Genomic DNA, 57671 nt, shown 5'->3' with positions numbered 1-57671 from the left:
AGGAGGACGTGGCCGGGGCTTGTGCCTGGATTCACGAATGCAAGTCGCAGAAGCTGCTCAAGCACGAAGGTGATCAGAGCTGGACCTACACCCAGTTCAATACGCCATGGCCGGTGACGCCGCGGGACTCGGTGTTGCATGTGACCACGGTCAAGGGGGCTGATGGCAGCCTGGTGCGCAACCTGAAGGAAGAGCCGACCTATATCCCGGAAGAGAAGGGCTTTGTGCGGGTCGCGAAGGTCGAAGGCTTCTGGAAACTGGTGCCCAAGGGTGACAGCACGGAAGTGACCTATCAGGTACACACCGAGCCGGGCGGTAGCGTGCCGGCGATGGTGGCCAACAAGTTCGTGGTGGATGCGCCGTTCAATACCCTGAAAGGGTTGCGGGAGCGGGCTGAGAAAAACTGAGGCATTGTACTGTCTGTACTGGCCTCTTCGCGGGTAAACCCGCTCCCACAGGATCTCCACAGATCTGCGGGCCTGTGGGGGCCCTGTGGGAGCGGGTTTACCCGCGAAGAGGCCGGCACAGGAAAGCAGAAATAAGAAAGGCTGCCCGAGGGCAGCCTTCTTGCGTTCGGCGATCAACGCTTACTTGCGATCCTGCAGTGCAACGATGTCGCGCTTCTGCTCGCCGGTGTACAGCTGGCGCGGGCGGCCGATCTTGTACGGGCTGGAGAGCATTTCTTTCCAGTGCGAGATCCAGCCCACGGTACGTGCCAGGGCGAAGATAACGGTGAACATGCTGGTCGGAATGCCGATCGCCTTGAGGATGATCCCCGAGTAGAAGTCGACGTTCGGGTACAGCGAGCGCTCGATGAAGTACGGATCGGTCAGGGCGATCTCTTCCAGGCGCATGGCCAGTTCCAGCTGCGGGTCGTTCTTGATGCCCAGTTCGCGCAGGACTTCGTCGCAGGTCTGCTTCATCACGGTGGCGCGCGGGTCGCGGTTCTTGTACACGCGATGACCGAAGCCCATGAGCTTGAACGGGTCGTTCTTGTCCTTGGCCTTGGCGATGAACTTGTCGATGTTGGAGACATCGCCGATTTCATCGAGCATGGTCAGTACCGCTTCGTTCGCACCGCCGTGGGCCGGGCCCCACAGTGCGGCGATGCCGGCGGCGATACAGGCGAACGGGTTGGCACCCGACGAACCGGCCAGACGAACGGTAGAAGTGGAGGCGTTCTGCTCGTGGTCGGCGTGGAGGATGAAGATCCGGTCCATCGCCTTGGCCAGCACCGGGCTGATCGGTTTGATCTCGCACGGGGTGTTGAACATCATGTGCAGGAAGTTTTCCGCGTACGACAGGTCGTTGCGCGGGTACATCATCGGCTGGCCCATGGAGTACTTGTAAACCATCGCGGCCAGGGTCGGCATCTTGGCGACCAGGCGCACCGCGGAAATTTCGCGGTGTTGCGGGTTATTGATGTCCAGGGAGTCGTGATAGAACGCCGACAGGGCGCCGACCACGCCGCACATCACCGCCATCGGGTGGGCGTCGCGGCGGAAGCCGTTGAAGAAGGACTTCAGCTGCTCGTGAACCATCGTGTGGTTCTTCACGGTGCTGACGAACTGGGCCTTCTGCTCGGCATTCGGCAGTTCGCCGTTGAGCAGCAGGTAGCAGGTTTCGAGGTAGTCGGACTGTTCGGCGAGTTGCTCGATCGGGTAGCCGCGGTGCAGCAGGATACCTTTGTCGCCGTCAATGTAGGTGATCTTCGACTCGCACGAGGCAGTCGCCATGAAACCAGGGTCGAAGGTGAAGTGACCAGTGGCCCCCAACCCGCGGACGTCGATTACATCAGGACCAACGGTGCCGGTTAAAATGGGCAGCTCGACGGGGGCAGCGCCCTCGATGACCAACTGCGCTTTTTTGTCAGCCATGTGGCCTCCTATTAATGCTTGAAATCATCAGACAGACCCCCCACGCAGGGCCCGCACCACTATAGAGGGATAAATTCAGATGTCAATTTGCCTAAAGGCTTGTTGAAACAGGCATTGAGGCCTGATTTTTCGCGAAATTCTCGCCCATTTACGCCTTTTGCAAGCTAAAGGCAATGCGCTATTTGGGCTACCCCGTCACGTTGTCATAAGCAGCCTAACTGTCTATACTCGCAACCCGACCGCCAGGGGCTTGCAAGCCCGAACTGCTGGGGGTCGCCGTTCCCTGGGTGGTGGGTACCTGACCAGTACACTTACCAACAACTTTGCCCTGATTCGCTAGGGGCTCTTCAGTGTGAAAAAAGCCGTGAAAAGCCAACGACCTGTAAACCTAGACCTAAGGACCATCAAGCTCCCCGTCACTGCGTACACGTCCATCCTGCATCGTATCTCCGGCGTCATCCTGTTCCTCGGCCTTGCCATCATGCTTTATGCACTGGGCAAGTCGCTGGGTTCCGAGGAAGGCTTCGGTGAGGTGAAGGCGTGTCTGACCAGCCCGCTGGCCAAATTCGTGACTTGGGGCCTGCTGTCCGCCCTGCTTTATCACCTCGTGGCAGGTGTACGTCACCTGATCATGGACATGGGCATCGGTGAGACGCTGGAAGGCGGCAAGCTGGGCTCGAAAATCGTGATCGTCATCTCCGTGGTGCTGATCGTTCTGGTGGGAGTTTGGGTATGGTAACCAATGTCACGAACCTGTCGCGTTCGGGCCTCTATGACTGGATGGCGCAGCGCGTTTCTGCGGTCGTTCTCGCGGCTTACTTCCTCTTCCTGATCGGCTACGTGGTCGCCCACCCAGGCATCGACTACACCCAGTGGCATGGTCTGTTCTCCAACAACGCGATGCGGATCTTCAGTCTGCTGGCCCTCGTTGCCCTGGGCGCTCACGCCTGGGTCGGCATGTGGACCATTGCGACCGACTACCTGACGCCAATGTCGTTCGGCAAGTCGGCAACTGCGATTCGTTTCCTGTTCCAGGCGGTATGCGGCGTTGCGATGTTCGCTTACTTCGTCTGGGGTGTGCAGATTCTCTGGGGTATCTGATCCATGGCTAGCATTCCAACCATTTCCTTCGACGCCATCATCATCGGTGGCGGCGGCGCCGGCATGCGCGCTGCGCTGCAGCTGGCTCAAGGCGGCCACAAGACTGCCGTGGTCACCAAGGTCTTCCCGACCCGTTCGCACACTGTATCCGCCCAGGGCGGCATCACCTGCGCCATCGCTTCGGCCGACCCGAACGACGACTGGCGCTGGCACATGTACGATACCGTCAAGGGCTCCGACTACATCGGTGACCAGGACGCTATCGAATACATGTGTCAGGAAGGCCCGGCTGCGGTCTTCGAGCTGGACCACATGGGCCTGCCGTTCTCGCGTACCGAAACCGGTCGTATCTACCAGCGTCCGTTCGGTGGTCAGTCCAAGGACTTCGGCAAGGGTGGCCAGGCTGCCCGTACCTGCGCCGCTTCCGACCGTACCGGTCACGCGCTGCTGCACACCCTGTACCAGGGCAACCTGAAAGCCGGCACCACTTTCCTCAACGAGTACTACGCAGTTGACCTGGTGAAGAACCAGGACGGCGCATTCGTTGGCGTGATCGCGATCTGCATCGAAACCGGCGAGACCCTGTACATCAAGTCCAAGGCCACCGTGCTGGCCACTGGCGGTGCCGGCCGTATCTACGCCTCCACCACCAACGCCCTGATCAACACCGGTGACGGCGTGGGCATGGCCCTGCGTGCCGGCGTGCCAGTGCAGGACATCGAAATGTGGCAGTTCCACCCGACCGGCATCGCCGGCGCCGGTGTACTGGTCACCGAAGGTTGCCGCGGTGAGGGTGGCTACCTGATCAACGCCCACGGCGAGCGCTTCATGGAGCGTTATGCGCCGAACGCGAAAGACCTGGCCGGCCGCGACGTGGTCGCCCGTTCCATGGTCAAGGAAATCATCGCCGGCAACGGCGTGGGCCCGAACAAGGACCACGTACTGCTGAAGCTGGACCACCTGGGCGAGGAAGTGCTGCACAGCCGCCTGCCAGGTATCTGCGAACTGTCCAAGACCTTCGCCCACGTCGACCCTGTGGTCGCGCCGGTGCCGGTCATCCCGACCTGCCACTACATGATGGGCGGCGTTGCCACCAACATTCATGGCCAGGCCATCACCATGGACGCCGAAGGCAACGATCACATCATCCCGGGCCTGTTCGCCGTAGGTGAAGTGGCGTGCGTATCGGTACACGGTGCCAACCGCCTGGGCGGCAACTCGCTGCTCGACCTGGTGGTGTTCGGCCGTGCCGCCGGCCTGCACCTGGAGAAGGCGCTGACCGAAGGCGTGGAATACCGCGACGCCAGCGACACCGACGTCGATGTTGCCCTGAACCGCCTGAACAAGCTGAACGAGCGCACCACCGGTGAAGACGTTGCCAGCCTGAAGCGCGAGCTGCAGAGCTGCATGCAGAACTACTTCGGTGTATTCCGTACTGGCGAATACATGCAGAAGGGTATCGAGCAGCTGGCCGGTCTGCGTGACCGTATCGCCAACGTCAAGATCAACGACAAGTCCCAGGCCTTCAACACCGCGCGTATCGAAGCGCTGGAGCTGCAGAACCTGCTGGAAGTCGCCGAAGCTACCGCCATTGCGGCCGAAGCCCGTAAAGAGTCCCGCGGCGCTCACGCCCGTGAAGACTTCGAAGACCGTGACGACGAAAACTGGCTGTGCCACACCCTGTACTACCCGGGTGAGAAGCGCGTCGCCAAGCGTGGCGTCAACTTTGCGCCGAAGACTGTTCCAGCCTTCGAACCAAAAGTCCGGACTTACTGAGGATGGCCGCTATGTTGCAAGTCGAAGTTTATCGTTACAACCCGGACACCGATTCGGCGCCAAAGATGCAGACCTTCCAGGTCGATACCGGCGGCAAGGACCTGATGGTGCTGGACGTGCTGGCACTGATCAAAGAGCAGGACGAAGGTTTCTCCTACCGTCGCTCGTGCCGTGAAGGCGTTTGCGGTTCCGATGGCATGAACATCAACGGCAAGAACGGCCTGGCCTGCATCACCCCGCTGTCGGCGGTGGTGAAGGGCAACAAGCTGGTTCTGCGCCCGCTGCCGGGCCTGCCGGTCATTCGTGACCTGGTCGTCGACATGAGCATCTTCTACAAGCAGTACGAGAAGGTGAAGCCGTTCCTGCAGAACGATACTCCGGCGCCGGCCATCGAGCGCCTGCAGTCGCCGGAAGATCGCGACAAGCTGGACGGCCTGTACGAGTGCATCCTGTGCGCTTGCTGCTCGACCTCCTGCCCGTCGTTCTGGTGGAACCCGGACAAGTTCCTGGGCCCCGCCGCTCTGCTGCAGGCCTACCGCTTCCTGGCCGACAGCCGTGACACCAAGACCCAGGAGCGCCTGGCGTCGCTGGATGACCCGTTCAGCGTATTCCGCTGCCGCGGGATCATGAACTGCGTCAACGTTTGCCCGAAAGGTCTGAACCCGACCAAGGCAATCGGCCACGTACGTAACATGCTGCTGCAAAGCGGCACCTGATACAAAGAGTTGTACCTGCAGTAAGCCGAGGTGCGGGTGGTGAGCCCGCACTGAGGTAAAACCCGAACAAGGGCCCACAAAGCCTGCGTTCATACCTATGAAGATATGAGACCAGCAGGGGCTTTCCGGGCTGGTACCCGGAAAATCAGCAGGATCCAGGTGGCGTGGTTCAGTCGCTGTTTTCGGACTTTTCCAGGTTTGCTGTGGCTCTCGCCGATCAGTCCCCTAACCGAGGGTGACCAAGCATGCAAGAAAGCGTGATGCAGCGCATGTGGGAAAGCGCCCACCTTTCAGGTGGTAACGCTGCATATGTGGAAGAGCTTTATGAGCTCTACCTGCACGACCCTAACGCTGTGCCAGAAGAGTGGCGCACCTACTTCCAGAAGTTGCCCGCCGACGGCAGCACCGCTACCGATGTATCGCACTCGACAATCCGCGACCATTTCGTACTGCTGGCAAAGAACCAGCGCCGCGCCCAACCGGTATCCGCCGGGAGCGTGAGCAGTGAACACGAGAAGAAGCAGGTTGAAGTTCTGCGACTGATCCAGGCCTATCGTATGCGCGGCCATCAGGCTGCCAAGCTCGACCCGTTGGGGTTGTGGCAGCGTCCTGCGCCCGTAGACCTGTCGATCAATCACTACGGCTTGACCAATGCCGATCTTGATACGACCTTCCGTGCCGGCGACCTGTTCATCGGCAAAGAGGAAGCGAGCCTACGCGAGATCTTCGAGGCGCTCCAGAAGACATATTGTCGCACCATTGGCGCCGAGTTCACCCACATCGTCGATTCCGAGCAGCGCAGCTGGTTCCAGCAGCGCCTGGAAAGCGTGCGCGGCCGTCCGGAGTTTTCCGCTGACGTGCAGGCCCACCTGCTCGAGCGCGTGACCGCCGGTGAAGGCCTTGAGAAGTACCTGGGCACCAAGTACCCGGGCACCAAGCGTTTCGGCCTCGAGGGCGGCGAAAGCCTGATCCCGATGCTGGACGAGATGATCCAGCGTTCCGGTTCCTACGGCACCAAGGAAGTCGTCATCGGCATGGCCCACCGTGGCCGCCTGAACGTGCTGGTCAACACCTTCGGCAAGAACCCGCGCGAGCTGTTCGACGAGTTCGAAGGCAAGAAGATGAACGAGCTGGGCTCCGGTGACGTGAAGTATCACCAGGGCTTCTCCTCGAACGTGATGACCCCGGGTGGCGAAGTGCACCTGGCCATGGCGTTCAACCCGTCCCACCTGGAAATCGTCTCCCCAGTGGTCGAGGGTTCGGTGCGCGCCCGTCAGGACCGCCGCAACGACACCGTTGGCGACAAGGTGCTGCCGATCTCGATCCACGGCGACGCAGCGTTCGCCGGCCAGGGCGTGGTCATGGAAACCTTCCAGATGTCGCAGACCCGCGGTTTCAAGACCGGCGGCACCGTGCACATCGTGATCAACAACCAGGTTGGTTTCACCATCAGCAACCCGCTGGACGCGCGCTCCACCGAGTACGCCACCGACGTTGCCAAGATGATCCAGGCGCCGATCCTGCACGTGAACGGCGACGACCCGGAAGCCGTACTGTTCGTGACCCAGCTGGCCATCGACTACCGCATGCAGTTCAAGCGTGACGTGGTCATCGACCTGGTCTGCTACCGCCGTCGCGGCCACAACGAGGCCGACGAGCCGAACGGCACCCAGCCGTTGATGTACCAGCAGATCAGCAAGCAGCGCACGACTCGTGAACTGTATGCCGAGGCACTGATCCAGGCCGGCCGCATCGATGCCGAGCGCGCCCAGGCCAAGATCGACGAGTACCGCAACGCGCTGGACAACGGCCTGCATGTGGTGAAGAGCCTGGTCAAGGAGCCGAACCGCGAGCTGTTCGTCGACTGGCGTCCGTACCTGGGCCATGCCTGGACCGCGCGTCACGACACCCGCTTCGACCTCAAGACCCTGCAGGAACTGTCGGCCAAGCTGCTGGAGATCCCGGAAGGTTTCGTCGTCCAGCGCCAGGTCGCCAAGATCTACGAAGACCGCCAGAAGATGCAGGCCGGTGGCTTGCCGATCAACTGGGGTTATGCAGAGACCATGGCTTACGCCACCCTGCAGTTCGAAGGTCACCCGATCCGCATGACCGGCCAGGACATCGGCCGTGGCACCTTCTCGCACCGTCACGCGGTGCTGCACAACCAGAAGGACGCCAGCACCTACGTACCGCTGAAGAACCTGTTCCCGGGCCAGCCACAGTTCGAACTGTACGACTCCTTCCTGTCGGAAGAAGCGGTACTGGCCTTCGAATACGGCTACTCGACCACCACGCCGAACGCGCTGGTGATCTGGGAAGCCCAGTTCGGCGACTTCGCCAACGGTGCGCAAGTGGTGATCGACCAGTTCATCACCAGCGGCGAGCACAAGTGGGGCCGTCTGTGTGGCCTGACCATGCTGCTGCCCCACGGTTATGAAGGGCAGGGCCCGGAGCACTCCTCCGCGCGCCTGGAGCGTTACCTGCAGCTGTGCGCCGAGCACAACATCCAGGTCTGCGTACCGACCACCCCGGCCCAGATCTACCACCTGCTGCGTCGCCAGGTCATCCGTCCGCTGCGCAAGCCGCTGATCGTGCTGACGCCGAAGTCGCTGCTGCGCCACAAGCTGGCCATCTCGACCCTGGAAGAGCTGGCAGAAGGCTCGTTCCAGACCGTGATCCCGGAAATCGACAGCCTCGATCCGGCCAAGGTCGAACGCCTGGTCCTGTGCGGCGGCAAGGTTTACTACGACCTGCTGGAAAAACGCCGTGCCGAAGGCCGCGAAGACATCGCCATCGTGCGTATCGAGCAGCTGTATCCGTTCCCTGAGGACGACCTGGTCGAAATCCTGGCGCCTTACACCAACCTCAAGCATGCAGTCTGGTGTCAGGAAGAGCCGATGAACCAGGGCGCCTGGTACAGCAGCCAGCACCACATGCGCCGTATCCTGGGCCGCCACAACAAGGCACTGGTCCTGGAATACGCCGGCCGCGACGCTTCCGCCGCGCCAGCCTGTGGTTACGCATCGAAGCACGCCGAACAGCAGGAAAAACTGCTGCAAGACGCCTTCACTGTTTAATGCCTTCGCGCACCTGAAACCGAATTTAAGGAAACACAGATAATGGCTATCGAGATCAAAGCCCCAACCTTCCCGGAATCGGTTGCCGATGGCACCGTTGCCACCTGGCACAAGCAGCCGGGCGATGCAGTCAAGCGTGACGAGCTGATCGTCGACATCGAGACCGACAAGGTCGTCCTGGAAGTACTGGCCACCGCCGACGGCGTGCTGGGTGCCATCGTCAAGGGCGAGGGCGACACCGTCCTGTCCGACGAAGTGCTGGGTTCGATCGTTGAAGGCGGTGCTGCTGCCGCTGCACCTGCTGCCGCCCCGGCCGCTGCTGCCCCGGCTGCCGCTGCTGCCGACGCTGGCGAAGAAGACCCGGTTGCCGCCCCGGCCGCGCGCAAGCTGGCTGAAGAAAACGGCATCGACCTGGCTTCCGTTGCCGGCACCGGCAAAGGTGGTCGCATCACCAAGGAAGACGTCGTCGCTGCCGTCGCCAACAAGAAGTCGGCGCCTGCTGCAGCTGCCAAGCCTGCCGCCGCTGCCGCTGCTGCCCCGGTTGTGGTTGCCGCTGGCGACCGCACCGAGAAGCGTGTGCCGATGACCCGCCTGCGCGCCAAGATCGCCGAGCGTCTGGTCGAAGCCCAGTCGAACATGGCCATGCTGACCACCTTCAACGAAGTCGACATGACCGAAGTCATGGCCCTGCGTTCGAAGTACAAGGACCTGTTCGAGAAGACCCACAATGGCGTACGCCTGGGCTTCATGTCGTTCTTCGTCAAGGCTGCCACCGAAGCCCTGAAGCGCTTCCCGGCTGTCAACGCCTCGATCGACGGCAACGACATCGTCTACCACGGCTACGCCGACGTCGGCGTTGCCGTGTCCAGCGACCGTGGCCTGGTGGTACCGGTACTGCGTAACGCCGAGTCGATGAGCCTGGCGGAAATCGAGAACGGCATCGCCACCTTCGGCAAGAAGGCCCGTGACGGCAAGCTGGCCATCGAAGAGATGACCGGCGGCACCTTCACCATCACCAACGGTGGTACCTTCGGTTCGATGATGTCGACCCCGATCGTCAACCCGCCGCAGGCCGCCATTCTCGGCATGCACAACATCATCCAGCGCCCGATGGCCATCAATGGCCAGGTGGTGATTCGCCCGATGATGTACCTGGCGCTGTCGTACGATCACCGCCTGATCGACGGCAAGGAAGCGGTAACCTTCCTGGTCACCATCAAGAACCTGCTGGAAGATCCGTCTCGCCTGCTGCTGGACATCTAACCCTCTGGCTGCGTACCGTGCCGGCCCTGGCTTCGCAGGAAGCCATGCCGCGCGGTTCGCGGCTTGTAGCTTGTAGCTGATAAGGAATCTTTTATGACCCAGAAATTCGACGTAGTGGTGATTGGTGCAGGTCCTGGCGGCTATGTGGCTGCCATCAAGGCCGCACAACTTGGTCTGAAGACTGCCTGTATCGAGAAATACACCGACGCCGAGGGCAAGCTGGCCCTGGGCGGCACCTGCCTGAACGTAGGTTGCATTCCTTCCAAGGCGCTGCTGGACAGCTCCTGGAAATACAAGGAAGCCAAAGAGAGCTTCAACGTCCACGGTATCTCCACTGGCGAAGTGAAGATGGACGTCGCTGCGATGGTTGGCCGCAAGGCCGGCATCGTCAAGAACCTGACCGGTGGCGTTGCCACCCTGTTCAAGGCCAACGGCGTTACTTCGATCCAGGGCCACGGCAAGCTGCTGGCCGGCAAGAAAGTCGAAGTCACCAAGGCTGACGGCACTACCGAAGTCATCGAAGCCGAGAACGTGATCCTGGCTTCCGGCTCGCGCCCGATCGACATTCCACCGGCTCCGGTCGACCAGAACGTCATCGTCGATTCCACCGGCGCCCTGGAATTCCAGGCCGTGCCGAAGCGTCTGGGTGTTATCGGTGCTGGCGTTATCGGCCTGGAACTGGGCTCGGTATGGGCTCGCCTGGGTGCTGAAGTCACCGTGCTTGAAGCCCTGGACACCTTCCTGATGGCTGCCGACACCGCCGTGTCGAAAGAAGCCCAGAAGACCCTGACCAAGCAAGGTCTGGATATCAAGCTGGGCGCGCGCGTCACCGGCTCGAAAGTCAACGGCAACGAAGTCGAAGTGACCTACACCAACGCCGAGGGCGAGCAGAAGATCACCTTCGACAAGCTGATCGTCGCGGTCGGCCGTCGCCCTGTGACCACCGATCTGCTGGCTGCCGACAGCGGCGTGACCATCGACGAGCGTGGCTACATCTTCGTCGACGACTACTGCGCTACCAGCGTTCCTGGCGTTTATGCCATCGGTGACGTGGTCCGCGGCATGATGCTGGCCCACAAGGCCTCGGAAGAGGGCATCATGGTGGTCGAGCGCATCAAGGGCCACAAGGCCCAGATGAACTACGACCTGATCCCGTCGGTCATCTACACCCACCCGGAAATCGCGTGGGTCGGCAAGACCGAACAGGCCTTGAAGGCCGAAGGCGTTGAGGTTAACGTGGGCACCTTCCCGTTCGCGGCCAGCGGCCGTGCGATGGCTGCCAACGACACCGGTGGTTTCGTCAAGGTCATCGCCGATGCCAAGACCGACCGCGTCCTGGGTGTACACGTGATTGGCCCATCGGCTGCCGAACTGGTGCAGCAGGGCGCAATCGCAATGGAATTCGGCACCAGTGCCGAGGATCTGGGCATGATGGTCTTCAGCCATCCGACCCTGTCCGAAGCGTTGCATGAAGCAGCGCTGGCGGTGAATGGCGGCGCCATTCACGTGGCCAACCGTAAGAAGCGTTAATTATAAGAAACCACGGCGGGCTGCCCGTCGTGAGTCTTGCGTGCATGACTCACCGCGGAAAGTCCGCCGGACCGGATCACACGGGAAAACCCGGGGTCAACGGTCACAGGTGGTGCGGCGCCAGTGATGGCGCAGCGCCGAAGCGCAGTACCTAACGAAGACGGTAAAAAGCATGAATCTTCACGAGTATCAGGGTAAGCAGCTGTTCGCTGAATACGGCCTGCCAGTTTCCAAGGGTTTCGCTGTCGATACCCCTGAGCAAGCTGCAGAAGCCTGCGACAAGATCGGCGGGAACGAGTGGGTGGTAAAAGCCCAGGTTCACGCGGGTGGTCGCGGCAAGGCGGGCGGCGTCAAGCTGGTTCGCAGCAAAGAAGACGCCAAGGCGTTCGCTGCACAGTGGTTGGGCAAGAATCTGGTTACCTACCAGACCGATGCCAACGGTCAACCCGTCTCCAAGATTCTGGTCGAATCCTGCACTGACATCGCCAAAGAGCTGTACCTGGGCGCTGTAGTCGATCGTTCGAGCCGCCGTATCGTGTTCATGGCTTCCACCGAAGGTGGCGTGGACATCGAGAAAGTCGCTCACGAAACGCCTGAGAAAATCCTCAAGGCCACCATCGACCCGCTGGTCGGCGCTCAGCCGTTCCAGGGTCGCGAGCTGGCATTCCAGCTGGGCCTGGAAGGCAAGCAAGTTCAACAGTTCGCCAAGATCTTCGTGGGTCTGGCCAAGCTGTTCAAGGATCACGACCTGGCCCTGCTGGAAGTGAACCCGCTGGTGATCAAGGCCGACGGCGACCTGCACTGCCTCGATGCCAAGATCAACATCGACGCCAACGCCATGTACCGTCAGCCCAAGCTGAAAACCTTCCACGACCCGTCGCAGGACGACGCTCGTGAAGCCCACGCTGCCAAGTTCGAACTGAACTACGTTGCCCTCGAAGGCAACATCGGCTGCATGGTCAACGGTGCCGGCCTGGCCATGGGTACCATGGACATCGTCAACCTGCACGGCGGCAAGCCGGCCAACTTCCTCGACGTTGGTGGTGGTGCTACCAAAGAGCGCGTTACCGAAGCGTTCAAGATCATTCTGTCCGACAGCAATGTCGCGGCCGTCCTGGTCAACATCTTCGGCGGCATCGTTCGCTGCGACATGATTGCCGAAGGCATCATTGGTGCAGTGAAAGAAGTCGGCGTCAAAGTGCCGGTCGTCGTTCGCCTTGAAGGCAACAACGCCGAACTGGGCGCTAAAGTACTGGCAGAAAGCGGTTTGAACATCATTGCGGCAACCAGCCTGACCGACGCTGCTCAACAAGTTGTCAAAGCTGCGGAGGGCAAGTAATGAGCGTCCTGATCAATAAAGACACCAAAGTCATCTGCCAGGGCTTCACCGGCTCGCAGGGTACTTTCCACTCCGAACAGGCCATCGCCTACGGCACCAAGATGGTCGGCGGCGTAACCCCAGGCAAGGGTGGCACCACCCACCTGGGCCTGCCAGTGTTCAACACCGTGAAAGAAGCTGTGGAAGCTACCGGCGCTGACGCTTCGGTCATCTACGTTCCGGCTCCTTTCTGCAAGGACTCGATCCTGGAAGCTGCCTTCGGCGGCATCAAGCTGATCGTGTGCATCACCGAAGGCATTCCTACCCTGGACATGCTGGATGCCAAGGTCAAGTGCGACGAACTGGGCGTGACCCTGATCGGCCCTAACTGCCCAGGTGTCATCACCCCGGGCGAGTGCAAGATCGGCATCATGCCAGGCCACATCCACTTGCCAGGCAAGGTCGGTATCGTTTCGCGTTCCGGCACCCTGACCTACGAAGCTGTGAAGCAGACCACCGACGCCGGCTTTGGCCAGTCGACCTGCGTCGGCATCGGCGGTGACCCGATCCCGGGCTCCAACTTCATCGACATCCTGAAGCTGTTCCAGGAAGACCCGAAGACCGAAGCGATCGTCATGATCGGTGAGATCGGCGGTTCGGCTGAAGAAGAAGCTGCGGCCTACATCAAGGCCAACGTCACCAAGCCTGTCGTTTCCTACATCGCCGGTGTTACCGCACCTGCGGGCAAGCGCATGGGCCACGCTGGCGCCATCATCTCTGGCGGCAAGGGCACTGCGGACGAGAAGTTCGCCGCTCTGCAGGACGCTGGTGTGAAGACCGTGCGTTCCCTGGCTGACATCGGCAAGGCCCTGGCCGAGCTGACTGGCTGGGAAGTCAAGAAGTAATACTGCTACACCCCCCACGCGCACAGAGGCCACCTTCGGGTGGCCTTTGTCGTTTCTGGGGCTGGGTATTCCTGTGGCGGCCTCTTCGCGGGTAAACCCGCTCCCACAGGAAATCAATAACCTTGAGAATTGCGAAGCACCTGTGGGAGCGGGTTTACCCGCGAAGAGGCCAGTACAGGCAACATGGATTTTTCGATGAGTTTGATAGGAATTTTCACGCAGACGAACTTCCCAATACTGGGATAATTCTCGCTGTCCTCGGTCGCACAGACGACAAACATGTACGCACATCGGACAAGCAGCACTGTGCCAGTGCGTTTGACTGACAAAACAGTTACATTACGCGTTCACTCTGTGCCCGTGCCCCAAAAGGGAACGACACGCTAAACGGGTCTGGCCTATCAAGCCGGGCAGCATTTCCCCTCATCCAAAGGGAAATCCCCTCTCGAATCCCGATTTCAGCAGTGTGGTACTACCTTAAATGAAAGTTCTCAAAGGCCAGGATATCCTGGCGCTTGGCTTTATGACGTTTGCGCTTTTCGTGGGCGCTGGCAACATCATCTTCCCGCCTATCGTTGGTCTGCAGTCTGGTCCGCACGTATGGATGGCGGCTCTCGGCTTCCTGGTTACCGCCGTGGGCCTGCCGGTCATCACCGTGGTCGCCCTGGCCAAGGTCGGTGGCGGCATGGACGCCCTGAGCAGCCCGATCGGCAAGTTCTTCGGTGGCCTGCTGGCGGCCGTGTGCTACCTCTCGGTCGGCCCGCTGTTCGCCACCCCGCGCACCGCGACCGTATCGTTCGAAGTGGGCGTTGCGCCGCTGACCGGTGAAAGCCCGCTGGCGCTGTTCATCTACAGCCTGGTTTACTTCCTCGTGGTACTGGCCGTGTCCATGTACCCGGGCAAGCTGCTCGACACCGTGGGCCGCTTCCTGGCGCCATTGAAGATCATCGCCCTGGCGGTACTGGGCATCGCCGCATTCGCGCTGCCTGCCGGCACCATCGGTGAAGCGCAGCCGGCCTATGCCGCCGCAGCGTTCTCCAAGGGCTTCTCCGATGGTTACCTGACCATGGACACGCTGGGTGCCCTGGTGTTCGGTATCGTCATCGTCAACGCCATCCGCTCGCGCGGTGTCGAGTCGCCGAAGCTGATTACCCGCTATGCCATCATCGCCGGCCTGATCGCCGGTGTCGGCCTGGCCCTGGTGTACATCAGCCTGTTCCGCCTGGGGGCAACCAGCCACGACATCGCGGCTGACGCTACCAACGGCGCGGCGGTACTGCATGCCTATGTGCAGCACACCTTCGGCTCGCTGGGCAGCGGCTTCCTCGCCGTGCTGATCGCGCTGGCCTGCCTGGTGACAGCGGTTGGCCTGACCTGTGCTTGCGCCGAGTACTTCAGCCAGGTTCTGCCGCTGTCGTACCGCGCACTGGTGGTGATCCTGGCGGGCTTCTCGCTGCTGATCTCCAACCTTGGCCTGACCAAGCTGATCATGTTCTCGATCCCGGTGCTCACCGCGATCTACCCGCCGTGCATCGTGGTGGTCGGGCTGAGCTTCGTGAAGGACTTGTGGAACTCGCCAACCCGCATCCTGGCGCCAGTGATGCTGGTGTCGCTGCTGTTCGGCATGGTCGATGCGATCAAGGGCAGCAGCATTGCCCACGTGTTGCCGGACTTCATGGCCCACCTGCCACTGAGCGACCAAGGCCTGGCCTGGCTGGTGCCTTCGGTGGTGACCCTGGTTGGCGCCGTGGCCTGCGATCGCATGCTTGGCAAGCCGCGCGAAGCGCTGGCCTGATAGTCGAAGCCTGAGGGCAGCGCCGGCCACAAGCCGAAGGGTGCTCGCCAAGGGTGGAAACTCAAGAGCCCCGCATCCTAGAGGATGCGGGGCTTTTTGTTTGCATGTTCGGCCACCTGGCACAAACTTCTCGGCTGACGCGATCAGTTGTAGGAGCGGCCTTGTGTCGCGATGGGTGCGAAGCGCCCCCATGATTTCAGCTTCGCAGCATGTATTGCCGGGGCTGCTTCGCGGCCCATCGAGACACAAGGCCGCTCCTACAACCGATCGCGCCTGCTTTCACTGTTCAGGTGTGCCTTTTGCCGCTTGCCAGCGTCGAAATCCGGTCCCTATCCTTCAGGTATCTGGCCCTCCCGGGAATCCTGCATGAATTTCATCCAAAGCAACTTGAACAACCTGTTGGCCATCGCCTGGTTCGCCCTGTGCTGGGGCGGTTATACCCGCTATGCCATCTGGAAGGGCCGCGACACCGCGTGCCTGGCCAGCGTGCTGCACCTGTACCGCGAAGACTGGATGCGCCGCATGCTGTTGCGCGACAACCGCATTGCCGACGCCAGCGTGATCGGCAATCTCGAGCGCAACGCCTCGTTCTTCGCCTCCAGCACGCTGATCATTCTCGCCGGTATCCTCACCGTGCTCGGGGCCTCCGACCGGGCGTTGTCACTGCTGGCCGACCTGCCGCTGGTGCAGCAGACCTCCCAGGGCATGTCCGAGATCAAGCTACTGTGCCTGGCCATGGTATTCGTCTACGCCTTTTTCACCTTCAGCTGGTGCATGCGCCAATACAACTTCGCTGCAGTACTGGTGGGGTCGGCGCCAATGATCGGTGAGCGGCTGGTCAATGAACTGGAGCGCAAGGCATTCGCCTCGCGGGCGGCGCGGGTGTTGTCGCTTGCTGCCAACCAGTTCAACTTGGGTCTGCGTTCCTATTACTTTGGCATGGCCATGTTGAGCTGGTTCATCAGCCCGTGGTTGTTCATGGGCATGAGTGTCGGGGTAGTGCTGATTCTTTATCGCCGCGAGTTCCATTCGGACGTGTTGGATGTGATGGTGTTCACACCTACCGAAAGTGTTTCGATCGAACCCGCAAAGGAAACCGCCGCCTCTGGCACCTGAAACGTTTAACCTCCAAGTTTCAGGCACAAAAAAACCCGACAATGTCGGGTTTTCTTGTTTTCGCCGATTACTGCTTGGCAGGTTCGGCTGGAGCAGCTGGGGTGGCTGGAGCGGCTTCCGGAGCCGGAGTAGCCGGAGCGGCTTCTTCGGCGGCCTTCTGCTCGGCTTCGGCCTGATCTTTGGCGGCTTCGGCGTTTTCCTTGGCGGCCTCGTTCATCTTATCCTGAGCTTCGCCCGCTTTTTCCTGGGCTTGCTCGGCGTGTTGCTGTGCGTCTTGGGCTTTGTCTTCGCTCGCTTTATCGCAAGCGGCCAGGCCCATGGCAGCAGCCAGCATCAGAGCAAAAGCAAAAGGTTTACGCATGGGGGTATTTCTCCTTGGTGGAATAAGTGACTTGTTCCTTCGAGTGCAACTACGCGGAATAAGTTCCGCGAAGATTACACTTATATAACGCACCGTTCTATATAGACTTTTTAACGTTTTTATGCCGCTGCGGCAACGTGCAGGAAACAGCCAATGAGCGATTCAACCTTGATGGCGATGGCCGAGCGTTTTCTCTCGGCCCTGAAACATTGTCAGTTGTTGCAAATGCGCGTGGCGCATGCCAATGCCGATGGCATGACCCTGGTGCTGCCCTGGTCACCGGCCATCGTGGGTAACCCGCAGAGCGGCGCCGTACATGGCGGCGCGCTGACCACGCTGATGGATACCACCTGCGGCATGGCCACGCTGTGCGTGTTGCCGCGCTTCGAAGTGTGCCCGACACTGGACTTGCGCATCGACTACATGCACCCGGCCGAGGCCGGCAAGGAAATCTACGGCCATGCCCAGTGCTACCGGGTCACCCGCGACGTGATCTTCACCCGTGGCACGGCCTACCAGGACGACCCTGCCCAGCCGATCTGCCAGGTGGTGGGCACGTTCATGCGCCTGGGCCAGGAGATCAAGGGTGGCATCCGCTTCGGCAACAACCTGAAGGAGGGCGGGGCATGATTCCGCACGAGGTTCGCCAACAGCTCAACGCCGCCCACGCGGTGGGGGACTATCGGCCATTACTGGCGCTGATCCCCTATGCCGGCCTGATCGGCATCGAATGCGAGCGCGAAGGCGATGACCTGCTGTTCCGCCTGCCGGCCAGCCAGGACAACATCGGCAACCCGCTGCTACCGGCCATCCACGGCGGTGTGATCGCGGGCTTCATGGAGCTGTCGGCAGCGCTGTACCTGCTGATCTTCAGCGAGAGCGCAAGCATCCCGAAAATCATCGATTTTTCCATCGATTACCTGCGCGCCGGTCACTTTCGCGATACCTACGCCCAGTGCCAGCTATGGCGCCAGGGCCGGCGGGTGACCAATGTGGCGATCACCGCCTGGCAGGGTGACAGGCAGTCGCCGATTGCCACAGCCCGCGCGCATTTCAAGATCGAGCCGGAAAAGCCCTTGAAATCATCCGGGCAGCCCCCATCTGAGTGACATCCGCCGCTAACGCAGGCCAAGCCGGCCGCCAGGCGCCTACTGCCATCAGATCGGAGTTTTGAAGACCATGAGTGTGGAGACTCAAAAAGAAACGCTGGGCTTCCAGACCGAGGTGAAGCAGCTGCTGCACCTCATGATCCATTCCCTGTATTCGAACAAGGAGATCTTTCTGCGTGAATTGATCTCCAACGCCTCCGACGCCGCCGACAAGCTGCGCTTCGAGGCCCTGGCCAAGCCAGAGCTGTTCGAGGGCGACGCCGACCTGAAGATCCGCCTGAGCTTCGACAAGGACGCCGGTACCGTGACCCTCGAGGACAACGGCATCGGCATGAGCCGCGAAGACGTCATCGCCCACCTGGGTACCATCGCCAAGTCCGGCACTGCCGACTTCATGAAGAACCTCACCGGTGACCAGAAAAAGGACTCGCACCTGATCGGTCAGTTCGGTGTGGGCTTCTACTCCGCGTTCATCGTCGCCGACAAGGTTGACGTGTACAGCCGCCGTGCCGGCCAGCCGGCCGCCGAAGGCGTGCACTGGTCGTCGAAAGGCGAGGGCGAGTTCGAAGTCGCCACCATCGACAAGCCACAGCGTGGCACCCGCATTGTCCTGCACCTGAAGAAGGACGAGCAGGAGTTCGCCGATGGCTGGCGCCTGCGCAACGTGGTCAAGAAGTACTCCGACCACATCGCCATGCCGATCCAGCTGCCGAAAGAGCAAGCTGCCGCCGAAGGCGAAGAACAGCCGGCCGAAGAGTGGGAAACCGTCAACCGTGCCAGCGCCCTGTGGACCCGTCCGCGTACCGAAATCAAGGACGAGGAGTACCAGGAGTTCTACAAGCACATCGGCCATGACTTCGAGAACCCGCTGGCGTGGAGCCACAACAAGGTCGAAGGCAAGCTCGAATACAACTCGCTGTTGTACGTGCCGGCCCGCGCGCCTTTCGACCTGTACCAGCGCGAAGCACCACGCGGCCTGAAGCTGTACGTGCAGCGCGTGTTCATCATGGACCAGGCCGAGTCGTTCCTGCCGCTGTACCTGCGCTTCATCAAGGGTGTGGTCGATTCCAACGACCTGTCGCTGAACGTGTCGCGTGAAATCCTGCAGAAAGACCCGATCATCGACTCGATGAAGACCGCGCTGACCAAGCGCGTACTGGACATGCTGGAGAAGCTGGCGAAGAACGAGCCCGAGAAGTACAAGGGCTTCTGGAAGAACTTCGGCCAGGTGCTGAAGGAAGGCCCGGCCGAAGACTTCGCCAACAAGGAAAAGATCGCCGGCCTGCTGCGCTTCGCGTCCACCCAGGACGACAGCGGCGAGCAGAGCGTCGCCCTGGCCGACTACCTGGCCCGCGCCAAGGAAGGCCAGGACAAGATCTACTACCTCACCGGCGAGTCGTATGCGCAGGTCAAGAACAGCCCGCACCTGGAAGTCTTCCGCAAGAAAGGCATCGAAGTGCTGCTGCTGACCGACCGTATCGACGAGTGGCTGATGAGCTACCTCAACGAGTTCGACGGCAAGGCCTTCGTCGACGTCGCCCGTGGCGACCTGGACCTGGGCAAGCTGGATTCGGAAGAAGACAAGAAGGCCCAGGAGGAAGTCGCCAAGGACAAGGAAGGCCTGGTCGAGCGCCTGAAGGGCGCGCTGGGTGACAGCGTGGCCGAAGTGCGCGTGTCGCACCGACTGACCGACTCGCCGGCGATCCTGGCCATAGGCGAACAGGACCTGGGCCTGCAGATGCGCCAGATCCTCGAAGCCAGCGGGCAGAAGGTGCCGGAGTCCAAGCCGATCTTCGAGTTCAACCCGACTCACCCGCTGATCGAGAAGCTGGACAACGAGCAGAGCGAAGACCGCTTCGCCGAGCTGTCGCACATCCTGTTCGATCAGGCGGCCCTGGCGGCCGGTGACAGCTTGAAGGACCCGGCGGCCTACGTTCGTCGCCTGAACAAGCTACTGGTCGAGCTGTCTGCTTGAGTTGATGCAGAGGAAAGCCCGCTTCGGCGGGCTTTTTTCATGGCGAGCATATTGATGACGAGTGCCAAAGGAGTGCTTGATGAGCAAAGTAATCGTCGAATCGCTGGTTTATCACCTGTCCGGCAAGACCTACGAAAGCCGCCTGGTCTATGAGCCGGGTGCGCTGGGCCGCCCTGGTTTGGTGATGGCGCCGAACTGGATGGGTATTGGCGAAGGGGCCGAGCGCATCGCCAAGGAAGTGGCCGAGAAGGGCTATGTGGTGCTGATTGCCGACCTGTACGGTCAATCGCTGCGCCCGTCCAATGCCGACGAGGCCGGCGCGGCGATGATGCCGTTGAAGAATGACCGTGGCGAGCTGCGCAGGCGCATGCAGGAAGCCCTGGCGCAGTTGCTGGGGCAGTCGAAGGCGTTGCTGGAGCCGGGCAAGGTAGCCACGTTCGGTTTCTGCTTTGGTGGCTGCTGTGCCCTGGAGTTGGCGCGTAGCGGTGCTGATCTGCGCGCGGCGGTGTCGTTCCATGGCACGCTGGACACGCCGAACCCTGAAGATGCCAAGCGCATCAAGGGCTCGGTGCTGGTGCTGCACGGCGCTGCTGATCCGCTGGTGCCGAAGGAGCAATTGCCGGCGTTCGAAGAAGAGATGAACGCGGCCAAGGTGGATTGGCAGTTGCTGAGCTATGGCGGGGCGGTGCACTCGTTTACCGACCCGAATGCCAATGTGCCGGGCAAGATGCAATATGACCGGCGCACCTCGGAGCGGGCGTTCCGCTCGATGCATAACCTGCTGACTGAAGTGTTCCAGCGCTGAGATTGCAGGGGGCCGCTGTGCGGCCCATCGCCGGCAAGCCAGCTCCCACAGTGAAGACAGCGCCGTACCTGTGGGAGCTGGCTTGCCGGCGATGGCTGCAAAGCAGCCCCAAAATTACCTGGGCAGCTCGATCCTCGAAGTTTCCCCCGGCACCACCGGCCAGTCCCCCGCAGCCCACTTGGCCCTGGCCTGTTCGATCAGCTCCACATCACTGGCGACAAAATTCCAGTTCATCCGCCGTGGCCCGTCCAGTGGTGCGCCGCCAATCAGCACCAGCTGGCACTCACCTTGCGCATACAGCGTCAGCTCTTCACCCTCCGGCAGGACCACCAGGCTGCACGGTTCCACATCCTCGTCATTCATCACCAGCTCACCATCGAGCAGGTACAGTGCCCGCTGCGCATGCTCGTCCGGCACCAGCAGCGTGGTCGCCGGCTGCATCTGTACATGTGCGTAAAGGGTAGGGGACAGCACTGGCACCGGCGATTCCAGGCAGAACCCGCTGCCGGCAATCATGCAGATGCGCACCCCCAGGCTGTCACTGACCGGCAGGCTGGCCGCCGGGTGGTGGCTGTAGCTCGCCGGGCCCTGTTCGTGCTCGCGCGGTGATGCCAGCCATACCTGCAACCCATGCAGGCGTGAGCCGTGGGCCAGGGCATCTTCAGGCGTGCGCTCGACATGGGCCACGCCGCTGCCTGCGGTCATCCAGCTGACGTCGCCCGGCAGCACCCGCTGCGCGGAGCCGAGGCTGTCCTTGTGCAGGATTGCCCCTTCGAACAGGTAGGTAAGGGTCGACAGGCCGATATGTGGGTGCTGGCGGATGTCCATGCCATGCCCCGGGGCATAGTCGGTTTCGAGCATGTGGTCGAAAAACACGAACGGGCCGACGCTGCGGCACTGGGCCGACGGCAGCGGGCGCAGGATCGGCTGGCCCTCGACCGATTCGGCACGTGGGCGGATGACCAGTGGGCTGCTCATGGGAAAGCTCCAGGCAAGGTGGAAATGCCCAAAGCATAGCGGTTTGCCCGCCCCGGCTGAACCGTCTCGTTTGTCGGCCGGTCTATTGGGTTCGTAGCCGAAGAAGGACCTGCCCCATGATCGCCAGAGCGCTTGCCTGCGTGCTGTTATCCGCCTCGCTGTGCCAGGCGGCGCAGGCGCGCGACTACCGCTACAGTGATGCCCACCTGCACTACGTCGACTTCTTTCAGGAAAGCGAAGGCATGCCCGCGCTGATCCAGGCCATGGACGCCGCCGGTATCGAGCAGTCGATGATTTCCGGCGTGCCGGTGGCCAAGAAGTGGCATGAAGACGAGCCCAAGCGCCCCCGCTATTACGCCGGCGATGACGCCGATGCCTACTGGTACAGCGCCACCGATACCTATGTGGCTGCGGCGCTGCAGCAGTTGCCGGAGGCGCAGCGTAAACGCTTTCATCCATTCCTGACCGGCTTCAACCCGGTCGACAAGAATGCCGTCAGCCATATCGAGCGCATGCTCGATCTGTACCCGGGCCTGTGGCAGGGCATTGGCGAGGTGTTCACCCGCCACGATGACCTGACCGCGCTGACCACGGGCGAAACGCCGCGCGCCAACAACGAAGCCATGACGCGTATCTACCACCTGGCGGCCGAGCGCGACTTGCCGGTGTTGCTGCATTCCAACATTACCTCCAAGCGCGAGCGCAACCCGCTGTACCTTGCCGAGATCGAAGAGCCGCTGCGCAATCACCCGCACACGCGGTTCATCTGGGCGCATGCCGGCAGCAGCATGGAGATTCACCGGCACCAGACACAGATGGACTTTCTGCTGCCGGTGCTGACGCGGTTGCTGGAAGATTATCCGAATCTTTATATCGATTTGTCGTGGAGCGTACTGGAGCCCTATCTGCTGGATGACCGGGGCGTGCCGCGCAAGGAGTGGCTGGCATTGGTCGAGAACTTCCCGGAGCGGTTCATGCTGGGTTCGGATGTGGTAGGGCGGTTTGGAAGCCTTGGGGAGCAGATGCACGGGTTCAGGCCGTTTCTGGATGCATTGCCGGAACAAGTTGCCAACAAGGTGGCCAGGGATAACTTTCTGGATGTGTTGCCCAAGCAATAGCATTTCGCTTGTGCTGGCCCTTTCGCGGGTAAACCCGCTCCCACAGGGATCGCGCTGTTCTTGAAACCGGTGCTGTACCTGTGGGAGCGGGTTTACCCGCGAAAGGGCCGGTACAGGCGAAACAAATGAAAACGCCCCGAACCAGTCGGGGCGTTTTCGTTTACCGCTGCAGCGTCTTACTTGCCTTCCCAGCGCTTGAGCACCAGGGTGGCGTTGGTGCCGCCGAAGCCGAAGCTGTTGCTCATGACCGTATCGATCTTGGCGTTTTCTTCGGTCTTGCGCAGGATCGGCAGGTCGGCGACCTCCGGGTCCAGCTCGTCGATGTTGGCGGAGCCGGCGATGAAGTTGTTTTCCATCATCAGCAGGCAGTAGATTGCCTCGTGCACGCCCGCAGCACCCAGCGAGTGACCCGACAGGCTCTTGGTCGAGCTGATCTTCGGTGCATTGGCGCCGAACACTTCGCGAACACCCTTGATCTCGGCAACGTCACCGACCGGGGTGGAAGTACCGTGGGTGTTCAGGTAGTCGATCGGTGTGTCGACGGTCGACAGCGCCTGCTGCATGCAGCGGATGGCGCCTTCGCCGCTCGGGGCAACCATGTCGTAGCCGTCGGAAGTGGCGCCGTAGCCGACGATTTCCGCGTAGATCTTGGCGCCACGGGCCAGGGCGTGTTCCAGTTCCTCGACCACTACCATGCCGCCACCGCCGGCGATGACGAAGCCATCACGGTCGGCGTCGTAGGCGCGCGAGGCCAGTTCCGGGGTTTCGTTGCGCTTGGTCGACAGGGCGCCCATGGCATCGAACAGGAACGACTGGCTCCAGTGCTCTTCTTCACCGCCACCGGCGAAGACGATGTCCTGCTTGCCCCACTGGATCTGCTCCAGGGCGGTGCCGATGCAGTGCGCCGAAGTGGCACAGGCCGACGAGATCGAGTAGTTGATGCCCTTGATCTTGAACGGGGTGGCCAGGCACGCCGAAACGGTGCTGCCCATGGTGCGGGTAACGCGGTACGGGCCGACGCGCTTGACGCCTTTTTCGCGCAGGGTGTCCAGCGCTTCCATCTGGTTCAGGGTCGAGGCGCCGCCGGAGCCAGCCACCAGGCCGGTACGCGGGTTGGAAACCTGCTCTTCGGTCAGGCCAGCGTCCTTGATCGCATCCTGCATCGCCAGGTAGGCGTAGGCAGCAGCGTGGCCGACGAAGCGGTAGACCTTGCGGTCGATCAGTTCTTCGAGGTTGAGGTCGATGGACCCGGAAACCTGGCTACGCAGCCCCATTTCCTTGTATTCCGGGTTGTAACGGATACCCGGACGGCTGTTGCGCAGGTTTTCGGTGACGGTAGCTTTGTCATTGCCCAGGCACGATACGATGCCCAGACCAGTGATAACGACGCGGCGCATGCGAATAACCCTTAGAAATTGTCAGTGGAGGTGAACACGCCGACCCGCAGGGCTTCGGCAGTGTAGATCTCGCGGCCGTCGACGCTGACCGAGCCATCGGCGATGGCCATGTTCAGCTTGCCCTTCAGGACGCGCTTGATGTGAATGTTGTAAGTGACTTTCTTGGCTTGCGGCAGTACCTGGCCGAAGAACTTCACCTCGCCCGAACCCAGGGCGCGACCGCGGCCTGGCAGGCCCTGCCAGCCGAGGAAGAAACCTACCAGCTGCCACATGGCGTCGAGGCCCAGGCAGCCTGGCATTACCGGGTCGCCTTCGAAGTGGCAGGCGAAGAACCACAGGTCCGGATTGATATCCAGCTCGGCGACCAATTCACCTTTGCCGTACTTGCCGCCTTCTTCGCTGATATGGGTGATGCGATCGACCATCAGCATGTTCGGCGCGGGCAGTTGCGCATTACCTGGGCCGAACAGCTCACCGCGACTGCAGCGCAGCAGGTCTTCCCGAGTAAAGGCGTGTTGTTTGGTCATGCGAGCTCCTCAATAACCCCCTGCGGCAGGGGATGAATCTTCCCGGCCGGCCCGATACGCATCGCGTCCGGGGCGGCAGCCTACAGGTAGACTATTGCGTTGTGGTGAAAGTCACAGTGCACCCGGTCAAAGAAGTACAGGTGTGCACTGAAAGGTCTATTTTCAGGTCCGATGAAGGTCCTGTCCAGTGTTTAAGACTGCCGCACTTTAGCATTTATCGCCAGTCGCGGTTGTCTGACCGGGTAGCCAGCGCTGCAGCACGCGTTGCAGTTCGGTGCGGCGCAAGGGTTTGCTCAGGTAATCGTCCATGCCGGCCGCCATGCAACGCTCGCGGTCGCCCTGCAAGGCGTTGGCAGTCAGGGCGATGATCGGTAGCCTGGCGCCGTTGGGCAGCTGGCGGATGCGCCGGGTGGCTTCATAGCCGTCCAGGTGCGGCAGGCGGCAGTCCATCAGCACCGCGGCAAAACGCTGCCGGCTGACCCGTTCGACCGCCTCCAGGCCGTCCTCGGCCGTGCATACTGCCAGCCCCAGGCTACGCAGCATGGCTTCGATGACGCTTTGATTGACCGGATTGTCCTCTACCAGCAGCACCTGATCATTGTCGGCCACCGCCGGTGGCGCAACGCGTGGCGGCGTCAGCGAGACCGGGGCAGGGCTGGCAAGGGCGAGAGGCATCTCCAGGGTAAAGGTCGAGCCCAGGCCTTCACGGCTTTCGCCGCGCAGCTTGCCGCCCATGCGTTCGGCCAGGGTGCGGGCAATCGACAGGCCCAGCCCGGTGCCGCCATAGCGGCGGGAAATCGAGCTGTCGGCCTGCTGGAAGGCGACGAACATCATTTCCAGGCGCTCGCTATCGATGCCGATACCGGTATCGCGCACGCTGCAGGTCAGCCAGATCAGCTGGCGGTCGAGCACCTGCCAGCGCGCCTCGACCTGCACCTGGCCGCGTTCGGTGAATTTCAGCGCGTTGCCGACCAGGTTCAGCAGGATCTGGCGGATGCGCGTGGGGTCGCCGTTCACCTGCAACTGCTCGATGCCCGCCGGCAGTTGCAGGTGCAGGGCAAGACCGCGCTGCTGGGCGCTGTGCTGGAACGACTGGACGCTGCTGGTGATCAGCTCGCCCAGGTTGAAGTCGATGTGTTCCAGTTGCAGCGCGGCGCGTTCGATGCGCGAGAAGTCGAGGATGTCGTTGATGACCTTGAGCAGGTGCCCGGTGGACTCGCTGGCTACTGCGGTGTACTCGGCCTGTTCGCTGTTCAGCTGCGTGGTTTCCAGCAACTGCAGCATGCCCAGCACGCCATTCATCGGCGTGCGCAGTTCGTGGCTCATCATCGCCAGGAAGTCCGATTTGGCGCGGTTGGCCTGTTCGGCTTCCTCGCGGGCCTGGATCAGCTCGGCAATGGCCTGCTTCTGTTCGTTGCTGGCCTGCTCCAGGGCGTGGGCCAGGTTATTGATGTGGCGCGCCAGGTGGCCCAGTTCGCTGTCATCGACCACCGGCAACAGGGTGTGGTACTCGCCCTGCTGGATGGCCTTGACCGCATGGCCCATGTCGCTGATCGGCTTGGCCAGGCTCAGGGCCAGGCGGCGTGCCAGCAGGAAGGTAAACAGCAGGGCGAACAGCGCGAGGATACCGGCCTTGATCACGATTTCCTGCTGGCGCTGGCTGAAGGCGTCATCGGACATGCCGACGATCACCCGGCCCAGGTAATCGTCGCCGATGGCCGGGGTGGTGGCCTTGCCCTGTTGCAGGAAGTCGCTGTCCAGGCGGATCTGCTGCAGGCGGATGGGCGCCTGGAACACTTCGACGCGTTGCGCGCGGTTGGCGCTTTCGTCGGACTGCTCCACGTACACCAGGATGTGGTTGCGGCTGTCCTGCACCTCGAGGAAGCGCACGTGGGGGATGCTGAGCGTGGCGCGCATCAGGCCCTCGAGCACTTCGTTGTTGCCCGAGATCACCCCGTATTCCGAGGCAGGCGCCAGCTGGTTGGCGATCAGTTGACCGGTGTGGTTCAGTTCCTGGCGCAGGTCCTGGATACGCACGAAAGTGAAAAAGCTGATCAGCAGCAAGGTCAGCAGCAGGGCAGGGCCGAGGCTGATTATCTGGGTGCGGGTGTGGATGTCCCAGCTCAGGCGCTTGCTCATGGGGTGGGTTCTCCTTCGGCCAGGGCCTTGGCGGCGGCGTTCGGATCGATCGGTTCAAGGCCCAGGGCGCGCGCCACCTGCTGGTTGCCGCTGACGCCGAAGCGTACCGGGTACAGGCTGCGGGGCCAGCGCGCCGGTGGCTGGTCGAGCAACTGGTCGAGCACCGCCAGCCAATCGTCCTGGTCACTGAAGGTACTGGCCAGGGCGCCGGCGCGGACGAACCCGGCGTTCGGGCCGATCAGCGCCATCTGCCGGCCATAGCTGCTCAACAGCAGGTTCTTCGCAGTCTTGGAGTTGAACAGGTCGGCGTCGTCCAGGCCTAGCAGCACGTCACTGTTGGCCAACAAATGTTGCAGAGGGCGGCTGTCGCGCGGGTCGGGCCAGTCCTGGGCAATGATCTCCAGGCCCAGCGCGCGGGCGGCATGACGCAGCTCTTCGAGCAGGAAGCTGCTGTGCTCACCGTACAACACCCCAATGCGCTGGGCCTGCGGCAGCAGGTAGCGCGCCAGGCGCAGCTGCCGGGCCAGGGGCGGGTCGCTCCACAGCAGCGTGAGGAACGCGGGCCGCGACTTTCCCAGGCGCTGTTCAGCCTGTACCCGGCTGACCCTCATGGCCAGAGCCGGCGGGCCGGCGGTTTCCCCAAGACGCCATTCCAGTGCGGCGTTGTCCAGCAAAATCAGGCGCTGGTCGGCCTTGAGCTTGCTCGGGCGTGGCAGGTCGGCGGTGGTCTGGAAGTGCACATGATCGTGCGGCCGACGGCTTTCCAGCGCAGCGACGAAACCGCGAATACCGGGCTGGTCTTCCGCGCCTACCAACACGATTTCGCTGGCGGACAGCGGCCCCATCGGCCACAGGCACAACAGCAACAGGCGCAGCAGCAGGGCCATCAGAACTCCAGCTCCGCGCTCACGCTCAGCCGGTGACGGCTGTCGTAGCGGTTCTGGATTGCCGTGGTCGGCTCATCGTCCAGGCGCTGTTGCCACAGCGCGGCCAGCTCCAGGTTGCTGCCATGCACCCGGAAACGCTTGGCCAGGCGCAGGTCCAGGCGCTCGTAGCGGTACTGGTTGAGTGCATCGTCACCGTAATAGAACAGTGCGCTGGACCAGCCATCACCCCACTCGCGCATCCACCCGGCCGAGCCACTGTTGCGGGCGCTGAGCCGGCGGTCGGCGGGGTTGCTGGCCCAGGCATCCACGTAGGCGTAGGTCAGACGCAGGCGGTCGCGCAGGGTCGGGCGCCAGTCCAGTTGCGCCTCGCTGCCGCTGAAACGGGCCTTGTTGGCATTGCTGGCGATGTACTGGTTGTTCTTCAGGGGCTCGCTGATCATTCCGGTGATCTCGTCGTAGAACAGCTTCACATCCATGTTCAGGTCGATGTCGCTGAAGTAGCCGTTGTAGCCCAGCTCGCGAGAGCGCATGCGTTCCTGGTCGAGGTCGCCGGGGCCGCGGGTCTTGACGAAGTATTCGCCGTTCTGCAGGCCGAAAGCGTTGGGGGTCAGGTTCTTGACCGTGTAGCTCCAGTTGACGTTGTTCTCGAACATGTCTGGCGAGCGCACTGCCTCGGAGTACACCGCACGCAGGCCATGGCGCGGGGTGATCAGGTAGTTGACCGCCACGCGCGGGGTCAGCGAGCTGCCGGACAGGCGCGAGTCCTCGAACATGGCACCGCCCTGCAGGATCCAGTGCTCGTCGGCGCGCCACTCCAGCTGGCCGAACAGGCGCCAGGTCTGGTCGTCGATGCTGCCGTTGAAGTAGGTCTGCGAGTCGGCACGATCATAGCGGTAGTTCATGCCGCTGAGCAGGCGCAGGCTGTCGGTCAGGCTCAGGGTGTCCTGGATTTCCAGGTCGTAGCGGGTTTCGCGGGTGCTCTGGTCGACGTCACCGCAAACCTGGTTCTTGCCACCGTTCTCCCACTGTTGCTGAACCTTCTGCAGCAGCCCCTTCAGAACCGGATCGTCGGTCGAAAGCGGCGCGCCGGTAGCAATGCCTCGCGCCACTTTTTCGGCGAAGTCAGGGTTGATTTGCCAGAGCTGGGTCAATTCCGGGCTGAACGACTGCAAGGCGTCACAGGCGCGCCACACCTGCTGGCGGTCGAAATGCTGGGCCGAGCCCTGGATATACAGGCTGTGCTCGGAACTGAAATCCTTGGTCCAGCGCAACGAGCCGGCGTAATCCTTGGCGTTGACATCAGCGTTGTTGCCGGCTTCGTACCTGGCGAACACCGGCTGATAGGTATAAGGCCGCTGGTTGCTGCCTTCCTTCGCCGCCAGTTGCCATTCCAGGGTCTGGTCGTGTGCCAGGCTGTGGCTGGCGTTGATATTGAAGCGGGTCAACCGGCGGCTGTCGCGATAGTCCTGGCCGAACTGGTTCTCGTCGAAGCCATCGTCCTGCTGGCCGGACAGCGACAGGCGCATGTCGCCACCATCCCAGCCGAAACCGTGGCTGGCATAGAAGTCGTTGATGCCGTCCTGGCCGCGGGTCATCTTCAGCCGCGTGCCATGGCTGTCGGCAGGGTTGCGGGTAAGGATGTTGACCACGGCCATCAGCGCGTTGGCGCCGTAGCTGACCGTGTTGGGGCCGCGGAACACCTCGATGCGCTCGATATCCTCCAAGGCTACGGGGATGTCGCTCCAGTCCACCGTGGCCAGGCCGGCGCGGTACACCGAACGGCCATCGATCAGCACCTGCATGCGCCGGGCATCGTTGACGTTGCTGCCATGGTAGTTGACCGTGGGTTGGTTGCCGGCGTTGTAACCCACCATCATGCCCGGCACCAGGCGCAGCAGCTCGGGGATGTCCCGCGCACCGCTGGCGCGGATCAGTTCGCTGTCGAGCACGGTCATGCTGCCCGGAACTGCGGCGGGGGATTGTTTCAGGCGCGTGGCGGTCAGAACCTGCGGCAGGTCCGTGTTGTCGATGAACAGGTCATCGGCCACGGCCGGGCCACCGAGCAGGGCAGTCAGTATGAGCAGGCGCGGGTACGGGGGCGTGCCAGGGAACACAAAGCGGCCTTGTATCAGGATTGAAACAGGCATGGTAACTGACCGTGGCTTATTTGCCAGTGATCTGCATTGCCCGTGACGGCCCTTTCGCGGGTAAACCCGCTCCCACAGGGACCGCACCGCTGCTGAAGGCTGCGTGGTACCTGTGGGAGCGGTTTACCCGCGAAGAGGCCAGTACTGACACTGGTCCTGTAGCAGGCGAGTCGTATAATGGCCCGGTCGCCACTTAACTTTTGGCTTTAACGGATTGGATATGACTGAACAGCAACCTGTTGCAGTTCTGGGAGGCGGCAGCTTCGGCACCGCCGTGGCGAACCTGCTGGCAGAAAACGGTGTGCCGGTGCGCCAATGGATGCGCGACCCGGAGCAGGCCGAGGCGATGCGCGTCAATCGCGAGAATCCGCGCTACCTCAAAGGCATCCGCCTGCACGATGGCGTCGAGCCGGTCAGCGACCTGCTGGCCACCTTGCAGGCCAGCGAGCTGATTTTCGTCGCCCTGCCATCGAGCGCCTTGCGCAGCGTGCTGGCCCCGCATGCCGAGCTGCTGCGCGGCAAGGGCCTGGTCAGCCTGACCAAGGGCATCGAAGCGCAAAGCTTCAAGCTGATGAGCCAGATCCTTGAGGAAATCGCCCCCGAGGCGCGCATCGGCGTGTTGTCCGGCCCCAACCTGGCCCGTGAAATCGCCGAGCATGCGCTGACCGCCACGGTGGTCGCCAGCGAAGACGAAAAGCTGTGCCAGCAGGTGCAGGCGGTGCTGCATGGGCGTACCTTCCGCGTCTACGCCAGTGCCGACCGCTTTGGTGTCGAGCTGGGCGGGGCGCTGAAGAACGTCTACGCCATCATCGCCGGCATGGCGGTGGCCCTGGGCATGGGCGAGAACACCAAGAGCATGCTGATTACCCGCGCCCTGGCCGAGATGACCCGCTTCGCTGTCAGCCAGGGCGCCAACCCCATGACCTTCCTCGGCCTGGCCGGTGTCGGTGACTTGATCGTGACCTGCTCCTCGCCCAAGAGCCGCAACTACCAGGTCGGCCACGCGCTGGGCCAGGGCCTGAGCCTGGAGCAGGCGGTCAATCGCCTGGGCGAAGTGGCCGAAGGCGTCAACACCCTCAAGGTGCTCAAGGCCAAGGCGCAGGAAGTGCAGGTTTACATGCCGCTGGTGGCAGGCCTGCATGCCATCCTGTTCGAAGGCCGCACGCTGAACCAGGTGATCGAGCACCTGATGCGTGCCGAGCCGAAGACCGATGTCGATTTCATTTCCATCAGCGGTTTCAACTGAGCCTTCAGCGGCTCTGACAACAGCAAGGAGCAACACATGAACGATACGCCCGAACGCGCCCAGCGCGAGTCGATCATCCTGCGGGTCCTGTGGATGCTGGTGTTCCTGGTGGTCTGGCAACTGGCCGAGCTGCTGCTCGGTGGCCTGGTGCTGGTACAGCTGATCTACCGCCTGGTGTACGGCGCCCCCAGCGCCAGCCTCATGAACTTCGGCGACAGCCTGAGCCAGTACCTGGCGCAGATCGGCCGCTTCGGCAGCTTCCACAGCGACCAGAAGCCCTGGCCGTTCGCCGACTGGCCGGCACCGCGTGCCCCGGAAGGCGAGGCGCCGCACGCCGTGGCCCCGGCCCCGCACCCGGTGCGTGACGAGGAGCCCAAGCTGTGAAGCTGTGGGTGCTGCGCCACGGCGAAGCGGAGCCGCGGGCCAACAGCGATGCCGAGCGCCGGCTGACCGCCCACGGTCGCGAGCAGGTGCTGCACAGCGCCGCCCGCCTGCTGGGCCAGCCGCTGCAGGCGATCATCGCCAGCCCTTACGTACGCGCCCAGCAAACGGCCGCCCTGGTGCATGACACCCTGGGTTTCGCCGAGCCGGTGTGCACGGTGCCCTGGCTGACGCCCGACAGTGATGTGCAGCAGGTGATCGGCGAAATCGAGCGCCTGGGCCTGGAGCATGTGCTGCTGGTCAGCCACCAGCCGTTGGTGGGTAACCTGGTCGGGGCATTGGAGCATGGTCACCAGCAGCAACCGGCGGGCATGAGCACTGCCAGCCTGGCGGAGCTGCAAGGGGATTGGCCACTGGCTGGGCTGATGACCCTTCGGGCGATCAACTCCCCGGCTTGAGCCCCGCGGTCAGCTGTAGGAGCGGCCTTGTGTCGCGATGGACTGCGAAGCAGCCCCGGCAATTTGTGCATCTGCGCTGAAACCCTGGGGCTGCTTCGCAGCCCATCGCGACACAAGGCCGCTCCTACAGGAGTCCGCGCAGGTCAGGAGATTGATGCAATACATTTGCGCCCACCAGCCTGACCTGATAGCCCTCGGCGATGACCTTTACGGACATTGCCGAACCGCCCCGCGATGCCGACAATGGGCCATCATTCCCCCATCCGGACCCGGCGCCATGTCGCAGCAGATTTTCTTCGCCCATGCCAACGGTTTCCCCTCGGCCACCTACGGCAAGCTGTTTGCTGCCCTGGCGCCGGACTACCAGGTGCAGCACCTGGCCCAGCACGGGCACGATCCGCGATTTCCGGTGGACGACAACTGGCAGAGCCTGGTCGACGAACTGCTGCACCACCTGGCCCGGCAGGGCCAGCCGGTATGGGGTGTCGGCCATTCGTTGGGCGGGGTGTTGCACCTGCACGCCGCCTTGCGCTGCCCCGAGTATTACCGTGGCGTGGTGATGCTCGACTCGCCGGTGCTTACCCGCGCCGACCAATGGCTGCTGCGCACCGCCAAGCGCTTGGGCTTCATCGACCGCATCACCCCGGCTGGTCGCACCCTGGGGCGCCGCGAAACCTTCAATGACCGCGACAGTGCCCGGGACTATTTCGCCGGCAAGTCACTGTTCCGCCATTTCGACCCCGACTGCCTCGATGCCTATGTAGAGCACGGCCTGCAGGCGATGGAGCAGGGGCTGCAGTTGCGCTTCGATCCGGCCACGGAAATCAGCATCTACCGCAGCATTCCGCATACCAGCCCTGCGCCCGCGCGGCAGTTGCAGGTGCCACTGGCCATGGTCCGCGGCGAGCGCAGCAATGTCATTCGCCGCCACCACACATTGGCCGTGCGCGGCATGCCCAAGGGTGAATACCACAGCGTGCCAGGCGGACACATGTTTCCGCTGGAGCGGCCAACCGATACCGCCAGCCTGATCAAGGGCCTGTTCGACCGCTGGAGCCAGGCATGAGTGCACAGGTCGAGGAGATCCGCCTGAGCCTGGGCCATATCGAACTGGCGGCGCACCTGTTTGGCCCCGAGCACGGTTTGCCGGTGATCGCCCTGCATGGCTGGCTGGACAACGCCAACAGCTTCGCCCGCCTGGCGCCGCAGCTGAAAGGCCTGCGCATCGTCGCCCTGGACCTGGCCGGGCATGGTTACTCCGAGCACCGGCCGCTCGGCGCCGGCTACGCCCTGGCCGACTACGCCCATGATGTGTTGCGGGTGGCCGAACAGCTGGGTTTGCAACGTTTCGCCCTGCTGGGCCATTCGCTGGGGGCAATCATTTCGGTACAACTGGCTGGCGCGTTGCCGGAGCGGGTCAGCCATCTGGCCCTGATTGACGGGGTCATCCCGCCGACTGGCGCCGAGCAGGATGCCGGTGAGCGGCTGGGCATGGCGCTGCAGGCCCAGTTGCGCCTGGATGGCAAGCGCAAGTCGGTGTACACGACCCTGGAGCAGGGCGTGCAGGCACGCATGAAAGGCATGGTCGCGGTCAGCCGCGAGGCGGCCGAGCTGTTGGCCCAGCGTGGCCTGATGCCGGTGCCCGGTGGCTACAGCTGGCGCAGCGACAGCCGCCTGACCCTGCCTTCGCCAGTGCGCCTGAGCGAGGCCCAGGCCATGGCCTATGTGCACAGGGTGAGTTGCCCCGCGCGCCTGGTGGTCGCCGCGGACGGAATGCTGGTGCGTCACACCGGGTTGCTGGAGCAGCTACCCTTTGAGCAGGTGACGCTGCCCGGTGGCCATCACCTGCACCTGAACGATGAGCAGGGCGCGGCCCTTGTCGCAGACTGTTTCAATCGCTTCTTTGGCTTTGCTTGACTTGCACCGGACAAGTGTCGAGGCTTGGCGGGTTGAACAGGGAGACAACCATGCAACTGCCAGACATCCTGGAGCTTTATCTCGGCGCTGAGCGCCGCCTGGGTCGCCAATGAGCGCGCCTGTTGCCATCCGTATTGCCTTCGCTGCCTGCCTGGTGTTATCCAGCCCCGTGTCGTGGGCCGGCAGCCTGCCGGTGCCGGTGGACGCCAAGGTGGTCGACCAGCGCCCGGCCGTGGAGCAGGAACGTGTCTACCCCATGGGCCCGCTGCGCAAGATCAGCGGCCGCCTGCGGGTCGAGGACAAGGTCGAAAGCCGTGGCCAGGTCAGCTCGGTAACCTATGAACTGCCGGTCGAGCGTACCGCCCGCGAAGCCTTCACCAGCGCTCGTGAAGCACTGCAGCGCGACGGTGGCTACCCGCTGTTCTGGTGCCAGGGCCGCGATTGCGGCGAGGCCAGCCTGTGGGCCAATGATGTGTTCGGCAATGCCCGCCTCAACGGCGGCGACGAGCAGCAGGCGTTCATCCTGCTGCGCCGGTCGGCGGAGCAGGCCGATACCCTGGTTGCGCTGTACAGCGTCACCCGCGGCAACCGCCGCGCCTACCTGCACGTGGAAGAGTTCGTCGCCGGCAGCCCCCTGGGCGAACTGTTGCCGACCGCCGCCACGGTGCTGCGCGAAATGCGCGACACCGGCAAGCTCGACTACCCTGACCTGGCCGCACCGCAAGACGCCTGGGCGAACCTGCTGGCCCGCAGCCTGAACCTCGACAGCACCCTGCGTGCCAGCCTCAGTGGTGCCCAGGCTGAAGCCTGGCGCGAGGCGCTGGTCAAGGCGGGGGTGCGCAGTGGCCGCCTCGAAGTCGGTAGCGCGCCTACCGACGGCCTGCACCTTGAACTGATCCGTTGAACGAGCACCACCATGGCTAACAACGACCGCTTGCTGGTCCAGATTCTGCTGCTGGCGTTGCTGGGTGCCGGCCTGTGGGTAATGGCACCTTTCATTTCCGCGCTATTGTGGGGGGCCATCCTGGCCTTTGCCAGCTGGCCGTTGATGCGCTTGCTGACGCGTGCGCTGGGCGGGCGCGAAACCTTGGCGGCAAGCCTGCTGACCACTGCCTGGATCCTGATCGTGGCGCTGCCGCTGGTGTGGCTGGGGTTCAACCTGGCCGATCACATTCGCGATGCGACGGCGTTCGTGCGTGACGTGCAGGTGGACGGCCTGCCCGATGCGCCGGCCTGGCTGGGTGGCATCCCGTTGGTTGGCGAGCGCCTGGTCAGCTGGTGGCAATCGCTGGACCAGCAGGGCGCGGCCTTGCTGGCCTCGGTCAAGCCGCACCTGGGGCAGGTGGGCAACTGGTTGCTGGCGCGCAGCGCGCAGATCGGCAGCGGTGTGCTGGAGCTGACCCTCAGCCTGGTGTTCGTGTTCTTCTTCTACCGCGATGGCCCGCGCTTGTCGGCGTTCGTCCTGCGCTTGCTGCACCGCTTGATGGGCGACCGCGCCGAGTATTACCTGGAGCTGGTGGCCGGTACGGTGCAGCGGGTGGTCAACGGGGTGATCGGTACGGCCGCCGCGCAGGGTGTACTGGCGTTGATCGGCTTCCTGATTGCCGGTGTGCCCGGTGCCATCGTGCTGGGCCTGGTGACCTTCATGCTCAGCCTGATCCCCATGGGCCCGCCACTGGCCTGGATTCCGGCCACTGCCTGGCTGGTATGGAAGGGCGAATACGGCATGGCGGTGTTCCTGGGGGTTTGGGGCACCTTCGTCATCAGTGGTGTGGACAACGTGCTCAAGCCGTACCTGATCAGCCGTGGCGGCAACCTGCCGTTGGTGATCGTGCTTCTGGGCGTGTTCGGCGGCTTGATCGCCTTTGGTTTCATTGGCCTGTTCATCGGGCCGACCTTGCTGGCGGTCGGTTACAGCCTGCTGCTGGACTGGAGCCGCAACGCCGCCCCGCAGCCGCCTCAGCAGTAAACCTGTACCGGCCTCTTCGCGGGTGAACCCGCTCCCACAGGGACCGCACTGCTCTCACGGGCAGTGGAGGTCCTTGTGGGAGCGGGTTCACCCGCGAAGAGGCCAGTGCAGACAACCCAAACCGCTGATCTTTACACCTTCTTTATTACCATCCCCATCCTCCTATCTCGCCCCTTTACGCCTCTCCCTCGGACAATTTCCCCAAAGCGGCCCAAGCCGCACCACGGGGAGAACCACACATGAACATGCTCGACGGGCTGTCACTGCTGCTGGCAGTGGCATTGGCGTTTTATCTGCTGGTGGCGCTGCTGCGCGCCGATCGCAGCTAGGGAGCGGCCATGCACAGTTACGACTTCGCCTTGCTGCTGGCATTTTTCGCCATCGTGCTGCTACCGGCACCCTGGCTCGGGCGGTTCTACTTCAAGGTCATGGAAGGCCAGCGCACCTGGCTGTCGCCCATGCTAGGCCCGGTCGAGCAGGCCTGCTACCGGCTGGCGGGCGTGCGCGCCAGCCAGGAACAGAACTGGCAGCAGTACACCCTGGCCCTGCTGGCCTTCAACCTGGCCGGGTTCCTGCTGCTGTTCGCCGTGCTGCTGTTGCAGGGCTACCTGCCATTGAACCCGCAGCATCTGCCCGGCCAGGAATGGTCGCTGGCGTTCAACACCGCCGTCAGTTTCGTCACCAACACCAACTGGCAGGCCTACAGCGGTGAGGCGTCGGTCAGCTACCTGAGCCAGATGCTCGGCCTGACCGTGCAGAACTTCGTCAGCGCCGCCACCGGCCTGGCCGTGCTGGTCGCCCTGTGCCGTGGCATCGCCCGGCGCAGCGCCACGACGCTGGGCAACTTCTGGGTCGACATTACCCGCGCCACCCTCTACGGCTTGCTGCCGCTATGCCTGCTGCTGGCGTTGCTGCTGGTATGGCAGGGCGTACCGCAAACCTTGGCCGACTACGCCCACGCGGTCACCCTGCAAGGCACCGAGCAGACCATTCCGCTGGGCCCGGCCGCCAGCCAGATCGCCATCAAGCAGCTGGGTACCAACGGCGGAGGCTTCTTCGGCGTCAACTCGGCGCACCCGTTCGAAAACCCCACGGCCTGGAGCAACCTGTTCGAGGTGGCTTCGATCATTCTCATCCCGGTGGCGCTGGTGTTCACCTTTGGCCACTACGTGAAGGACCTGCGCCAGAGCCGCGCCATCCTTGCCTGCATGCTTGCCTTGTTTCTGATCGGCGGCAGCACGGCGTTGTGGTCCGAGTACCAGCCCAACCCGGCCCTCGAGAGCGCGCAGGTACAGCAAAGCGCGCCCATGGAGGGCAAGGAAAGCCGCTTCGGCACCACCGGTTCGGTGCTGTGGACAGTGACTACCACCTCTGCCTCCAACGGTTCGGTCAATGCCATGCATGACAGCCTCAACCCGCTGACCGGCATGGTGGCGATGGTCAACATGATGGTTGGTGAGGTGATCTTCGGCGGCGTCGGTGCAGGGCTTTACGGCATGTTGCTGTTCGTGCTGATCGCGGTGTTCCTGGCCGGGCTGATGATCGGCCGCACCCCGGAATACCTGGGCAAGAAGCTGCAGGCGCGCGAGGTGCAGTTGCTGGTGGCGACCCTGCTGGTGATGCCGGTCGGCGTGCTGGTGCTCGGGGCCATCGCCGCCAGCCTGCCAGGCCCGGCAGGTGCAGTAAGCAACCCGGGTGCGCATGGCTTCAGCCAACTACTGTATGCCTACACCTCGGGCACGGCCAACAACGGCTCGGCCTTTGCCGGCTTCGGTGCCAATACGGTGTTCCACAACCTGATGATCGGCCTGGCCATGCTTGTCGGTCGCTTCGGCTACATCCTGCCGGTGCTGGCGCTGGCCGGCTGCCTGGCGGCGAAGAAAAGCGCACCCCAGGGGCAGAACAGCTTCCCCACCCATGGCCCGCTGTTCACCGGCCTGCTGCTGGTCACCATCCTGCTGGTCGGTGGCCTGACCTTCCTGCCGACCCTGGCCCTTGGGCCGATCGCCGAACACTTGAGCCTGGGTTTTTGAGGACCGACCATGAACATGCCCATTCCTGAAGTACAAGCCCGGCACAATGCCAAGGACCAGACCCGCTTCGCCGCGCTGTGGCGCCCGGCGCTGGTGCAGGCATTCGTCAAGCTCGACCCGCGCCAGCTAAAGCGCTCCCCGGTGATGCTGGTGGTCGCCCTGACTGCTGTGCTGACCACCGTCCTGTGTTTCGCCCCCGGCAGCGGCGTAAGCACCGGCGTAGCCGTGCAAATCGCCCTGTGGCTGTGGTTCACCGTGCTGTTCGCCAACTTCGCCGAGGCCCTGGCCGAAGGCCGTGGCAAGGCCCGCGCCGATAGCCTCAAGGCCGGTAGCCAGGGGCTTGTCGCTCAGCGTCGCAAGCGCGATGGCAGCTACGAGACCGTCGCGGCCAGCGCGCTGCGCAAAGACGATGTGGTGCGCGTGGTGGCCGGCGAAATGATCCCCGGTGACGGCGAGGTGCTTGAAGGTATCGCTGCGGTCAACGAGGCCGCCATTACCGGCGAGTCCGCGCCGGTGATCCGCGAGTCCGGCGGGGACCGCTCGGCGGTGACCGGCAATACCCGGCTGGTCTCCGACTGGTTGTTGATCCGCATCACCAGCAACCCGGGTGATTCGACCCTCGACCGCATGATTGCCCTGGTCGAAGGCGCCAAGCGGCAGAAGACTCCGAACGAAATCGCTCTCGACATTCTGTTGATCGGCCTGACCCTGATCTTCCTTGTCGTCGTGGTGACGCTAGAGCCGTTCGCCCACTTCGTGGGTGGCAGCCTGCCGCTGATCTTTCTCGCCGCATTGCTGGTGACGCTGATCCCCACCACCATCGGTGGCCTGCTGTCAGCCATCGGTATCGCCGGCATGGACCGGCTGGTGCGGCTGAACGTCATCGCCCGCTCTGGCCGTGCGGTGGAAGCTGCCGGTGACGTGCATACGCTGATGCTCGACAAGACCGGCACCATTACCTTCGGCAACCGCCGCTGCAGTGCGCTGCACGCGGCACCGGGCATTACCGCTCGCGAGCTGGGGGAGGGCGCCTTGCTGGCCTCGCTGGCGGACGACACCGCCGAAGGCAAGTCGATCGTCGAGTATCTGCGTCAGCTGCACGACTTCGTCGAACCAGCCGCCGGGCAGTTCGAGGCCGTGGCTTTCAGCGCCGAGACGCGCCTGTCGGGCATCGACTTGCAGCAGCGCCGCTACCGCAAGGGCGCCGTCGATGCCGTGCTGGCGTTCGTCGGCATGCAACGCCTGGAAATGCCCCAGGCACTGGCCCGTGAAGTGGAGCGCATCGCCCAGAGCGGCGGTACACCCTTGCTGGTGTGCATCGACAAGCGCCTGCTCGGCGTGATCCACCTCAAGGACGTGGTCAAGCCCGGCATCCGCGAGCGCTTTGCCGAGCTGCGCAAACTGGGCATCCGCACGGTGATGGTGACCGGCGACAACCCGCTGACTGCTGCCGCCATCGCTGCCGAGGCCGGCGTGGATGACGTGCTGGCCGAGGCCACGCCCGAGAAGAAACTGGCGCGGATCCGCCAGGAGCAGAACGACGGCCGTCTGGTGGCCATGTGCGGTGACGGTGCCAACGACGCCCCGGCGCTGGCCCAGGCTGACGTGGGCATGGCCATGAACGACGGCACCCAGGCTGCGCGCGAGGCGGCCAACATGGTCGACCTGGACAGCGACCCGACCAAGTTGCTGGATGTGGTGCAGGTCGGCAAGGAACTGCTGGTGACCCGCGGCGCGCTGACCACCTTTTCCATCGCCAACGATGTGGCCAAGTACTTCGCCATCCTGCCGGCGCTGTTCGCCGCCATCTACCCGCAGCTGGGCGTGCTCAACCTGATGCACCTGGCCAGCCCGCAGAGTGCGATTCTGTCGGCCATCGTGTTCAACGCGCTGATCATCATCGTGCTGATCCCGCTGGCGCTGCGTGGTGTGCGGGTGCAGGCGACCAGTGCGGCGCACCTGCTGCGGCGCAACCTGCTGATCTACGGGCTGGGCGGCATTGTCGTGCCGTTTGCCGGTATCAAGCTGATCGATCTGCTGCTCAATGCCCTGCACCTGGTCTGAGGAGGCCATCATGAATGCTTATGTACGCCCGGCATTGAGCCTGGCCCTGTTGATGACCCTGGTGACTGGCGCGCTGTATCCGCTGGCGGTGACTGGTATTGCCCAGGTGGCTTTCCCCAACCAGGCCAATGGCAGCCTGGTGCGCGATGACCAGGGACGGGTGCGCGGTTCGGCGCTGATCGCCCAGGATTTCCAGGGTGATGGCTGGTTCCACGCGCGGCCGTCGGCGGGCGCCTACGCTACCGTGGCCAGCGGCGCCAGCAACCTGTCGCCGAGCAACCCGGCGCTGGCCGAGCGGGTCAAGGGTGATGCGGCTGCGTTGTACCGGGCGCAGCAGGGGCCAGTACCCCAGGCGTTGCTGACCACTTCGGGCAGCGGCCTCGACCCGCACCTGCCACCGGAGGCCGTGGCCTACCAGATCCCTCGGGTGGCGGCGGCGCGGCAGTTGCCGGTGGAGCGCTTGCAAGGCTTGCTGGAAGAGGCCACCCTCCACCCATTGATCGGCCCGCCGGTGGTCAATGTGCTGGCCTTGAACCAGGCCTTGGAAAACCTCAGCCATTGATAGATGACTTGAGGGGCTGGCAGGGACCCTGTGGGAGCGGGTTTACCCGCGAATGCGTCGGTGGCGCTATTACTGCATTCGCGGGTGAACCCGCTCCCACAGGTACGGTGTTTGTCCCTGGATTTGCTGCTTGCTGGAAATAGCAAAGGATGAAAGATGAGTGACTCCACCCGCGCAGACGCGCTGTTGGCTACCCTCCCGCGAAGCGGCCGGGGCCGGCTGAAGGTGTTCCTTGGCGCCGCCCCCGGCGTCGGCAAGACTTTCGCCATGCTCCAGGCCGCCCACGCCCAGCAACGCCAGGGCGTTCAGGTGCTGGCCGGAGTGGTCGAAACCCATGGCCGTGCCGAAACCGAGGTACTGCTCGCTGGCCTTCAGCAGCAGCCCCTGCTGCGCAGCCAATACCGCGGCGTCACCCTCGAGGAAATGGACCTCGACGGCCTGCTCAAGGCCGCGCCGGCCCTGGTGATGGTCGACGAACTGGCCCACACCAATGCCCCTGGCAGCCGCCACGCCAAACGTTGGCAAGACGTACAGGAACTGCTGGCTGCCGGCATCGACGTGTACACCACGGTCAACGTCCAGCACCTGGAAAGCCTCAACGACAAGGTCCGCGACATTACCGGCGTGCAAGTGCGCGAAACCCTGCCGGACTGGGTACTGCAGGAAGCCTTCGAGCTGGTGCTGATCGACCTGCCACCCCGTGAGCTGCTCGAACGCCTGCGCGAAGGCAAGGTGTACGTGCCCGAGCAGGCGCGGGCCGCCATCGATGCGTTCTTCTCGCAAACCAACCTTACCGCCCTGCGCGAGCTGGCCATGCAAACCGCTGCTGCCCAGGTGGATGCCGACCTGGCCCACGGCTATCGCCAGCGCGGCCAGGAAGCCCCAGCCCTGCGTGGGCGCTTGCTGGTAGGCGTGGATGGCGACGACCAGGCCGAACGCCTGGTGCGTCATGCCAGCCGCGTGGCGCAACGCCGTCACCTGCCCTGGAGCCTGGTACACGTGGACAACGGCCGCCTGCGCGACGAAACCGCACGGCTGCGCCTGCAAGCTGCCCAGCAACTGGCCGAACGCCTGGGCGGGGAGGTGGTACTGCTGCGTGCCGGCGAAGTGGTGCGCACGCTGATCCAGCATGCCGCCGAACGGCGGGCCAGCCTGGTGCTGGTCGGGCAGTCCCGTGACCGCCTGCGCCGGCGCTTGTTCGGTGCCGGTGTGGCCGCGCGGCTGTTGCGCGAAAGCCACGGCCTGGAAATCAACGTGCTGGACCGCGACGCGCAGCCGCAAGCGCCACGATCGGCGGTGCGGCGGGTGTGGGTCTGGCGCCATTACCTGCTGGCGCTGCTGGCCACGGTCATGGCCGCGGGCCTGGCCTGGGCGGTGTCGAGTGTGCTGGCCCTGCCCAATATCTCGCTGGTGTTCCTGGCCGCGGTGTTGCTGGTGGCGGTGCGCAGCAGCCTGGGGCCTGCGCTGGCCTGCGCGGTGCTGTCGTTCCTGGCCTACGACTTCCTGTTCATCCCGCCCAACCTGTCGTTCAGGATCCAACGCGAAGAAGACGTGCTGACCTTGGTGTTCTTCCTGTTGATGGCCGCGCTCACCGGCAACCTGGCCGCCCGCCAGCGTCGCCAGTTGCAGGCGCTGCGCGAGACCCAGGCGCAGACCAGCCAGCTGCTCGACCTGTCGCGCCGGTTGACCGTGGCCACCGACCGCCAAGCGGTGCTCAACGCCGCCGGCCAGCACCTGGACGGTTGGCAGGACATGCAGGTGTGCCTGCTGGAGCGCAATGTCGAAGGCCGGTTGCAGGTGGCCAGCGGCGAAGCCCATACCTTCAGCGATAATGAACGCGCCGCCGCAGAATGGGCCTGGCAGCACGGCCAGGCCGCCGGTCATGGCAGCGACACCTTGCCCAATGGCCGTTGGTGGTGGTGGCCGTTGGCGGTGGATGAGCAGCCCCTGGCACTGCTCGGTGTGCGCCCGCGTTCGGGCCAACCGCTTAGCGATCCGCGCCGACGCCTGCTCACCGCCCTTGGTCAGCCACTGGCCCAGGCCCTGGCGCGCGCCCGTCTGGCCGAACAGCTGGAGGCCGCACGCCTGCACGGCGAAACCGAGCAGCTGCGCAGCGCCTTGCTTGCGTCCGTTTCCCATGACTTGCGTACCCCACTGACCGCCATGCGCGGCAGCATCGACAGCCTGCTGGCGCTGGGCGAGGCGATCCCCACCGCCGACCGCCGAGAACTGCTGGAGGGCACCCGCAACGAGGCCGAACGCCTCGACCGCTACATCCAGAACCTGCTCGACATGACCCGCCTGGGCCACGGTGGCCTGAAGCTGGCCCGCGACTGGGTTGCCCCGGCCGACATCGTTGGCAGCGCGCTCAACCGCCTGCGCGCTGTGCTGGCGCCGCTGCGGGTGCACACCGACGTGCCGGCCGAGCTGCCGTTGCTGTTCGTCCACGCGGCATTGATCGAGCAGGCGCTGGTCAACGTGCTGGAAAATGCCGCGCGCTTCTCGCCAGCCAATGGCCGGCTGGAGCTGCAGGTGGCGGTGCAGGACGCCCGGCTGTGTTTCGCCGTCAGCGACCAGGGCCCTGGCATTCCCGTGGCCGACCGCGAGAAGATCTTCGACATGTTCTATACCGCCGCTCGTGGCGACCGAGGCGGGCAGGGCACCGGCCTGGGCCTGGCGATCTGCCAGGGCATGATCGGCGCCCATGGCGGGCAGATTTTGGTGGGTGAAGGCATCGATGGCCAGGGCACCAGCATCACTTTATGCTTGCCGCTGCCTCCTCAACCTGAAACCGAAAGCGAAACCCCATGAGTCAGTCCGCCACCCTTCTGGTCATCGACGATGAACCGCAGATCCGCAAGTTCCTGCGTATCAGCCTGGCCTCGCAAGGCTACAAGGTGCTCGAGGCCGCCACCGGCACGGAAGGGCTGGCCCAGGCGGCCTTGGGCAAGCCGGACCTGGTGGTGCTTGACCTGGGCCTTCCGGACATGGACGGCCAGCAGGTACTGCGTGACCTGCGCGAATGGAGCGCGGTGCCGGTGCTGGTGTTGTCGGTGCGCGCCAGTGAAGTGCAGAAGGTCGATGCGCTGGATGGCGGCGCCAATGACTATGTGACCAAACCGTTCGGCATTCAGGAGTTTCTGGCGCGGGTGCGCGCCTTGCTGCGTCAGGTGCCGCAGGCCGGTGGCTCGGAAGTGGCGGCCAGCTTTGGGCCGCTGATGGTGGACTTTGCCTTTCGCCGGGTGACCCTGGATGGCATGGAAGTGGCGCTGACCCGCAAGGAGTATGCGCTGCTGGCACAACTGGCCGGGCACCCGGGGCGGGTGATTACCCAGCAACAGCTGCTCAAGGATATCTGGGGGCCTACCCATGTGGATGACACCCATTACCTGCGGATTGTGGTAGGGCATTTGCGGCAGAAGCTGGGTGATGACCCTACGGCGCCGCGGTTCATCATCACCGAGCCAGGGGTGGGGTACAGGCTGGTGGCGCCGACCATATAGCACTGTGGGAGCGGGCATGCCCGCGAAGAATCCAGCGCGGTGCATGGCACCGGCTGCGCCGGTGTTCGCGGCTGAAGCCGCTCCCACAGAGTCCCCGCTAATTCAATGAGTTATGTGCAGTTCCATGAGAGCTGGCATGTTGGCGATGGGGCCAGAGCAAGTAGCGCAAGACGGTAAGCTCAGGGCGCGGTTCTCGACTCCAGATCCATTTCTGCTGGCCACACTACTCGGGGTGCCAGGCGCAGGGCGAACTCACACCAGAGAATATCGTCATGGTCTTTAGGTGCGCCGGGCGGGGGGAGTGCCGCGGGGCCTTCTTGCATGTAGGTGCAGATATAGGCCCAAGTAAGCTCATCGGTACCCATCACACTCAGGTGGAATCGATCGATAACATTGTTTGTGCCCGGTGCGACGATTGAAAGCATGGCGCCCCATCTGACAATTAGGCCACTTCTGGTTTGTGCCCACAGTTCAGCGCGGACCTGCGACCAGTTGTAACTCACGGCGGCGATTTTGCCCTTGTCGAAAGGATTCCACCACTGGCGCATAAAATTGTAGGCGTAGATTTTTTGGCGGGGGCGGTTGAATCTGATAGGTTCGTCGAGTGGTGGCGTGGTATCGATAAGAATTCCTGTGGCAACTCCCCAGGCTATCAGCATGAGTTCAAGGATTGAATATATTATGGACTCTAGATTTTTGGGTTCGAGTAACGAGAGCGTTAAGTAAATATTGAGCGTGAGTGGAATGCATAATATCACGGTAAGTATTGAGCTGGCGCATCGCGGTGTAGTGGTTTGTCGAGCGATTTCTAAGTAGATTGCACACTGATGATTCGGTGCTTGCTTTTCCATGAGGGGTTCTACAGTAGGCGACTCACAAGGCGTCGGTAGGTCCTTTATCCAGCGTGGGCAAGGTGGATCTAATAGTGGGCGTTTCATATTGTCAGAGATCCTTGATTTTTATTTTATTTTCTTTGATCTCCAGGCGTGCATTGCCTGCATCGTCATTTTTATTTGGGCGGTAATTTAAGATGAATTGGATATCGCGAATGTGGTGATTGTCATGCAGAGGTAAGGAATATTGGGTGGTAAATACTCCACGTTCGCTGTCGAGTTTGCTCTGGTGTTGTTTGTCATTGCCAAGTGGAAAAATATTTACATTGCTGGGTTGTGTGATCGTTAGTTCGGGGTTTGGTGCGCTCTCGCCTGAGAGGATTATTGTGTTTTCGGATAATCCAGATTGATAAAGATGTAATTCCCAGCGGTAATGAGACTGGTTGGCTTGATAATTGGGCAAGGTAAAGTGGAAATCGAGCATGAAAACTGCAGGTACCGTGTGGCCATCACTAATGATGGTTCCCTTCGGTGCGGCAGTATCAAGATGAGCATTCGATGCCAAGCGAAGGTTGACTCTAGCATCTGCCTGGACACCAAGAGTTGCTGCATTGAGAGCTCCAATCGCAGCGTCAAGATGCTCGGCTTCGAACCACGCACGTTGCGCTTTTGGAATGCCCCATCTACAGCGCCGTGACCATAGCTCCGTAGGCGTTGACTCTTTCCGTTTTGCTATTGTGGCTAATGTGTATGTGGCCAGTACCAGCACTATCGTGATGCCAAGGGGGCCGAGCAGAGCGGCTTTTCCGAATGCCACAGCTACTCCAGAAAATGTCGATAGGAACGCTGTTGCGCTGGCAATACGATATTTTGATGAGGCCGTATTGTCGCCATTTTCAATTGTGCGGAAAGTTGCAAAGGCATACTGGGCTCCATCCATGAGGCCTGCCATAGCTGTGATAGCACCACCATACCTGGCTAATTTGCTTGCCAACGATGAATTGGTGATTGTTCCAGGCCATTCTGGATTGGGACGTACCAGCGCTATGGTGAAACCTGCTGTTTCAACACTTGCCCCAAGTACCCCAAGCGATGATGACCAGATTGTTGCGAGCGCTTCCGGGTTGCTTGTATTTGTTTCATGCAGCGCTCGATAGTTCTTGCCCAGGCTGTCCTGCTGAAACCATATACTGCCCAAGGTAAGGAGCAGGCCTACACTTCCGGTACTAGTCGCCGCATCCCGCATGCTGCGCATAGCATCACTCGCCATGTTTTGTGCGGCTATCGAGCTGATTTTCAAACCATCGGAAACCTGCGCACGCAGCGTACCCGCACCAATCGCAACATTGCGTACCAGCGCCCCGACGCCGCCGGCTGCACCCTCACGCAACTGCACCAACCGCGCCTGCAAACTCTCGGCGCTTTCCAACGTCCAGAGCATCACCTCGATCATCTGGCTGCGGTTACCCGCTGCCGCAATATTGATCGCGCCACTCAGCACCATGGCCCGCACCTTGCGGCCCAGGGGATCACGGAACTGCTTGTCTACCTGCTGCAGAAACGCATCCGTCCGCGCCTCCAGGGCCTCGTTGAGCAGGCTCATGTACTCGCCCACTGTCAGCGACACGCGCAACGGCGTTACCTGCTGCCCGGCGAACAGGGCAAACGCCGAGCGATGCACATGGCCGATCAGGGTCTTGGTCCGTTCACTCAGGTGCTGGCTGAGCGCATTCCCTGCGCTGTTGGTCGCGGCCAGCAACTGGCCAACGGCATCCTGTATCGGCTTGATCATCAGCAACTGGCCATCGGCGGTGCCGGCGATGCCCTTGATGATGTCGTACACCTTGCCGAAGTCGTCCCCGGCCAGCGCGCTGGTCACCTGCTGCATCAGCTTCTGGTTCTTGGCCAGCAGCGCCTGGTAAAGCAGGCTGCGGTCGTCTTCCAGCAACTGCTGCCAGATATGCTGGGTGATCCCGAGCGGCTGACCCTCCTGAGGCAGGGGTTCAGTGGGCCCGCCGGCCAGGCAGGCGGCCATCATCTGGATGAAGTACTCGACCGAAACAGGGGAGCTCGCGTCATAGTCGTGGTAACCGATTTGCTGAAACGCCCGTTTGGCATAGTGGCGCGCATACAGATCGCCAACCTGGTCGATCATCGACTGCCAGTTTGTCAGTTCGCGGTCGTAATCGGCCTGGAACGCGGCGCGGGCGCTTTCGTCGTAACGCTCTTCCAGCCGCTCGCGCGCTTCTTGCTGTTTGCGCGCGATGTTGCGTGCGGTCTGCGCGTCGATGTCCACCGGCGGCAGATACGCCTTGGCCGCGATCGGGCTGTCGTTCCACTGCTTGACCTGCCGGGCTTCCCGCTGCGCGTCCTCGGCACCCTGCGCGGCCGCCGTGGCCGCGTGCAGTTCGCGGATGCCCAGTAGTGCTTGCGAGGTGAAGTATTCGAAGTGCCGCTGCGGCTGCGCCCGCCATTCCTGCAGGGCTTGCACCCAGCCAGTGCGTTGCGCGTTGAGCTCCATGACCATGCCGACCGGGTCGGGCAGCGTCAGCGCCAGCAGGCCATTGGGCAGTTGTTCCTGCTGGATGACATTGCGTACATGGGTGCGGGTTTCATGCCAGCGGCCCAGGCGGCTGTAAAAGCCATGAGCGCTGGTGAACCTGGCGGAGGAAAAGGTAGAGAACTCCAGCACCTGCTCCAGGCCGAAGCGGAAGCTGTCGGTCATGGCGATGCCGAGGCTGGCAGGGTCGTTGCGTGCGGTGTTCAGGTCCACTTCGACGAAGCGGGCGAGGGTGCCCGGGTCACTGTCGGCGATGCCTTGCCGATAGCGGTCGAGTACCGCACGGGGCCAGGGGTCGTTGGCGAAGGCGATCCAGGCCTTGCGGTAGAGCAGGGTATCGATGTTGATGAAGGAGGCGATCACATCGTGGCCTTCGGTGGCGCATACCTTTGGTAACGACCTGGGTGGCCCCAAGGGCATCTGCGATACCGGAAAGCGCTGCAAGGTACCTTCCGCCGCTACCTCGTAGGCCTGCCAGATTTCCTGGTCGAGCAGTACGTAGACATAACCCTGGCGCAGGAGGCGCAACTGGTCGGTGTGCATCGGGTGGAAGATGATTTCGCTATCGTCTGCCAGGCGATAGGGGCGCCCTGTATCCGGGCGTGGGGCGTAGGCCTCGCGCAGCAGCAGAATCGGCAGGCCGGAGCGTTCGCAGGCATTACAGGTGCCGTAGGTATTGGGGATCTCTTCCTGCATGGTGATGTGGATGGTTTTGCTGATGCTCATGAGTAACTCCTTGCCTTCGGCAGGCTGGCGACGATGTGCGACCAGGTGCAGTCGTCGTAGCTGGCGAAGCGGTCTGCCAGGCGCTGTTCGCCGGCAGCTGCCTTTTCCACCGCGTGCTGGATGGTCGGGTGCTGAAGGAGCAGTGGGTGGACCATGAGCATGTGCAGGCTCATGCACTGGATATCGGCGCGGTCGCGCAGGCCTTGCCTGAACGCATTGAGGATCAGGTGCATGGCATGGGTGGGGGCGTTTTCCGGCAGGCCTGCATGGGAATGCTGCACGGCACTCAGGCGATGCCAGGCACAGAGCAGCTGAATGATCTGTGGTGCGACATGCTGTGTCGCCCTTACGGCCTCGGGGACGGCCAGTTCGCCAGCCATGGGTTTTCGCTCGAATACCTCGCAACTGCCCCGACCATCGGGATGTAGCCAGCTGCGAACAGGTCCGAGGACTTCGTCTGCGTTTTTCAGGGTCGCGCGCAGCAGCGCCAGCCGCACCGGTTCGAACCAGGCGGTGATACCGTGCGGTTTTGGTTGGTGCAGTACCTGACACTGCTGGCTGATGTGCCGGGCGATGAGGTTGGCGGGTTGGTCGCTGATCAGCCAGCCACACACGTAGTGCCAGGTAGCTGCCGATTCACGAGCGGCGCAGGTCGCACTCAATGACGCAAGGGCTGTGGGCGCATCGCCGGGTTTCGCAAGCCGCACCAGAGCTGGCCAGCATTCGGGATCCTGCACCAGCCCGCTGCAGTCGACGCGTGTTACGGCATCACTACCCAGCGCTTCACCGAGGGCAGCGATGGCCAGCGGGTGCTCAGGCGGGCAGCCGGCGAATGGGTCCAGTAAAAGGTAGAGGGCCTCGTCTGGCTGACGCTGCAGGTTGGCGAAGTGATCGACCGACTGCACGTAGCCCTGCGCGGACTGGCTCGACATGAGAAGTTCCTTTTCTTCTTGATGGCGAGCAGAAACCTAACGGGGAATCAATGCTGCAGGTAGTTATTGGCTTCCTAACCAGTTGTAGGATTTTTCGCTTTCGGACGAGGCAGGCGTATCGCTCAGGACCTCGGGGATTCTGTTTCAAAGCATTGGCGCACCACCTCAAGGTAGCGCCGGGCGCCCAGGCCCAACGGGCGCGACTTGACCCAGATGATGTCCACCCACAGGCGCAACCGGCTGGCCATGTTGTCGAAACGCACCTCTGCCAGCGCGCCCGAAGCGATCAACGGTTCAACCAACGGCTGCGGCAGATACGCCCAACCAAGGCCCGATTGCACCAGGTCCAGCGTGGCCAGGTAGCTGTCGGTCAGCCAGATGCGTCGCGACAGTACCATGCGCGGGTCCGACCCGGTGGCCTTGCCCGAGGCCACGATGATCTGCCGCTGTTCGGCGAAAGCCTCTTCAGGTAATGGCGTGCCGCTGTTTTGCCCGGCCGGATGGCGGGGGGAGGCAACGGCAACCAGCAACTGGCTGCCAGCTTCCAGGAATGACTCGCGCTCGTCGATGCCAGGCCGTTCGAAGACCAGCGCCAGCTGCACGCTGCCGTCGTGCAGCAGGCGGATGGCTTCGGCCTGGGTGGCCGAGCGCACCTCGATTTCCAGGCTGGGAAATTCCTGGGCGAGGGTTTCCAGTGGTTGGCTCCAGCGGCCTGTCTGCAGCTCGGGCGCCATGGCGATGGTCAGGCGCTTTTCCAGGCCCTTGTGCAGTTGCAGGGCCTGGGCGTCGAGCAGGTTGAGCTGGCAGATCACCTGCCTGGCCTGGGGCTCCAGGGCCAGGGCGGCGCTGGTGGGCAAGGCTTTGCGCGTGGCCCGGTCGAACAGCACCAGGTCCAGCTCCGCCTCCAGTTGGGCGATGGCCATGCTCACGGCCGAAGGCACACGCCCCAGCTTGCGCGCGGCGGCAGAGAACGAGCCTGCCTCCAGCACCGCGAGGAAGATTGCCAGGGAGTCGCTGGTAAAGGCCATGTTCATTGAACCTGAGGTGGGGGGTGTGAGCGAATAGTAATAGATGAGGCGAAAGTTTTATGGCCCCTGTGGGATCGAGCGCCGCTGGTGCGGCGCATTACAGGTCCAACGTGAACCTGAAGCCTGTGCGGTACCTGTGGGAGCGGGTTTACCCGCGAAGAAGCCTGCGCGGGGTAGGGCACCGGCTTCGCCGGTATTCGCGGCTAAAGCCGCTCCCACAGGTACAGCGTCAACTCCAAGCCAGCGCAGCACCTGTGGGAGCGGGCGCGCCCGCGAAACAGACGACGCGGTTGATGGCACCGGCTTCGCCGGTATTCGCGGCTAAAGCCGCTCCCACAGGTACAGCGTCAACTCCAAGCCAGCGCAGTACCTGTGGGAGCGGGCGCGCCCGCGAAACAGACGACGCGGTTGATGGCACCGGCTTTGCCGGTGTTCGCGGGCGTGACCGCTCCCACAAAGCGCTGGGGCTCACAGGCGCTGAATATCCAAAGGCCAACGCCGCCAGCACCACCCAGTTCCTTACAGCCCTTCGCCCAACACCCGATCAATGCTGTCGACAAAGTAGTCCACGCTCGCCCGGCTGGTGCACATCGGCGGCTTGATCTTGAGGATGTTCAGGTAGTCGCCAGTCGGCTGCATGAAGATGCCCAGGTCACGCAGGCGATTGCACAGCGTCATGGTTTCCTCGGTAGCTGGTTCCAGGGTTGCGCGGTCGCGCACCAGTTCCAGCCCCAGGTAAAAGCCCGAGCCATGCGCCGCGCCGGCCAGCGGGTGCTTGTCGACCAGTGCCTGCAGGCGCGACTTGAAGTAGCGCCCGGTATCGCGGGCGTTGTCCCACAGGCCTTCTTCCTGCATCACGTCCAGCACCGCCATGCCGATGCGGCAACTGACCGGGCTGCCACCTGCCGAGGAGAAGAAGTAGCCCTCGGCTTCCAGTGCTTCGGCAATCTCGCGGCGGGTGATGACTACGCCCAGCGGTTGGCCGTTGCCCATGCCTTTGGCCATGGTGATGATGTCAGGCACCACGCCCTGTTCCTCGAAGCCCCAGAAGTACTCGCCCAGGCGGCCATAACCGACCTGCACCTCGTCGGCGATGCACACGCCGCCGCGGGCACGTACTTTGGCATAGGCCTCGCGCAGGTAACCGGCCGGCAACGAAATACCCCCGGCATTGCCGTACACCGGTTCGCAGATGATGCCTGCCAACTGGCGGCCACGGGCGTCGAGGTCGGCCAGCTTGGCGTCGACGTCGCGCAGGTAGTCGGTGGCGCTGTCGGCACCACGGAAGCGGCCACGGAAGGTGTTCGGCGCTTCGACCGGGTGCACCCAGTCCGGGCGGGTTTCCAGGGCCTGCGGGTTGTCGGCAATGGAGGTGGAAATGGCATCAGTGGCCACCGACCAGCCGTGGTAGGCCTCCAGCACGCTGAGCAGGTCGCGCCCGCCGCTGTAGGCCCAGGCCAGGCGAATCGCCAGGTCGTTGGCTTCGGTGCCGCTGTTGACCATGAACACCCGGTCGAAGCCTGCGGGTGCCAACGCCAGCAGGCGTTCGGAGAACTCGGTGATGGCCGCGTAGTGGAAGCGCGAGTTGGTGTTCAGCAGCGACCACTGCCGCGCCGATTCGGCGACCATGCGCGGGTGGCCGTGGCCCAGCACCGCGACGTTGTTGAGCATGTCCAGGTACGAGCGGCCCTGCATGTCGATCAGGTAGTTGCGCCAGCCGCGTTCGATGTGGGGCGGTTGCGCGTAGTAGTGCTTCTGCGAGCGGGCGAAGCTGGCGTCGCGGCGGGCCAGCAGGGCCTGTGGGTCAGGGAGTGGTTCGGCGTTGCAGTCGAAGCCCAGCAAGGCAGCTGGCGACGGGCACAGGGCCAGCCAGGCCGTCGCCTGGGATGGCGTGGCGAAGAATGGCGGCTGGATGCCGTTATCCAGGCACAACTGCACACTGAGGAAGCCACAACTGCTGCCCAGCGGCTGGCCTTTTTCCACGGCCTGGCCATTTGCAGGCGCGTCTTCCAGGCCCTGCAGCCACAAGGTCCAGTGCGCGCTGCGCAGGCAGCCACGGCCGTCACCATGGCGCTGCCAGGTGCCGGCATCTGGCGCTTGTACCAGGCTGCCGTTGGGTACATGCAACTCGACGCCCAAGGCGCAGGTGGCGGGCTCTTCGGGGCGGTCGATGTGGGTTTGCGACAGGCGATACTGCCCGTGCAGGCTGCAGGCCGGGGCCGGTTGCGTGGTCAGCAGGTGCTGGTCGAAGCCCGGTTGCTCCCAGTTGCCCGCCTCGCAATGCACGCTGAGTACGCCCAGGTCGACGCGCGTCACTGCCTGCCCGTCCAGCTCAGGGAGCAGTGGCGCGCAGCCGCTCAGGTCCAGCGTGGCAGGCTGCAGGCCCGCAGCTTGCAGGATGGCCGCTTCCATCAACGCGAAGGGTACGGCGGTGGCAGTGTCGAAGATTTCCCATTCATGGGCGATGTTGTCGCGGGTGTACTGGTTGCCGGGGTCTACGGCGAGTTGCTGCTCGCTGCTCAGCACTAGCACGGCGGCGCGGTTGAGCACCAGTGGCCACAGTGCGCGCAGTTCGGCTTCGCTCAGTGGGTTGAGCGCCTGGTAGGCATGCACGGCTGGCAGGATGCGCAGCGGGTCGCCCTCGGCATGGTGCAGCAGCGCCGCGCAGGTTACCGACAGGTCGGCGATGCGCCACGTGCGCAACAGGTCGCCGAAATCGATCACCCCTTGCAGCTGCCATTGGCGCTGGGCATCACGGCCCCACACGGTGTTGTCGTCGGTGATGTCGAGGTGCACGGCCTGGCTTGGCAGGTGAGCAACCAGCGGCGTCAGGCGCTCGCTGGCCTGGCGGGTGGCGTGTTCGATACGGGCGCGCTGCTCGCTGTCCTGCAGCACCGGCAGCAGGTGAGCGATCAGTGCCTGGGCATGCTGCGGGTCCCATTGCAGGGTGCGCGCAAGGCCTGGGTGATCGAAATTGGCAAGTGCCTTGTCCAGCTTCGCACAGAGCCCGCCCAGTTCAGCCATCAGGCGTGGCTCCATGTGCTTGAGGCGGGTCAACGGTTGGCCTTCGATGTAGTCGAGCAGGCGCAGGCGCAGCGGTTGCCCGTCTATTTCCAGCGCCAGCAGCATCTGGCCGTCGCTTGCCGGGCACACGGCGGGCACTGGCAAGCCCTGTTCGCGCAGGTAGGCCAGGGCCGCGTGTTGGGCTTCCAGTTCGAGCTGGGCGTAGCTGCCGTGGCAGGCCTTGAGCACGAAGCTGCCTTGGGGGGCGTCTACGCGGAAGTTAAGGTCCTGTTGGCTGCCCAGTGGCGACAGGTTGCCGGCAATGCCGTAGTGCGTTTGCAGCACGGCATGTGCCTGGGCTTCGCCGAGCACAGGGCTGGGCAGGCCGGAACGCTGGATCAGCGTGGTCAGGGCAGGGGAGGCGGGCTGGTATTGTGTGCTGGACATGGGCTCTACCGTTGCTGCTGGGGGTTGACGGTGGAGAATTTATGCTCGATCTGGCTGATGATGGAAGACGATTGTTGTCAGAAAATTTGATGATTGGATTGCTGCCCCGGAGCTGTGTATGCCGTGTTCGCCTTGGTACACGTGGTTTTGCTGACAGTGAAGTGGGTGTCTTCCGTGGTCATTCTTGAATCCCCTGAAAATTCTCGACTGCCTGGACGGGCCTCTTCGCGGGCACGCCCGCGAAAGGGCCGGCCCTGGCGACACATTAATCAGCCTTGGTGCAAGTCTTGGGTTCGGCGAGGATTGGGAAATGGCCCACAGGGATAGCGCATGGCTTGAAGCCAGCGCGGTCGGGGTGGGAGCAGGCTTGGAACCGCGGCGATGGGCTGCGCAGCAGCCCCCAAAAGCTAACTAGCCGCACCCACCTCCAAGAACGCCGCCTCCAGCAACTGCCGGGTATACGGATGCTGCGGCGCATGGAAGATCGCCTGTGCATCCCCTTGTTCCACCACATGCCCATGCTTGATCACCATCAACTGGTGGCTCAACGCCTTGACCACCGCCAGGTCATGGCTGATGAACAGGTAGGTCAGGTTGTATTTCTGCTGCAGATTGCGCAGCAACTCCACCACCTGCCGCTGCACCGTGCGGTCCAGCGCCGACGTAGGCTCATCCAGCAGGATCAGCGCCGGCTTCAATACCAACGCCCGGGCAATGGCAATGCGCTGGCGCTGCCCACCGGAAAACTCATGCGGATAGCGATGCCGCGTGCGCGGGTCCAGCCCCACTTCCTCCAGGGCAGCAATAATCGCCGCTTCCTGTTCCTGCGCGTTGCCAATGCCGTGAATGCGCAACCCTTCACCGACGATATCCGCCACGCACATGCGTGGGCTCAGGCTGCCGAACGGGTCCTGGAACACTACCTGCATCTCCCGGCGCAACGGGCGCACGGCCTTCTGGTTCAGCCCTTCCAGGTTCTGCCCATGGAAGCGAATGCCGCCCTGGCTGGAGATCAGGCGCAAGATCGCCAGCCCCAACGTCGACTTGCCAGACCCGGACTCGCCGACAATCCCCAGCGTCTGCCCCTGCGGCAAGCTGAAGTTGACCCCGTCCACCGCCTTCACATGGTCGACCGTGCGCCGCAGCAGGCCCTTCTTGATCGGGAACCACACCTTGAGGTCATCCACCTCCAGCAATGGCGCGCCCACCGGGTTGTGCGCCGGCAGCCCGCTGGGCTCGGCATTGATCAGCATCTGCGTGTAGTGGTGCTGCGGCGCGCTGAACAGCGTGGCGCATTCGGCCTGCTCGACAATCTGCCCGTGCTGCATCACGCACACACGGTGGGCGATGCGCCGTACCAGGTTCAGGTCATGGCTGATCAGCAGCAGGGCCATGCCCAGACGCGCCTGCAGTTTCTTCAGCAGGTCGAGAATCTTCAATTGCACGGTCACGTCCAGCGCCGTGGTCGGCTCGTCCGCAATCAGCAGTTCCGGCTCGTTGGCCAGGGCCATGGCAATCATCACCCGCTGGCGCTGCCCGCCCGACAGCTCATGGGGCAGGGCCTTCAGGCGCTTGCGTGGTTCGGGAATGCCGACCATCTCCAGCAGCTCCAGGGTGCGCGCCGTGGCCTCCTTGCCGGTCAGGCCCTTGTGCAGCAGGAGGATTTCGTTGATCTGCTTCTCGATGCAGTGCAACGGGTTCAGCGAGGTCATCGGCTCCTGGAAGATCATCGCAATGCGGTTGCCGCGAATGCGCTGCATGGTCTTCTCGTTCTGCTGCAGCAGGTCCTTGCCCTCGTAGCGGATGCTGCCGCTGGGGTGGCGGGCCAGGGGGTAGGGCAGCAAGCGCAGGAGCGAGTGCGCGGTGACCGATTTGCCCGAGCCACTCTCGCCCACCAGTGCCAGCGTCTCACCCTTGCGGATGTCGAAGCTGATGCCGTTCACCACGCGGTGGGCCTGGTCCCCGGTGACGAATTCCACCGCCAGGTCGCGCACTTCGATCAGGTTCTGTTCACTCATGTCACTTCCTCGGGTCGAAGGCATCGCGGGCGGATTCGCCGATGAACACCAGCAGGCTCAGCATCAGCGCCAGCACGGCGAAGGCGCTGATGCCCAGCCAGGGGGCCTGCAGGTTGGACTTGCCCTGGGCCACCAACTCGCCCAGCGACGGTGCGCCAGGCGGCAGGCCGAAACCGAGGAAGTCCAGGGCGGTGAGGGTGCCGATTGCGCCGGTGAGGATGAACGGCATGAAGGTCATGGTCGAGATCATGGCGTTGGGCAGGATGTGCCGGTACATGATCGCGCCGTTGCGCATCCCCAACGCGCGGGCTGCGCGCACGTATTCCAGGTTGCGCCCGCGCAGGAACTCGGCGCGCACCACGTCCACCAGGCTCATCCACGAGAACAGCAGCATGATGCCCAGCAACCACCAGAAGTTGGGCTGCACGAAGCTGGCAAGGATGATCAGCAGGTACAGCACCGGCAGGCCCGACCAGACCTCCAGGAAGCGTTGCCCGGCCAGGTCGACCCAGCCGCCATAAAAGCCCTGCAGGGCACCGGCGATCACGCCGACGATGGAGCTGAGCACGGTCAGTGTCAGGGCGAACAGCACCGAGATGCGGAAGCCGTAGATCACCCGTGCCAGCACATCGCGGCCCTGGTCGTCGGTGCCCAGCCAGTTGTCCGCCGACGGTGGGGCCGGTGCGGGTACGCGCAGGTCGTAGTTGATGCTCTGGTAGCTGAACGGGATCGGTGCCCACAGCACGAAGCTGTCTTTCTTCTCCAGCAGTTCGCGGATGTAGGGGCTCTTGTAGTTGGCTTCCAGCGGGAATTCGCCGCCGAAGGTGGTTTCCGGGTAGCGCTTGAACGCCGGGAAGTACCATTCGCCGTCGTAGCGCACGGCAATCGGCTTGTCGTTGGCGATCAGCTCGGCGCCCAGGCTCAGGCCGAACAGGATCAGGAACAGCCACAGCGACCACCAGCCACGGCGGTTGGCCTTGAAGCGCTCGAAGCGCCTGCGGTTGAGGGGGGACAAGGCCATGTCAGTGCTCCCGGCTGGCGAAGTCGATGCGTGGATCGACCAGGGTGTAGGTCAGGTCGCCGATCAGTTTCACCACCAGCCCCAGCAGGGTGAAGATGAACAGGGTGCCGAAGACCACCGGGTAGTCGCGGTTGATGGCCGCTTCGAAACTCATCAGGCCGAGGCCGTCGAGGCTGAAGATCACCTCGATCAGCAGGGAGCCGGTGAAGAAGATGCCGATGAACGCCGAAGGGAAACCGGCAATCACCAGCAGCATGGCATTGCGGAACACATGGCCATACAGCACCCGTGGCCGGCTCAGGCCCTTGGCCTTGGCAGTGACCACGTATTGCTTGTTGATCTCGTCGAGGAAGCTGTTCTTGGTCAGCAAGGTCATGGTGGCGAAGTTGCCGATGACCAGCGCGGTGATCGGCAGTACCAGGTGCCAGAAGTAGTCCAGCACCTTGCCGGTGGTGCTCAGCTCGTCGAAATTGTTGGAAGTAAGGCCACGCAGCGGGAACCAGTCGAAGTAGCTGCCGCCGGCGAACAGCACGATCAGCAGAATGGCGAACAGGAACGCCGGGATGGCATAGCCGACGATGATCGCCGAACTGGTCCACACATCGAAGTGGCTGCCGTGGCGCACGGCCTTGGCAATGCCCAGCGGGATCGATACCAGGTACATGATCAGCGTGCTCCACAGTCCCAGCGAGATCGACACCGGCATCTTCTCGACGATCAGGTCGATGACCTTGGCATCGCGGAAGAAGCTGTCGCCGAAGTCCAGACGGGCGTAGTTCTTGATCATGATCCACAGGCGCTCGGGCGGCGACTTGTCGAAGCCGTACATGCGCTCGATCTCGGCGATCAGTGCCGGGTCCAGGCCTTGGGCGCCACGGTAGTTGGAGCCGGCCACGGACACTTCGGCGCCGCCACCGGCAATGCGGCTGGTGGCGCCTTCGAAACCTTCGAGCTTGGCGATCATCTGCTCGACCGGGCCGCCGGGGGCTGCCTGGACGATGATGAAGTTGATGATCAGGATGCCGAACAGGGTCGGGATGATCAGCAGCAGGC

46 protein-coding genes (2 of these 46 cut by a window edge) are annotated in these 57671 nt (G+C 63.1%); 30 read left to right on the top strand and 16 right to left on the bottom strand.

Annotated features, from left to right (window positions below; all coding sequences use genetic code 11):
* On the top strand, positions 1 to 407 hold the 3' portion of the coding sequence (locus RIN61_RS03070; RefSeq protein ID WP_112252987.1) for an START domain-containing protein. The gene continues 199 nt to the left of window position 1, outside the view; only the last 407 of its 606 coding nucleotides appear in the window; its start codon lies off the left edge, out of view; the stop codon is at positions 405 to 407.
* Positions 408 to 587: 180 nt separating this feature from the next.
* Here RIN61_RS03070 and gltA read toward each other — a convergent pair whose 3' ends face one another.
* Positions 588 to 1877 carry a citrate synthase gene (gene gltA / locus RIN61_RS03065; protein WP_016711651.1) on the bottom strand — a complete coding sequence of 430 codons (1290 nt, stop codon included), beginning with the start codon at positions 1875 to 1877 and terminating at the stop codon, positions 588 to 590.
* 352 nt (positions 1878 to 2229) lie between these two features.
* Here gltA and sdhC point away from each other — a divergent pair, with 352 nt between their 5' ends.
* The 11 genes from sdhC (at position 2230) to RIN61_RS03010 (ending at position 16474) form a co-directional block, all read left to right on the top strand.
* Positions 2230 to 2616 (top strand): succinate dehydrogenase, cytochrome b556 subunit, encoded by a 387-nt coding sequence (gene sdhC, locus RIN61_RS03060; RefSeq protein ID WP_012315350.1) that lies wholly within the window; start codon positions 2230 to 2232, stop codon positions 2614 to 2616.
* Positions 2610 to 2978, top strand: a complete 369-nt coding sequence (gene sdhD / locus RIN61_RS03055) for a succinate dehydrogenase, hydrophobic membrane anchor protein (RefSeq protein WP_003254214.1) — start codon at positions 2610 to 2612, stop codon at positions 2976 to 2978. Before sdhC ends, sdhD begins: the two co-directional genes overlap by 7 nt.
* 3 nt (positions 2979 to 2981) lie before the next feature.
* The gene (gene sdhA, locus RIN61_RS03050) at positions 2982 to 4754 is read left to right on the top strand and encodes a succinate dehydrogenase flavoprotein subunit (protein ID WP_112252986.1); all 1773 of its coding nucleotides are present in this window, start codon (positions 2982 to 2984) and stop codon (positions 4752 to 4754) included.
* 11 nt (positions 4755 to 4765) lie between these two features.
* The gene (locus RIN61_RS03045; RefSeq protein ID WP_028690457.1) at positions 4766 to 5470 is read left to right on the top strand and encodes a succinate dehydrogenase iron-sulfur subunit; all 705 of its coding nucleotides are present in this window, start codon (positions 4766 to 4768) and stop codon (positions 5468 to 5470) included.
* A 245-nt stretch (positions 5471 to 5715) separates the two neighbouring features.
* Complete coding sequence (locus RIN61_RS03040) at positions 5716 to 8547, top strand: 2-oxoglutarate dehydrogenase E1 component (protein ID WP_112252985.1); 2832 nt, start codon at positions 5716 to 5718, stop codon at positions 8545 to 8547.
* Between the two features lie 42 nt (positions 8548 to 8589).
* Positions 8590 to 9810, top strand: a complete 1221-nt coding sequence (gene odhB, locus RIN61_RS03035; RefSeq protein WP_112252984.1) for a 2-oxoglutarate dehydrogenase complex dihydrolipoyllysine-residue succinyltransferase — start codon at positions 8590 to 8592, stop codon at positions 9808 to 9810.
* Positions 9811 to 9903: 93 nt separating this feature from the next.
* Positions 9904 to 11340 carry a dihydrolipoyl dehydrogenase gene (lpdA, locus tag RIN61_RS03030; protein ID WP_003254207.1) on the top strand — a complete coding sequence of 479 codons (1437 nt, stop codon included), beginning with the start codon at positions 9904 to 9906 and terminating at the stop codon, positions 11338 to 11340.
* A 172-nt stretch (positions 11341 to 11512) separates the two neighbouring features.
* Positions 11513 to 12679 (top strand): ADP-forming succinate--CoA ligase subunit beta, encoded by a 1167-nt coding sequence (gene sucC / locus RIN61_RS03025; RefSeq protein WP_003254205.1) that lies wholly within the window; start codon positions 11513 to 11515, stop codon positions 12677 to 12679.
* Positions 12679 to 13563, top strand: a complete 885-nt coding sequence (gene sucD / locus RIN61_RS03020; protein WP_004376004.1) for a succinate--CoA ligase subunit alpha — start codon at positions 12679 to 12681, stop codon at positions 13561 to 13563. The genes sucC and sucD overlap by 1 nt, the downstream gene beginning before the upstream one ends.
* Positions 13564 to 14044: 481 nt before the next feature.
* Positions 14045 to 15358: a branched-chain amino acid transport system II carrier protein gene (gene brnQ, locus RIN61_RS03015; protein WP_112252983.1), complete on the top strand. Its 1314-nt coding sequence runs from the start codon at positions 14045 to 14047 to the stop codon at positions 15356 to 15358.
* 366 nt (positions 15359 to 15724) lie between these two features.
* Positions 15725 to 16474, top strand: a complete 750-nt coding sequence (locus RIN61_RS03010) for a DUF599 domain-containing protein (RefSeq protein WP_112252982.1) — start codon at positions 15725 to 15727, stop codon at positions 16472 to 16474.
* Positions 16475 to 16541: 67 nt separating this feature from the next.
* Here RIN61_RS03010 and RIN61_RS03005 read toward each other — a convergent pair whose 3' ends face one another.
* Positions 16542 to 16835, bottom strand: coding sequence for a hypothetical protein (locus tag RIN61_RS03005; protein ID WP_015271093.1), 294 nt, complete (start codon positions 16833 to 16835; stop codon positions 16542 to 16544).
* A gap of 153 nt (positions 16836 to 16988) precedes the next feature.
* Between RIN61_RS03005 and RIN61_RS03000 the strand changes: the two genes are divergently transcribed.
* From RIN61_RS03000 to RIN61_RS02985, 4 genes are all read left to right on the top strand, one after another.
* Positions 16989 to 17465: a PaaI family thioesterase gene (locus RIN61_RS03000; protein ID WP_112252981.1), complete on the top strand. Its 477-nt coding sequence runs from the start codon at positions 16989 to 16991 to the stop codon at positions 17463 to 17465.
* Complete coding sequence (locus tag RIN61_RS02995) at positions 17462 to 17944, top strand: PaaI family thioesterase (protein ID WP_112252980.1); 483 nt, start codon at positions 17462 to 17464, stop codon at positions 17942 to 17944. The genes RIN61_RS03000 and RIN61_RS02995 overlap by 4 nt, the downstream gene beginning before the upstream one ends.
* A 70-nt stretch (positions 17945 to 18014) precedes the next feature.
* The gene (htpG, locus tag RIN61_RS02990; protein WP_112252979.1) at positions 18015 to 19919 is read left to right on the top strand and encodes a molecular chaperone HtpG; all 1905 of its coding nucleotides are present in this window, start codon (positions 18015 to 18017) and stop codon (positions 19917 to 19919) included.
* A gap of 79 nt (positions 19920 to 19998) precedes the next feature.
* Positions 19999 to 20724, top strand: coding sequence for a dienelactone hydrolase family protein (locus RIN61_RS02985; RefSeq protein WP_112252978.1), 726 nt, complete (start codon positions 19999 to 20001; stop codon positions 20722 to 20724).
* Positions 20725 to 20838: 114 nt separating this feature from the next.
* Here the strand turns inward: RIN61_RS02985 and RIN61_RS02980 are convergent, their stop codons facing one another.
* Positions 20839 to 21702 carry a pirin family protein gene (locus RIN61_RS02980; protein WP_112252977.1) on the bottom strand — a complete coding sequence of 288 codons (864 nt, stop codon included), beginning with the start codon at positions 21700 to 21702 and terminating at the stop codon, positions 20839 to 20841.
* Positions 21703 to 21818: 116 nt separating this feature from the next.
* Between RIN61_RS02980 and RIN61_RS02975 the strand changes: the two genes are divergently transcribed.
* Positions 21819 to 22820, top strand: a complete 1002-nt coding sequence (locus RIN61_RS02975) for an amidohydrolase family protein (protein ID WP_112252976.1) — start codon at positions 21819 to 21821, stop codon at positions 22818 to 22820.
* Positions 22821 to 22996: 176 nt separating this feature from the next.
* Here RIN61_RS02975 and fabB read toward each other — a convergent pair whose 3' ends face one another.
* The 5 genes from fabB to RIN61_RS02950 all read right to left on the bottom strand — a co-directional run bounded on the left by fabB (position 22997) and on the right by RIN61_RS02950 (position 29917).
* Entirely contained in the window at positions 22997 to 24217 is a 1221-nt protein-coding gene (fabB, locus tag RIN61_RS02970) for a beta-ketoacyl-ACP synthase I (RefSeq protein ID WP_087499923.1), read from the bottom strand.
* A gap of 11 nt (positions 24218 to 24228) precedes the next feature.
* Positions 24229 to 24744, bottom strand: coding sequence for a 3-hydroxyacyl-[acyl-carrier-protein] dehydratase FabA (fabA, locus tag RIN61_RS02965; RefSeq protein WP_112252975.1), 516 nt, complete (start codon positions 24742 to 24744; stop codon positions 24229 to 24231).
* Positions 24745 to 24951: 207 nt separating this feature from the next.
* On the bottom strand, positions 24952 to 26883 hold the full coding sequence (locus tag RIN61_RS02960) for an ATP-binding protein (protein ID WP_112252974.1): 1932 nt from the start codon (positions 26881 to 26883) through the stop codon (positions 24952 to 24954).
* On the bottom strand, positions 26880 to 27770 hold the full coding sequence (locus RIN61_RS02955) for an ABC transporter substrate-binding protein (protein WP_313855705.1): 891 nt from the start codon (positions 27768 to 27770) through the stop codon (positions 26880 to 26882). The genes RIN61_RS02960 and RIN61_RS02955 overlap by 4 nt, the downstream gene beginning before the upstream one ends.
* Positions 27770 to 29917: a TonB-dependent receptor plug domain-containing protein gene (locus RIN61_RS02950; protein ID WP_207878614.1), complete on the bottom strand. Its 2148-nt coding sequence runs from the start codon at positions 29915 to 29917 to the stop codon at positions 27770 to 27772. Before RIN61_RS02950 ends, RIN61_RS02955 begins: the two co-directional genes overlap by 1 nt.
* Positions 29918 to 30137: 220 nt before the next feature.
* On the opposite strand from RIN61_RS02950, the gene RIN61_RS02945 reads away from it, so the two are divergent.
* The 13 genes from RIN61_RS02945 to RIN61_RS02885 all read left to right on the top strand — a co-directional run bounded on the left by RIN61_RS02945 (position 30138) and on the right by RIN61_RS02885 (position 44050).
* Positions 30138 to 31163, top strand: a complete 1026-nt coding sequence (locus RIN61_RS02945; protein WP_025339958.1) for an NAD(P)H-dependent glycerol-3-phosphate dehydrogenase — start codon at positions 30138 to 30140, stop codon at positions 31161 to 31163.
* Positions 31164 to 31199: 36 nt separating this feature from the next.
* A complete protein-coding gene (locus RIN61_RS02940) occupies positions 31200 to 31547 on the top strand; it encodes a DUF4389 domain-containing protein (RefSeq protein WP_027592856.1) in 348 nt (115 codons plus the stop codon).
* The gene (sixA, locus tag RIN61_RS02935) at positions 31544 to 32002 is read left to right on the top strand and encodes a phosphohistidine phosphatase SixA (protein WP_112252971.1); all 459 of its coding nucleotides are present in this window, start codon (positions 31544 to 31546) and stop codon (positions 32000 to 32002) included. The genes RIN61_RS02940 and sixA overlap by 4 nt, the downstream gene beginning before the upstream one ends.
* A 277-nt stretch (positions 32003 to 32279) precedes the next feature.
* Positions 32280 to 33068 (top strand): alpha/beta fold hydrolase, encoded by a 789-nt coding sequence (locus RIN61_RS02930; protein WP_112252970.1) that lies wholly within the window; start codon positions 32280 to 32282, stop codon positions 33066 to 33068.
* Positions 33065 to 33919 (top strand): alpha/beta hydrolase, encoded by an 855-nt coding sequence (locus tag RIN61_RS02925; RefSeq protein ID WP_313855698.1) that lies wholly within the window; start codon positions 33065 to 33067, stop codon positions 33917 to 33919. Before RIN61_RS02930 ends, RIN61_RS02925 begins: the two co-directional genes overlap by 4 nt.
* 109 nt (positions 33920 to 34028) lie before the next feature.
* The gene (locus tag RIN61_RS02920) at positions 34029 to 34823 is read left to right on the top strand and encodes a DUF4892 domain-containing protein (protein WP_215521522.1); all 795 of its coding nucleotides are present in this window, start codon (positions 34029 to 34031) and stop codon (positions 34821 to 34823) included.
* Positions 34824 to 34835: 12 nt separating this feature from the next.
* On the top strand, positions 34836 to 35888 hold the full coding sequence (locus RIN61_RS02915; RefSeq protein ID WP_112252967.1) for an AI-2E family transporter: 1053 nt from the start codon (positions 34836 to 34838) through the stop codon (positions 35886 to 35888).
* Between the two features lie 239 nt (positions 35889 to 36127).
* Positions 36128 to 36217 (top strand): K(+)-transporting ATPase subunit F, encoded by a 90-nt coding sequence (kdpF, locus tag RIN61_RS02910; protein WP_003251485.1) that lies wholly within the window; start codon positions 36128 to 36130, stop codon positions 36215 to 36217.
* Between the two features lie 9 nt (positions 36218 to 36226).
* The gene (gene kdpA, locus RIN61_RS02905; protein ID WP_207878611.1) at positions 36227 to 37921 is read left to right on the top strand and encodes a potassium-transporting ATPase subunit KdpA; all 1695 of its coding nucleotides are present in this window, start codon (positions 36227 to 36229) and stop codon (positions 37919 to 37921) included.
* Between the two features lie 9 nt (positions 37922 to 37930).
* Positions 37931 to 39985: a potassium-transporting ATPase subunit KdpB gene (kdpB, locus tag RIN61_RS02900; RefSeq protein ID WP_313855693.1), complete on the top strand. Its 2055-nt coding sequence runs from the start codon at positions 37931 to 37933 to the stop codon at positions 39983 to 39985.
* Positions 39986 to 39995: 10 nt separating this feature from the next.
* A complete protein-coding gene (gene kdpC, locus RIN61_RS02895; RefSeq protein ID WP_112252964.1) occupies positions 39996 to 40547 on the top strand; it encodes a potassium-transporting ATPase subunit KdpC in 552 nt (183 codons plus the stop codon).
* Between the two features lie 156 nt (positions 40548 to 40703).
* Entirely contained in the window at positions 40704 to 43358 is a 2655-nt protein-coding gene (locus RIN61_RS02890) for a DUF4118 domain-containing protein (protein WP_313855689.1), read from the top strand.
* Positions 43355 to 44050 (top strand): response regulator, encoded by a 696-nt coding sequence (locus RIN61_RS02885; RefSeq protein WP_252378232.1) that lies wholly within the window; start codon positions 43355 to 43357, stop codon positions 44048 to 44050. Before RIN61_RS02890 ends, RIN61_RS02885 begins: the two co-directional genes overlap by 4 nt.
* A 179-nt stretch (positions 44051 to 44229) precedes the next feature.
* Here RIN61_RS02885 and RIN61_RS02880 read toward each other — a convergent pair whose 3' ends face one another.
* From RIN61_RS02880 to RIN61_RS02845, 8 genes are all read right to left on the bottom strand, one after another.
* A complete protein-coding gene (locus tag RIN61_RS02880) occupies positions 44230 to 44901 on the bottom strand; it encodes a DUF6708 domain-containing protein (protein ID WP_313855686.1) in 672 nt (223 codons plus the stop codon).
* A gap of 91 nt (positions 44902 to 44992) precedes the next feature.
* Positions 44993 to 48169: a T6SS effector BTH_I2691 family protein gene (locus tag RIN61_RS02875; RefSeq protein WP_313855684.1), complete on the bottom strand. Its 3177-nt coding sequence runs from the start codon at positions 48167 to 48169 to the stop codon at positions 44993 to 44995.
* Positions 48166 to 49101 carry a hypothetical protein gene (locus RIN61_RS02870; RefSeq protein WP_313855682.1) on the bottom strand — a complete coding sequence of 312 codons (936 nt, stop codon included), beginning with the start codon at positions 49099 to 49101 and terminating at the stop codon, positions 48166 to 48168. Before RIN61_RS02870 ends, RIN61_RS02875 begins: the two co-directional genes overlap by 4 nt.
* A gap of 122 nt (positions 49102 to 49223) precedes the next feature.
* A complete protein-coding gene (locus RIN61_RS02865) occupies positions 49224 to 50129 on the bottom strand; it encodes a LysR family transcriptional regulator (protein WP_112252951.1) in 906 nt (301 codons plus the stop codon).
* Between the two features lie 519 nt (positions 50130 to 50648).
* Complete coding sequence (locus RIN61_RS02860) at positions 50649 to 53579, bottom strand: aminotransferase (protein WP_313855679.1); 2931 nt, start codon at positions 53577 to 53579, stop codon at positions 50649 to 50651.
* A 407-nt stretch (positions 53580 to 53986) separates the two neighbouring features.
* The gene (locus RIN61_RS02855) at positions 53987 to 55597 is read right to left on the bottom strand and encodes an ABC transporter ATP-binding protein (RefSeq protein WP_215520571.1); all 1611 of its coding nucleotides are present in this window, start codon (positions 55595 to 55597) and stop codon (positions 53987 to 53989) included.
* 1 nt (position 55598) lies between these two features.
* Positions 55599 to 56618 (bottom strand): ABC transporter permease, encoded by a 1020-nt coding sequence (locus RIN61_RS02850; protein WP_085664605.1) that lies wholly within the window; start codon positions 56616 to 56618, stop codon positions 55599 to 55601.
* A gap of 1 nt (position 56619) precedes the next feature.
* Positions 56620 to 57671, bottom strand: the 3' portion of a protein-coding gene (locus RIN61_RS02845; RefSeq protein ID WP_016488245.1) for a microcin C ABC transporter permease YejB. 22 nt of this gene lie beyond the right edge of the window; the window shows 1052 of its 1074 coding nt (coding positions 23-1074); the start codon falls outside the window, past its right edge — the gene reads right to left on this strand; it ends in the stop codon at positions 56620 to 56622.

It is taken from the genome of Pseudomonas inefficax, assembly GCF_032164165.1.
Classification (GTDB): Bacteria; Pseudomonadota; Gammaproteobacteria; order Pseudomonadales; family Pseudomonadaceae; genus Aquipseudomonas; species Aquipseudomonas inefficax.
This window is presented reverse-complemented; position numbering and strand designations above follow the sequence as displayed.

Bases quoted from the DNA above. Each gene is read 5' to 3' on its own strand.
- gltA (WP_016711651.1), bottom strand. From the start codon at position 1,877: ATGGCTGACAAAAAAGCGCAGTTGGTCATCGAGGGCGCTGCCCCCGTC.
- sdhD (WP_003254214.1), top strand. From the start codon at position 2,610: ATGGTAACCAATGTCACGAACCTGTCGCGTTCGGGCCTCTATGACTGG.
- sdhA (WP_112252986.1), top strand. From the start codon at position 2,982: ATGGCTAGCATTCCAACCATTTCCTTCGACGCCATCATCATCGGTGGC.
- RIN61_RS03045 (WP_028690457.1), top strand. From the start codon at position 4,766: ATGTTGCAAGTCGAAGTTTATCGTTACAACCCGGACACCGATTCGGCG.
- RIN61_RS03040 (WP_112252985.1), top strand. From the start codon at position 5,716: ATGCAAGAAAGCGTGATGCAGCGCATGTGGGAAAGCGCCCACCTTTCA.
- odhB (WP_112252984.1), top strand. From the start codon at position 8,590: ATGGCTATCGAGATCAAAGCCCCAACCTTCCCGGAATCGGTTGCCGAT.
- lpdA (WP_003254207.1), top strand. From the start codon at position 9,904: ATGACCCAGAAATTCGACGTAGTGGTGATTGGTGCAGGTCCTGGCGGC.
- sucC (WP_003254205.1), top strand. From the start codon at position 11,513: ATGAATCTTCACGAGTATCAGGGTAAGCAGCTGTTCGCTGAATACGGC.
- sucD (WP_004376004.1), top strand. From the start codon at position 12,679: ATGAGCGTCCTGATCAATAAAGACACCAAAGTCATCTGCCAGGGCTTC.
- brnQ (WP_112252983.1), top strand. From the start codon at position 14,045: ATGAAAGTTCTCAAAGGCCAGGATATCCTGGCGCTTGGCTTTATGACG.
- RIN61_RS03010 (WP_112252982.1), top strand. From the start codon at position 15,725: ATGAATTTCATCCAAAGCAACTTGAACAACCTGTTGGCCATCGCCTGG.
- RIN61_RS03005 (WP_015271093.1), bottom strand. From the start codon at position 16,835: ATGCGTAAACCTTTTGCTTTTGCTCTGATGCTGGCTGCTGCCATGGGC.
- RIN61_RS03000 (WP_112252981.1), top strand. From the start codon at position 16,989: ATGAGCGATTCAACCTTGATGGCGATGGCCGAGCGTTTTCTCTCGGCC.
- RIN61_RS02995 (WP_112252980.1), top strand. From the start codon at position 17,462: ATGATTCCGCACGAGGTTCGCCAACAGCTCAACGCCGCCCACGCGGTG.
- htpG (WP_112252979.1), top strand. From the start codon at position 18,015: ATGAGTGTGGAGACTCAAAAAGAAACGCTGGGCTTCCAGACCGAGGTG.
- RIN61_RS02985 (WP_112252978.1), top strand. From the start codon at position 19,999: ATGAGCAAAGTAATCGTCGAATCGCTGGTTTATCACCTGTCCGGCAAG.
- RIN61_RS02980 (WP_112252977.1), bottom strand. From the start codon at position 21,702: ATGAGCAGCCCACTGGTCATCCGCCCACGTGCCGAATCGGTCGAGGGC.
- RIN61_RS02975 (WP_112252976.1), top strand. From the start codon at position 21,819: ATGATCGCCAGAGCGCTTGCCTGCGTGCTGTTATCCGCCTCGCTGTGC.
- fabB (WP_087499923.1), bottom strand. From the start codon at position 24,217: ATGCGCCGCGTCGTTATCACTGGTCTGGGCATCGTATCGTGCCTGGGC.
- fabA (WP_112252975.1), bottom strand. From the start codon at position 24,744: ATGACCAAACAACACGCCTTTACTCGGGAAGACCTGCTGCGCTGCAGT.
- RIN61_RS02960 (WP_112252974.1), bottom strand. From the start codon at position 26,883: ATGAGCAAGCGCCTGAGCTGGGACATCCACACCCGCACCCAGATAATC.
- RIN61_RS02955 (WP_313855705.1), bottom strand. From the start codon at position 27,770: ATGGCCCTGCTGCTGCGCCTGTTGCTGTTGTGCCTGTGGCCGATGGGG.
- RIN61_RS02950 (WP_207878614.1), bottom strand. From the start codon at position 29,917: ATGCCTGTTTCAATCCTGATACAAGGCCGCTTTGTGTTCCCTGGCACG.
- RIN61_RS02945 (WP_025339958.1), top strand. From the start codon at position 30,138: ATGACTGAACAGCAACCTGTTGCAGTTCTGGGAGGCGGCAGCTTCGGC.
- RIN61_RS02940 (WP_027592856.1), top strand. From the start codon at position 31,200: ATGAACGATACGCCCGAACGCGCCCAGCGCGAGTCGATCATCCTGCGG.
- RIN61_RS02930 (WP_112252970.1), top strand. From the start codon at position 32,280: ATGTCGCAGCAGATTTTCTTCGCCCATGCCAACGGTTTCCCCTCGGCC.
- RIN61_RS02925 (WP_313855698.1), top strand. From the start codon at position 33,065: ATGAGTGCACAGGTCGAGGAGATCCGCCTGAGCCTGGGCCATATCGAA.
- RIN61_RS02920 (WP_215521522.1), top strand. From the start codon at position 34,029: ATGAGCGCGCCTGTTGCCATCCGTATTGCCTTCGCTGCCTGCCTGGTG.
- RIN61_RS02915 (WP_112252967.1), top strand. From the start codon at position 34,836: ATGGCTAACAACGACCGCTTGCTGGTCCAGATTCTGCTGCTGGCGTTG.
- kdpF (WP_003251485.1), top strand. From the start codon at position 36,128: ATGAACATGCTCGACGGGCTGTCACTGCTGCTGGCAGTGGCATTGGCG.
- kdpA (WP_207878611.1), top strand. From the start codon at position 36,227: ATGCACAGTTACGACTTCGCCTTGCTGCTGGCATTTTTCGCCATCGTG.
- kdpB (WP_313855693.1), top strand. From the start codon at position 37,931: ATGAACATGCCCATTCCTGAAGTACAAGCCCGGCACAATGCCAAGGAC.
- kdpC (WP_112252964.1), top strand. From the start codon at position 39,996: ATGAATGCTTATGTACGCCCGGCATTGAGCCTGGCCCTGTTGATGACC.
- RIN61_RS02890 (WP_313855689.1), top strand. From the start codon at position 40,704: ATGAGTGACTCCACCCGCGCAGACGCGCTGTTGGCTACCCTCCCGCGA.
- RIN61_RS02885 (WP_252378232.1), top strand. From the start codon at position 43,355: ATGAGTCAGTCCGCCACCCTTCTGGTCATCGACGATGAACCGCAGATC.
- RIN61_RS02880 (WP_313855686.1), bottom strand. From the start codon at position 44,901: ATGGAAAAGCAAGCACCGAATCATCAGTGTGCAATCTACTTAGAAATC.
- RIN61_RS02875 (WP_313855684.1), bottom strand. From the start codon at position 48,169: ATGAGCATCAGCAAAACCATCCACATCACCATGCAGGAAGAGATCCCC.
- RIN61_RS02870 (WP_313855682.1), bottom strand. From the start codon at position 49,101: ATGTCGAGCCAGTCCGCGCAGGGCTACGTGCAGTCGGTCGATCACTTC.
- RIN61_RS02865 (WP_112252951.1), bottom strand. From the start codon at position 50,129: ATGGCCTTTACCAGCGACTCCCTGGCAATCTTCCTCGCGGTGCTGGAG.
- RIN61_RS02860 (WP_313855679.1), bottom strand. From the start codon at position 53,579: ATGTCCAGCACACAATACCAGCCCGCCTCCCCTGCCCTGACCACGCTG.
- RIN61_RS02855 (WP_215520571.1), bottom strand. From the start codon at position 55,597: ATGAGTGAACAGAACCTGATCGAAGTGCGCGACCTGGCGGTGGAATTC.
- RIN61_RS02850 (WP_085664605.1), bottom strand. From the start codon at position 56,618: ATGGCCTTGTCCCCCCTCAACCGCAGGCGCTTCGAGCGCTTCAAGGCC.